The sequence below is a fragment of the Kutzneria sp. 744 genome (genome assembly GCF_000568255.1).
Taxonomy (GTDB): domain Bacteria; phylum Actinomycetota; class Actinomycetes; order Mycobacteriales; family Pseudonocardiaceae; genus Kutzneria.
This window is the reverse complement of sequence record NZ_KK037166.1, coordinates 11,013,761-11,064,894: the sequence shown is the minus strand read 5'-3', so window position 1 is coordinate 11,064,894 and position 51,134 is coordinate 11,013,761. Positions and strand designations below refer to the sequence as shown.

Here is a 51,134-nt window from a genome sequence, read left to right as displayed (position 1 = left end):
AGCGCAGCACGAACCGGGCGCCGGCGGCGCTGTCCTCGATGGTGAGCGTGCCGCCGTGCCGAACCGCTATGTCCCGGGCCAGGGCCAGTCCCAGGCCGGAGCCGCCCCCGTCGCGGGCCCGTGCGTCGTCCAGCCGCACGAACCGGTCGAACACGCGTTCACGCTCGTGCACGGGGATGCCGGGGCCGTCGTCGAGCACCTCGACCTTGACCACGTCCGGGTCGCGGGCGTCCATCCGCACCCGGACGATCGAGTCGGCGTGCCGGACGGCGTTGTCGATCAGATTGCGCAGCAGCCGCTCCAACTGCCCGAGCTCGCCGCGCACCATCGCCGGAATCTCCACACTGGCCAGCACCCTCGGCCCGACGCCCAGCGAGGAGTGCACGGCGGCCTCCTCCGCCACCACGTCGGAGAGGTCCACCAGCTCCGTCGACAGCGGCCTGTCCCCGGTCAGCTGGAGCAGGTCGCTGGTGATCCGCTGGAGCCGGTCCACGTCCAGCAGCGACCGTCGGGCCACCGACTGCCAGTCGGCCCGGCCGGGGTGGGCCAGCGCCACCTCCAGCCCGGTGCGCAGGCTGGCCAGCGGGCTGCGCAATTCGTGGCTGGCGTCGGCGACGAACCGCTCCTGCTGCTCATGGGACCGCTCCAACCGGTCCAGCGTCTCGTTGGTGGTCGAGGCCAGCTTGGCGATCTCGTCGCGGGACCGCGGCACCGGCACCCGGCGGTCCAGCCGGCTGCCGCTGACCACTGACAGCTCCTCGCGGATCGCCTCCACCGACCGCAGCGCCCGTCTCAGCGCGAACCACGCCGCCAATGCGGCGATCACCGTCGCCAGCGGCACGAAGAAGGCCATGGTGTCGTCGAACAGCTTCAGCGTGCCCCTGCGTGTCCCCAGGGCAGCACGAACAGATACGCGGTGTACGGGCCGGCGACCCGCCCCAACGCGGTGTAGGTGCGGAACTCCCGCCACTGCGGATGCTCCACCGACCGTAGCGTCACATCCACCTCGGTGTTCCAGTCGGCCGGCGCGCCGGCCGGCGCCGGGCCCGGCGGAGTCCACTGTGGACTCAGCCGGGTGATCTCGTCGCTGACCTTGACGACCCGGCCGGACCGGTCCAGCAGGACGTACATCTCGTCGCCACTCAGCTGCGGGTCCCGGTCGCTGGTGACGGCGTCGACCAGCCGGGTCAGCTTGCTGCCGGCCAGCCCCTCGGCCTGAATGGACAGCCGGGTGTCGACGAACGCTCGGATACCGATCCAGCCCAGCGTGAACAGGCTGCCGCAGACCAGGAAGGTCGCCATCACCATGCCGGTCCGGATCGAGGCCGGCCACCATCTAGTCATCGTCGGCCAACCGGTAGCCCGTGCCGCGCACAGTGGCGATGGTGTGCCGCCCGAACGGGGTGTCCAGCTTGCGGCGCAACGCGCTCACGTACACCTCCACGATGTTCGGGTCGCCCTGGTAGGCCATGTCCCACACCTCGTCGAGGATGTCCTGCTTGGTCACCACCGCGCCGTTGTGCCGCATCAGGCATTCCAGCACCGCGAACTCCTTGGACGTCAACGTCACCGCCTGCCCGGCCCGGCGAACCTTGTGCTTGGCCGGATCCAGCACGAGGTCGCCGAACTCCAGCATGGTCACGGCGGCCACCCGCCCGCGACGGGTCAGGGCGCGCAGCCGGGCCGTCAGAACGACGTAGGAGAAGGGCTTGCTGAGGAAGTCGTCGGCGCCGGTGTCCAGCGCCTCGGCCTCGTCGTACTCGCCGTTCTTGGCCGTGAGCATGAGGATCGGGGTCGTGTTGCCGAGCGCCCGCAGCCGCTCGCACACCTTGTACCCGTTCAGCCCGGGCAGCATGATGTCCAGCACGATCACCTGATAGGGGTGCTCCTGCGCGCGATGCAGGCCCTCGATCCCGTCGTACGCGAGGTCGACGGCGTAGCCCTCCGACTCCAGTCCCCACTGGAGCGACTCGGCCAACCGCTTCTCATCCTCGACGACGAGCACTCGCATGCCTCGATCCTCCCAGATCCCGCCGACAGATCCTGAAGGGAACTTCAGGTCGCTTCAGGAGGCGTTCAGGTGCGGCCCGCCATCATCGCCGGGTCAGTCGTGGAGCGAACGCGGGAGAGCACAGTGGACAGTCCGACAGCGGCCGAAGTGGTCGACGTGGTGAAGGTGTACGGCCTCGGGGACACGGCGGTGCGGGCGCTCGACCACGTGTCCGTGAACTTCCCGGCCCGCCGGTTCACCGCGATCATGGGGCCGTCCGGCTCCGGCAAGTCGACGCTGATGCACTGCCTGGCCGGGCTGGACACGGTGGACTCGGGGCGGGTCCGGATCGGGCAGCACGAGGTGACCGGCCTGTCCGACGCCGCGCTGACCCGGCTGCGTCGGGACCATGTCGGCTTCGTGTTCCAGTCCTTCAATCTGCTGCCCACGCTGACCGCCGAGGACAACATCCTGCTGGGATCGCGGCTGTCGGGCCGTCCGGTGGACCGGCGGTGGTTCGACACCGTGATCGACGTGTTGGGCCTGCGGGCGAGGCTCGGGCACAAGCCGGGCGAGCTCTCCGGCGGCCAGCAGCAGCGCGTGGCCTGCGCGCGGGCGTTGGCGGGCCGGCCGGACGTGGTGTTCGCCGACGAGCCCACGGGCAACCTCGACTCTCGTTCCGGCGCGGAGGTGCTGGGTTTCCTGCGCGCGTCCGTGCACGAGATGGGGCAGACCGTCGTCATGGTGACGCATGATCCGGTCGCCGCCTCCTACACCGACCACGGCGTGCTGCTGGCCGACGGGCGCATCGCCGCGCACCTCCAGCGGCCGACCACCGACACCGTGGTGTCCGCGCTGGCGAATCTGGGGGCGTGATGCTGCGTACGGTCATCGCCGGGCTCAAGGCCCGGCCCAAGCGGCTGCTGCTGTCGGCGGTCGCCATCGCGCTCGGCGTGGCGTTCCTGTCCGGCTCGTTGATCCTGGCCGACTCCCTGCACGCGGGGGTGCGCGCCGCCGTCGCGTATCAGCTGCGTGGGGTGGACGTCGATGTCACGGTGAAGCGTGGCGGCGATCTGGACGACGCCGCCCTGAACAAGCTGCGCCAGGTGCCGGGCGTCGCCGCGGCGGAGGGACGAACCACCGTCGGCGCGCCCATGCTCGTCGACGGCCCACCAAGGACGCCGGCGCGATTGTGCTGCCGGCCGACGAGCGGAGGCGGCCGTTCGACCTCAAACAAACAAACGACTTCCGGCCGAGGTTTTTTTTTTTCGCGACCGCCACGGAGACCGGGTATTCGCCGGGGCAGCACGTGACGGTGTTCGACCCGAACGCCCAGCAGCACCAGTACACGGTGGTCGGCACGTTCAGTCGCCCGACCGACGCCGGCATCGGCGCGCCGCAGATGGTGCTCACTGTGGAGGGCGCGCGTCCGTTGACCGTCGGCGGCGGCCACCACGAGATCGCCGTGCGCGCCGCGCCCGGGGTCAGCGACACGGAGCTCGTGGACCGTGTCGCGCGGGCCGTGCCCGGCTTCGATGTCGTCACGGGCGAGCAGGCGGCGGCGAAGCTGCTCGGCAACGCCGCCCCGGACTCGGCCAGCCTGACCAAGTTCTTCACGGCCTTCGCGGTGTTGGCGATGGTGGTGGCGGCGCTGGTGATCGTCAACTCGTTCACCATCCTCGTCACGCAGCGGGCGCGTGAGCTGGCCCTGCTGCGCTGTGTCGGCGCCGGTCGGGCGCAGGTGTTCGCCAGCGTGCTGATCGAGGCCGTGGTCGTGGGCGCGGTGGCGTCGGTGGTTGGCCTGTTCGGCGGGCTGGGCATCGCCGCCCTGTTGCAGCTCGGCAACCCCGCCGGCGTACATGTGCCGCTCAGTGCGCGCACTGCCGTCGAGTCGCTGGCCATCGGTGTGCTGGTGACCGCGCTCGCCGCCGCCCTGCCGGCCCGCGCGGCCACCCGCGTCGCGCCCGTGGAGGCCCTGCGGACGCCGCTCGAAGGCAAAGCCGCCCGCGCCGGCAAGCTGCGCACCGTCGGCGCCGTGCTGGCGCTGGTGGTAGGTGTCGGGGCCGGTGCCGTGTCGCTCGGCGTCGACCAGGACACCGGGGCGGCGTTGGTCGTCGTGGCGATGGTGGCGTTGCTCGTGGCCGCCCTGGCCGTCGGTCCGCTGCTGGTGGGTCCCGTGGTGCGGGTGTTGAGCGCCGTCTTCGCGCCTGCCTTGGGACAGCCCGCGAAGCTCGCCGCCCTGAACGCCGACCGCAACCCCAAGCGCACCGCCGCCACCGCCGCAGCGCTGACCATCGGGCTGGCCGTGGTGTCGCTCGTGACCACCGTGACCGCCGGTCTCGAGGCCGGTCAGAGCCGTGGCGTCGACCAGCAGGTGTTGGCCGACTTCACCATCACCAACGCCATCGGCAAGCGCCTGCCCGACAATCTCGCCGCCACGCTCGGGCACATCCCCGGCGTCGAGGTGACCGCGCGGCGGGCGTCGTTCACCGGCGAGCTCGGTTCGTACGGCGGCTTCGGCATGACCGCCATCCAGGGCGACGCCCTCGGCCTCGTGCTGCGTCCCGTCGTCCTCTCCGGCTCGCTCGACCGTCTCGGCCCCGGCGAGCTGGCCATCAGCAAGCAGCTTGCCACGGAGACCGGTCTCAAGGTCGGCGACACAGTTCAGGCCAAGGTTCCCCTCCGCGTCGTCGCCGTCTACGACAGCCAGCGCGCCCCCGGCGCCGACCTGGAGCTCGCGCTCGTCGACTTCGCCCAGCAGCCCGCCATCACCCCCGGGGGCGGCACCACCTACGACGAGAGCCTTCTGGTGAAGACTCAGTCCACTGTGGACTCTTCTCGGCTGGAGCAGGCTCTTGCCGCCGACCCCCTGTTCGAGGTCAACAGCCACTCCGACATCAAGGCCCAGCTCACCAAGCCTTTGCAGGGCACCCTCAACCTCTTGTGGGCTCTCACCGCCCTTGCCGTGCTCATCGCTTTCGCCGGCATCGCCAACACCCTGTCCCTTTCCGTCTTGGAACGCACCCGCGAATCCGCCCTCCTCCGCGCCCTCGGTCTCACCCGTGGCGGCCTCCGTGCCACCGTCATGACCGAGTCCGTCTTCGTCGCCCTGCTCGGCGCCGTCTGCGGCCTCTCCGTCGGCATCGTCTCCGCCTGGCTCCTCGCCCGCGTCGCCTCCACCGACGCCGAACCCGTCCTGTTCTCCCTCCCTTGGTCCCGCCTAGCCATCCTCCTGGCCGCCGCCGTCCTAGCCGCTCCCCTCGCCGCCCTAGTCCCCGCCCGCCGCGCCGCCCGGCAGTCCCTCGCCGCCGCCATGACCGAGCAGTAGCCTTCCCACGCCGCCCCAGGATCACCGCAGCCACGGCCGGTCCGGTCTCTCTCCCCCAGTCCGGACCGACGAGACGGACCCGCGGGTTCTGACCATTGTGGACGGTCGGCCGGCCGACACGAAGGAGACCGCCGCGGAAATCCAGCGGCTCAGGGAACTGACCCAGCCGCGGTGGCCCGAAAAGGCATGACGCAGTGCTTGGAGAAACAGGTCCGGGAACGCGATGAGCTCGGCGATGTCGCCGGCTCGGTCGTCACGTGCGTGCCCGCTGGGGGCTTCAGTCGAATGACCGGCCGGCCGACCGCGGGCCGATCAACTCCGCCCACCGGTCGAGTTCGTCGAGGTCACCCGGGCCGGACTGGAGCGTGAACAGGCAGCGGTCGACGCCGGCCTCGGCGAAGGCGCCCAGCATCGACGGGATCGCGCCGAACAGCGTGACCGGAACACGCTTTCCGGCACGGTGACGAAGGCTCGCGATCCGGTCGGTCAGCTCCCGCACGGACGCGAGGTGTCCGCACTGCGGCAGCCAGCCGTCGCCGAAGGCCAGCACGCGGTCCTCGACACCGGGACCGTTCCCGCCGACCAGGACCGGCGGATGGGGGCGCTGGACCGGCTTCGACCAGGACCAGAGCGGCTCGAAGTCGGCGTGCGGACCGTGGTGCTCGGCCTCCTCGGACGTCCAGATCGCCCGCATCGCCTGGACGCGATCGGCCAGCACGGCCATGCGCCGCCGCGGGTCCGTGCCGTGATTCGCGAGTTCTGCACGGTTCCAGCCGGCGCCGACGCCGAACTCGAAGCGGCCGCCGGACATGCGGTCCAGGCTGGCGACCTCCTTGGCCGTGATGATGGGATCCCGCTGCGGCACCAGGCACACCGCCGTGCCCAGCCGCAGCGTCGTCGTCACGGCCGCCGCGGCGGCGAGCGCGAGGAAAGGGTCGTAACTGGAGGCGTAGTCACGGGGCGGGCGATCGTCGTCGCGCCGGCTGGCCACCGGGATGTGCGTGTGCTCGGCGTAGAAGAGCGACTCGAAGCCGCGTTCCTCGACCGCACGGCCGAGCTCGGCCGGCGCCTGACCCTCGACCCCCGCGAACACCGCGATCCCCAACTGCATGCGCGGCACGGTATCCCCCGGGGACTTTCCGCTGCCCACAGAGTTAGCAGTGCTCGGATGAAAAGCTTTCCATTGACAGCCTGGTTCCGGGAGTCCTATGGTCGCTGACGTAAGCCATCGGATGTTCTGGCCCACCGCAGGGCCGTTCTCCCGCCGCCCGATGTGTACCCCTGTCGTTCGCCGCCAGGAAGGACACACGGAAACAATGTCGGAATCCCTGCCGCAACCGTCCCGTCGGACCGTGCTGCGCACGCTGGCCGTGACCGCGCTCGCCGCGCCTCTCGCGCTGCGACCGCTGACCGCCCTCGCCGCGCCCGCGGCGACCACGCTCTGGCATCCCAATCCCGCCACCGACGGACTCAAGGCGTTCGAGGGCATCGAGGCCGACCGGGGCAACAAGCACCCGGGCCGCAAGTACGTCGTCGTCGAGGACGACCACTACCGCTTCAACATCTGGGCCGACGACCGGGACACCACCGGCGGCGGCGACCGCCAGCGCACCGAGTCGAAGGGCATGGTGCAGAACGGCACGGCGCTCAAGATGCACAACGGCGAGACCTGGACCATCAACTACGACATGTACATGCCGTCATCCCTGCATGGCACCAGCAAGTTCACCCACATCTTCCAGACCAAGACTCCGTCGACCAACGGCGGCCCGTGGGTGACGATCGACCTCAGCCGCGACGGCAGCACGGAGATCATCCAGGCCCGCGCGTACGCCAACTCGGGCTCGCCGGCGATCGCCAAGACGAACCTGGCGCCGCTGCGGGACAAGTGGATCAACATCACGCTGACGCTGACGCCCGGTTCCAAGGGCAAGGCCGCGGCGATCATCCGCAGCGGCGCCGGCACGAGCGCACCGATCGCCGCGCAGGGTCAACTGTCCAATGTGAACATTCCCGACGAGGGCGACTACGTGCGGCCCAAGTGGGGCATCTACCGGTCGGTGCAGAGCGCCAAGTCCGACATCGTCGACACCTACCTGCTGTTCAAGAACTACACGGCGTCGAAGGCCTAGCCGAGTGACAGAGGTCAGCCTAGCCTAAGTTAGGCTAGGCTGACCTACTCGATCACGGAAGGCACCTGCACATGCGCGTCGCGATGTTCGGCTACCAGACCTGGGGTCACCGCACCCTGCGCGCCCTGATCGACGCCGGCCACGAGGTCGCCCTGGTGGTCACCCACCCGGTCAGCGACCACGCGTACGAGCGGATCTGGGCCGACTCTGTGGCCGACCTGGCGGCGGAGCACGGCATCCGGGTACTGCTGCGGGAACGCCCCGACGACGCCGAGCTGCTGGCCGAGCTGCGCGCCGCCGCCCTGGACCTGATCGTGGCCAACAACTGGCGGACCTGGCTGCCGCCGGAGGTGTTCACCCTGCCCCGGCACGGCACGCTCAACATCCACGACTCGCTGCTGCCGGCCTACGCGGGCTTCTCCCCCATCATCTGGGCTCTGCTCAACGACGAGCCCGAGGTCGGCGTCACCGCGCACATGATGGACGGCGAGCTCGACGCCGGTGGCATCGTGCTCCAGCAGTCGGTCGAGGTGGGTCCGAAGGACACCGCCACCGACCTGTTCCACCGCACCGTCGACCTGATCGCGCCGATCACCGCCGAGGCGATCAAGCTGATCGAGCAGGGCTTCAGGCCTCAGCCGCAGGACCGGTCCAAGGCCAGCTTCTTCCACAAGCGGGCCAAGCGGGACAGCCTGATCGACTGGAACTGGACGCCCGAGTACATCGAGCGCATGGTACGGGCCCAGTCCGACCCTTACCCCAACGCCTTCACGTATCACCGCAGCCAGGAGCTGCGCATCGTCAAGGCGTCCGTGTCGACCGGCCACTACGGCGGCACCCCTGGCCGCATCTTCTACCGCGAAGGCGACGGCGTGGTCATCGTCGCCGGCCCGGACGCCCGGCGTGGCACCTTCCCGGGCCTGGTGGTCGAGCGCGTGCGTACGGCCGACGGCGCCGAGCACGCCGCCACCGACTACTTCACGACCATGGGCGGCTACCTCACTAACAGCTGACCTGCTTCGTCTCACCGCGGGCCAGCGTGACCTGAACGGTTCGACCGGGGCATTGGAGGGTCCAGCTCTCCTCGATGTTCCGACCGTCCGGGCCGGGCCGGATCGACGGGTTGACGTCCCAGGTGAACGGGCCGTCGGCGGTCATCGTGGTGCGCAGGCCGGGTTTGGACAGCTCCAGCTTCGTGCCGGCGGGGACGTTGCCGGCGATCCTGCTGTGGTACTTGGGGTTCGCCGCCGCTTCGGCGTCGCGGAGCAACGCCTCCCGTTCGCCGGCGTACTGGCTCAGGACGCTGCTCGCGAACGGCCCGTGATTGCTGTCGCCGTTGAGTTCCGTCTCGAAACCGAGGCCGCCGGTGGTGAAGTACGACCATTCCTCGGCGGTGCCGCTGGTCTCGTACAGCTCGCGGCTCAGGTGGCTCGGGTAGCCGTTGGCCTCGGCCATCTCGTTGCCCAGTTCCGCGTAGACGGCTTCGTCCGGCGTGAGCGGGCTGGCGTTCTGGCCGGGCGGGCGCAGGTTCATGTCGCCGTAGGTGTGCAGGCCGACCAGGACCGTGACCTGGTGTCCGGTGACGAGGTCGCGGATGTTCTGCGTTTCCGGCTCGGAGAACGCCTTCGGGCCGCGATAGTCACCGCCGGTCCTGTCGCCGCTGGAGCCCGGGCCGCCCCAGTTCACGCCGAAGTTGCGGTTCAGGTCGACGCCCGCGTCGTCGGCGCCGGTGTCCGGGTCCACCTTCGTGCCGCAGGTGGGGTCGCAGTTCTTGCGTTTGTCGGGAATCCGGCCGGTGCGGGAGGCCTCGAAGCCGTCCGGGTTCACCACCGGCACGACGATCACCCTGACGTGGTCGAGCAGGGCCGTGATCCGCGGGTCGCGGCCGTCCTGTTCGGCAAGATCCATGGCGAACTCGGTGGCCACCTCCACTCCCGGCCACTCATTGGCGTGGATGCCGCCCATCAGCAGGAACACCGGTCGGCCGTCGTCGGTCTGGACGTGGTGGGCGATCTCCAGCGCCGGCACCGCCTTGCCCTGCACCGACTTGTGCGGCAGGTCCACCACCCGTACGACGTCCGGCCGCGCCTTCGCCGCCTGTTCCAGGTCGGCCCGCACATCGGCCGGCTCCCGGTAGTCGTTGCGGCCGCTGGGCAGCGTCGACGCCCCGGCCGGGTGGCGTACGTCCGCCAGCACCTTGCCGTCGTACGTCTTCGGGGTTGTGGTGGTCGGTGGTGTCGCGGCGGGCGTTGTGCACGCCGCGAGCGCGGCGGTGACGACAACCGCCACCGCCACCGCCACCGCTCTCGTGGCTCGGGTCAACTCTGGGGCGCCTCGTGCGGCACCGGCCACAGCTCCACCGGGTCCTGGTCGGCGCTGGGCATGTCCGCCGCGATCTCCAGGGCCCTCGCCTCGTCGGGCACGTCCAGCAGGTAGAAGCTGGCCATGTACTCCTTGGTCTCCAGGTACGGGCCATCGGTCACCGCCGCCTGGCCGTTGACCCGGCGGACCAGCTTCGCCTCGTCGGCGTCGCCGAGGCCGTAGGCGCCGAGCAGCTCGCCGCTCTCGCGGTAGCGCGTGTTGAACGCGTCCTGCTTGGCGATCACCTCCTGCAACTGCTCCGGCGGCAGCGACGACCACTTCTCCTTGTTGCCGTAGATCATCAGCAGGTACTTCATCGTGCTGCTCCCTCGTTCGTGGGGCCCGGTCTCCGTGGGCCTGTATCGCTGCCTAGTCGGAGCCTCCGCCGCCACCCTCTACATTTCGCCGACGCCACTTCTCATATTCGCACCAGCAAATGCCACATGTGGCCCACACTCCGCTCCCAGCGCCGCCTGCGGACCACATGTGGCGAAAAGTGCGGGGCCTTCGTGTAGAGATGTCCGGCGAGGCTCCGACCCCTCGGTGCAACCCGAGGGAAGGAACCGAAATGGACACTACCGTCACCGCCCGGCGCACCCTGCCGGTGTGGGCCGTCAGCGTGTTGGCCCTGCTCGTCGCCGCCGTCGTCACCGAGATCTACGGCCTATTGCTACCCGTCGTCGGCATCCCCATGATCGTCGGCAGCGTCTTCGACACCGTCCCCAGCGCGATCACCGTCGGCATGTTCGCCATGGGCTGCGCCGTCAGCGGCTTCTGGGGCACCATCCTGGCCGTCCTCATCGCCCGCTTCGCCCGCAAGCCCGCACGCACTTATGTCGTCACCACATCAGTCCTGGTTGCCGTCTCCCTGATCGCTCCCCTGGCCGGCGTCGGCCCCCTGTCCACGCGCGTCGCGCTGGCCGTCGCCCACCTCATCGCCGCCGCCATCGTGATTCCGGCCGTCGGCCGCCGGCTGAGCTGACCCTGCGAGTGGCTGTCGTCTGTCGTCGACGCGGCAGCCACTCGCCAGCCTCACTCGGCCGGCGCGTCGTCTGCGCTGATCCGTTCACGGTCGCGGAAGGCGCCTGGGGTGTCACCCGTCTCGCGCTGGAAGAACTTGCCGAAGTTGGTGGGCTCGGTGAAACCGAGGCGGCTGGCGATGGCCGACGCGGGGAGGTCGGTGTGCACCAGGAGGCGCTTGGCCTCCAGGGCGACGCGGGCGTCGATCAACGCCTTGGCGGAGCGGCCGGTGGCGGCCTGGCAGGCACGGTTGAGGCTGCGCAGGGAGTAACCGACCCGGGCGGCGTAGTCGTTGGCGTTGCGGGTCGTGGCGAAGTCCCGCTCCAGGTCGTGCTGGAACTTCGCGTAGGTGTCCTCGTGCGCGGCGGGTGGGCCGTCGGACGGCAGGCGTGCGATGCGGAGGAGCAGCGCGCCGAGGAGTTGGCGCAGCAGAGCGATGGTCACCGGCTCGTCGACGGCCCGGTGGTACTCGGCCATCAGCTCCCTGACCGCCCCGGTGAGCGCGGGCCGTTCCTCGGACGGGACCGTCCAGGCCACCTGGCTGAACGGGCTGAGCAGTGGTCGGACGGCCGCCAGGCGCTGCGGGAACGTGTCGGTGAACAGCACCATCAGCGCTTCCAACGGACCATCGGTGGCGCGGGGCAGTCGCAGCACCCGCCCCGGACACACTGACACCAGCGTGCCCGGCTCGCATGCGTGGTCGACGAAATCGACCATCAGCGAGCCAAGGCCGCCGGTGATCAGGAACAGTTGGTGGAAGTCGGTGCGGTGCACAGTGGACAACGTCGATGCCGTCAGCCGCGAGGTAAGCCGGGCCAGGTCGACGACCTCCAGGCCCAGCCGTGGCCGGTCCGGGTTGCTGAACCCGAACTCCACCACCGACGACCGCTGTCCGCTTTCCACCATAGTCGGGCTACCTTACCGCCGCCCCCGTTTTGCTACATGCGCTTCCCACTTGCGTTCTGGCGCCACATAGGAAGCGCATGTGGCAAAAGAGGCGGGGTTAGTGGGGGCGGCTGGATAGGATCCGGTCGACGAGGCGGAGGACGGCGAGGGGGCAGGGGTCGTCGGGGTGGCGGTGCACGGCGATCTTGCGCGTGATGGACGGCTCCAGAAGAGGCCGCGTGATGACGGGCGTGGCGGCCAGCAGGGGGAGCACGAGCTCGGGCATGGCGCTCACGCCGAGGCCGGCGGCGATCATGCCGCCGGCGGTGGCGACGGAGCGGGTTTCCAGGTGCCGCAAAGGCTGCACGCCGGCCTGAGCGAGGCCGAGGTCGGCGAGGCGGCGGACGCTGCTGTCGGCGCTGAAGGCGATGAAGGACTCGGCGGCAAGGTCGGTCCACGTCAGGGAAGGTCGATCGGCCAACGCGTGCCCGGGCGGCAGGACGGCGACGAAAGGGTCGTCGAGGAAGGGCTCGACGACGAGGTCGGCGGAGGCGGGCCCGACCTCGGTGAGGGCGAGGTCGGCGGAGCCGTCGCGGAGCAGGGCGAGGATCTCGGCGTTGGTGCCGTCGGCCAGTCGCACCTGCACGCCGGGATGCGCGGCGAGATACCCGCTCAGCACGGACGGCAGCACGACGGCGGCGATCGAGGGCAGCACGCCGACGGTGATCAGCCGCCGCTCCCCGGCCTGGTAGTCGGCGAACCGGTCGAGCCCGCGCCGGTAGCTCTCCAACACATGGGTGACCACGCCGAGGAACTCGACACCGGATTCGGTGAGGTCGACCGAGCGGGTGGTCCGCACGAACAGCGGCGCCCGCAGCTTCCGCTCCAGCTCGCCGATGGTCCGGCTGACCACAGGCTGACTGAGCACCAGCTCGGCGGCGGCCCGGGTGAACGAGCGGGTGCGGGCGACCGCCGCGAAGATCTCCATCTGGTGCAGCGTGAGATCCATAGCCTCAGAGCATAACCGCATGTGAAAGCGGAAGTGGCGGGCCGTTCGGGGACTGTCCAGGATGGAGGTGTGCGAACGATCAGGATCGGCGCGGGCGCCGGCTTCGCGGACGACCGGGTGGAGCCGGCGGCCGAACTGGCCGAGCGGGGCGACCTCGACTATCTGGTGTTCGAGTGCCTCGCGGAGCGCACGATCGCCCTGGCCCAGCTGGAACGGCTACGGGATCCGACACGGGGCTTCACCGAGTGGCTGCCGGAGCGGATGGCGGCGGCGCTGCCGGCCTGTGTACGAAACGGCACGAAGATCGTCACGAACATGGGCGCCGCCAACCCGCTCGCCGCGGCGCAGGTGGTCGCTGAGGTGGCCCGCGAGGCCGGGCTGACCGGGCTGAAGATCGCCGCGGTGACGGGGGACGACGTCCTCGGGCTGGTGGACAAGGACGAGAACACGGTGTCCGCCAACGCCTATCTCGGCTGCGAGCCGGTGGTCGAGGCGCTGGCCCGGGGCGCCGACGTTGTCGTGACGGGACGGATCGCCGACCCGTCGCTGTTTCTTGCCCCGCTGGTGCACGAGTTCGGCTGGGCCCTGGACGACTGGCCCCGGCTCGGCCAGGGCCTCTGCCTCGGGCACCTGCTGGAGTGCGCCGGCCAGGTCACCGGCGGGTACTTCGCCGATCCCGGCTTCAAGGACGTCCCCGACCTGGCGCGACTCGGGTTCCCGCTGGCCGAGGCGTCGGAGGACGGCACGTTCGTGGTGACGAAGGCGGCCGGCACCGGCGGCGCGGTCACCGTCCGGACCTGCACCGAACAGCTGTTGTACGAGGTGCACGACCCGTCCGCGTACGTCTCGGCCGACGTCACGGGCGACTTCTCCGAAGTAGACCTCACCCCGATCGGCCCCGATCGCGTCCTGGTCACCGGGGCGACAGGACGTCCACGGCCGGACCGGCTCAAGGTGTTGGTCGGCTACCTCGACGGCTACCTCGGCGAGGGCCAGATCTCCTATGCCGGCCCCAATGCCGTGGCCCGGGGCCGACTCGCGCTGGACATCGTCCGCGAACGGCTGGCGACCTCCGAGGCGACCGAGCTCCGGTTCGACCTGATCGGCATCGACGCCGTTCACCGCGGGCCGGCAACACAAGCCGAGGATGCGCACGAGGTCCGGGTCCGCGTCGCCGGACGTGCCCCGACGCTGGACGCCGCCCGCAGGATCGGCCACGAGGTCACCTCGTTGTGGCTCAACGGACCGGCCGGCGGTGGCGGCGCGACGCGCAGGGCCGAGCAGGTCGTGGCCGTCGACTCACTCTTCCTTGACCGCAACGACATCCGTGCCGAACTGACCTTTGTGGAGGCCTGAGATGCGACTGCACGAGATCGCGCACGCCCGGGCCGGCGACAAGGACACGACCTCGGACATCACGGTCATCGCCTACCGCGCCGAGGACTTCGAGCTGCTGCGCCGCGAGGTCACGGCCGAGCGCGTCCGGGAGCACTTCGCCGACATCGTGCGCGGCGAGGTGCAACGGTTCGAGCTACCGCGGCTGCATGCCCTGAAGTTCGTGCTGCACAACACTCTCGACGGGGTGACCCGCTCGCTCGACCTCGACATCCACGGCAAAAGCCTTTCCTCCTCACTGTTGGAGCTGGACGTGTCCGAAACCTCGCAGCAGATGGCCGCGATGATGCAGCAGTTCGCGGACGCCGGCGGCATCCGACCCACCGGGCCGACCATGACCGTCGACGACCCGTTCTTCCGCTACGACCGCCCGGCCGAGTTCGGCGTGCACAGCGAGACGATCCGGGTCCCCATGCGCGACGGCAGCTATCTCCTGTGCGATCTGCTACGCCCGGCCGGTGCGAACGAGCCGGTGGAAGGCGCTTTCCCCGGCCTCGTCTACGACTTCAACGCCTACAGCGCCCGAATGGTCTTCGCCGGTGGGGCCGCGCCTTATGTCGAACGCGGCTACGTGGCGCTCGTCCCCTCGGTTCGCGGCGCCGGCGATTCCCCCGGCCACGTCGAACCGTTCGGCGTCCAGGAGCAGGAGGACGGCTACGACCTGGTGGAATGGCTGGCCGCGCAACCGTTCTGCACCGGCCGTGTCGGCATGCAGGGCATCAGCTACGGCGGCCACAACACCATCCTCACCGCCGTGAACCGGCCGCCGCACCTCGTGGCAATCATTCCCGTGCAGGCGCTCAGCGACTGGTACGAGAACACCATCTACCACGGCGGCATCTACAACGCCCGGATCCGTGACTGGCAGCAGGCCACCGCGCCCGACACGCTCGAAAGCTATGCGCGGCACCCGCTCCACGACGACTTCTGGCGCGAGCGCAGCGTCAAGCACCGCTACGACCGGCTCACCTTGCCGATGCTGGACATCGGCGGCTGGCTGGACCAGTACCGGCAGGCCATGGTCGAGAACTTCCAGGCGTGTGAGGCGAACACGTGGATGGTCGCCGGGCCGTGGGAGCACGGCATGGTGCCGGGGCAGACGGAGGACATCGGCTTCGCCGGCTATCTAGCGTGGTGGGACCTCTGGCTGGCCGACCGCCCGTCCCCGCTGCCCGGGTCCAAGGTCACCTCGTACGAGATGCCCGGCCACGGCTGGCGACAGTTCGACACCTGGCCGCCGGCCGAATCCGGGATCACGCAATGGTTTCCCGCCGCCGACGGCAACCTGGGCAGTGGGGCCGGTCAGGCCGGGATCGCCGAGTTCGAGCAGGACGGCGGCAAGCTCGTGTTCAGCACCGTGGCGACCGAGGGCGTGGTGATCACCGGCGGTCTGGAGGCCGCGTTGCGCGCCGGCGTCACCGGCGCCGACGGCAACATCGCAGTCGTGCTGGACGATGTCGACGAGGACGGCGCGGCCGTGAGGGTCAGCCAGGGCTGGCTCAAGATGAGCCACCGCGACGGCCACGACCGGATCGCAGCGGTCGAGCCGGATGCGCTCTACGACATCACGATCCCGATCTGGCCCACGCACCACCGAATTGTCGCCGGCCACACGCTGCGGCTCACGGTGTCCAGCGAAGATCACCCACAGATCGACACCGAGCGCCTGCCCGGGCGGATCCGTGTGGAACTCGGCGTGGGCACTATGATCCGGGCTCGCACGCTTCCGGACAGCATTGTCTAGAACAATCCGGTGTGGACGGAGTCAACGGTCACTGTGCGCCGACGGTCACAAACCTTTGACCGGTAGGGCAAACACTGACGATCATCGGAGGACCGCCGCCCCGCACCGAGGAGAAACCGTGCGCATAGTCGCCACTTTCGCCGCCGCACTGGGCCTGGTCGTCGCGGTCGCCGGCACCGCGTCCGCCGACGAGCCGACCGGGATCACGTTCTGGCAGGCCGACTTCAGCGGTCAGAGCGTGAACTACACCCCGACCACCGACGCCTGCGTCGCGCTGCCGTTCGCCGTGCACTCGGAGCTGAACGCCAGTTCGAGCGCCTTCCTGCTCTACACCACGCCGGACTGCAGCGGCTACGCCATCACCATCCCGGCGACCGACCTGCACAGCCTCGTCAACCACGACGTGCGGAGCTTCGCCCTGACCCGGGACTGATCAACACCGGCGCCGAGGGGTCGTGGCCCGCCCCTCGGCGCTGGTACCGGAATCCGGCCGCGAGCTGGTCCACACCGGCAGCGGCCACCCCGGATAGCGTGTGTCCATGGCACGTGTTTTCCTCGCCGGCGCGACCGGGGCGCTCGGCCGCCGACTCGTCCCGCTGCTGCTCAACCACGGTCACCACGTCACCGGCCTGGCCCGATCGGCGGCCAGCGCCGAGCGGACCCGCCGGCTCGGCGCCGAGTCCATCGACGGTGACGCCCTCGACGCGGACAGCGTTCGGGCGGCGGTGCTGGCCGCCCGGCCGGACGTCGTCATGCACCAGCTCACCGATCTCGCGGCCGGCGACCGCGCCGCCAACTCGACCGTCCGCGTGATCGGCACCCGCAATCTCGTCGACGCCGCGCTGGTCGCCGACGTGCGGCGATTTGTCGTGCAGAGCATCGCTTTCGCCTACGAGCCGGGCGACACCCCGGCCCGCGAAGACACTCCTCTCGACCTCAACGCCGACGAGCCCCGGCAGACGACCGTGCGCGCCGTCGCCGAGCTGGAAGGCCAGGCCGCCCGCGTCGCCGCCCACGTGATTCTGCGCTACGGCACCTTCTACGGCCCCGGGACCTGGTACTCCCCCGGCGGTCTGATGGCCACGACCCCGCCGCCCGCCAACCGTGACGTCACGAGCTTCGTGCACATCGACGACGCCGCAACCGCCGCGTTGCAGTCCCTGGACTGGGGGAACGGCGCCGTCAACATCTGCGACGACGAACCCGCGGCCGGCGTCGACTGGGTGCCGGAGTTCTGCGCCGCAGTCGGGGGGGAGCCGCCGACGCCGTCGGATCAGCGCACCGGCTTCGCCCGTGGGGCCGACAACGGCTTTGCCCGCAACAGTTTGGGCTGGCAGCCGGCGTGGCCGTCCTGGCGCGACGGGTTCAAGGCAATGTCGGCGTAGGGGCCGTATGCGTGGCAAGTGTGGGTGCGGTGAGTCGCCGCGGAAATCTCGGTCGAAATCCCGGTGAGCCTCGAATAGCGTCACCCGGACCCCAACCCCCGCGAGTCACGCCCTCCGACCCACCGAATGTAGGTTTCCGGCACATGCGTTTTCGCAGCATCACCGACAAGTCCGAGGTCGAGACGCTGGTTTCGCTCGGCGTCAAGCGCGAACCCCTCTCGTATTGGGTGACGACGGCGCTGGCCAACGGCGAGTCGCGGCCGGAGTGGTGCCGCATGGCCTGGTCGGACGAGGGTGAGCTGCTGGCCGCGCACGTCTTCGATTCCTGGTCCGGCCAGGGCGATCCCGGCGACGTGCCGACCTTCGTGCAGCTGCTCGGCCATGTCGATGCCACCGCCGCCACTGCCCTGCTCACGCATGACCTGGCGGCCTTCGGAGCCTCGGCCGTCGAGGCGCGGGTGGTCATCGACACCGACGCCTCCCCCGAGCTGCGGGCCCAGCGGGAGCAGCAGCCCTCGATCCTGACGGCCGCCGGATTCCGGCTGGACGTCGACCGCGTGCGACTCCTGTGGCCCGACGGCGCCCCCACTCGCCGCCCCAGTGGTGTACTGGCCTTCCGACCTGCCGCCGAGTTCTCCGACGACGATCTGTTGCGGATCTTCGCCGCGGTCGGCGACGGCTCCGTTGACAACGGCCAGCGGTCCAATCGCGCGACGGAAGGTCGCGAGGCCGAGGCGGCCGGGCGGCTCCGGCAGGCTCGGCACCGCGACCATCCTGAGCACTGGTTCGTCGTCGGCGTGGACCCGGCCGGCGATGCCGTCGGCTATGTTCCAGGCCGCTCGCGTGCACGGGGACCGGGCCATCATGGCGGAGCTCGGCGTGGTCCAGACGCAGCGCGGCCGTGGTTACGCGGGGCAGCTGCTGGCCTACGGCACGGCCACCGTGCTCGACGACGGCCTCACTCAGATCACCACCGACACCGACCAGGCCAATCGCCGCATGCGGGCGGCCTTCGCCCGTTGCGGCTACGTGGAATTCGCCACCAGGCACGACTTCAGCTGGGCCAGGCCCTGAACCAGGAGGGACACCGACGCGGTGGACGAGGCGGCGGAAGCCGAGGACTGAGTCGCTGCCCTTTCGGTCAGTTCCGGCCAGTACCGAAGAAACCCCGTGCCAGGATGTTCAAATGGGAACAACAGTGGTGGTCGGGGGTAGCCACGGCATCGGCCGACTGGTGGCGGAGCGGGCGGCCGGGCGCGGGGACATCGTGGTGATCACCAGCCGGGACAAGGGCCGCGCCGAGACGGTGGCGACGGAGATCGGCGGCGACGCCAAGGGAATCGCCCTGGATCTGGCCGCACCGACGACGATCGAGGCGGCGCTGGCCGAGGTCGGCGAGGTCGACCACCTGGTGATCACGGCGATCGAGCAGACGGTGCAGAGCATCGGCACGTTCGACGTGGCCGACGCGATCAACTCGGTGACGATCAAGCTGGTGGGCTACGCCGAGACGGTCCGGGTGCTGACCGCGAGGTTCCGGCCGGGGGCGTCGGTGGTGCTGTTCGGCGGCCTGGCCAAGGAACGCCCCTATCCGGGCTCGACGATGGTGACCACGATCAACGCCGGCGTCACCGGCCTGACCCGCACGCTGGCCAAGGAGCTGGCGCCGGTGCGGTTCAACGCGCTGCACTCGGGCGTGGTCGGAGACAGTCCTAAGTGGAGCGCCGTCAAGGACACGCACCCGGCCGTGGCCCGCACGCCACTGGGCCGGCTGGTGACGATGGACGAGGTGGCCGACGCCACGGAGTTCCTGCTGCGCAACGGCGGCATGAACGGCCACGACCTGAACATCGACGGCGGCTGGCTACTGACCTGAGTACTCGGCGAACATCCGGCCGATCCGCTCGGCGCCGTCGGGCTCGAAGAACGCGACGAGGTTGGACGCCGACTTCGCGGCGGCCGCCTCGGCGCGCGGGAACATCGCGGTCTCGTAGGTCTTCAGCGCCGATTCCAGGTCGGAGTGCGAAGCGAGCGCCAACGCCAGCTCGGCGGCGTCGAGCATGGCCAGATTCGCGCCCTCGCCGGCGAAGGGCGACATCAGGTGCGCGGCGTCACCGAGCAGCGTGACGCCGGGCACCCGTTCCCAGCTGTGGCCGACGGGCAGGGCGTGGATCGGCCGCGGCACGAAGACGTCGTCGCCGTCGGCGATCAGTCCGCGCAGCGGCTCGGCGAACTCGTCGAAGATCTCCAGCAGCCGCAATCGGGTCTGCGCCGGGTCGGCGTCGACGACATCGGCGCCGACCCAGTTCTCGTTCTCGTTGCGGATGGCGACGTAGACGCGGATCCGGCCGTCGCCGTTGCGCTGGGCGATGATGCCCTTGCCGTCGCCGAGGCCGTACAGCGAGCCGTGGCCGACGAACGCCGCCAGTGCGGGGTGCTGTGCGTCCACATCGGACAGATGTGTCTCCACGAAGGACAGCCCGGAGTAGACGGGCATGGCGTCCGACAGCAGCGGCCGCACCTTCGACCACGCCCCGTCCGCGCCGACGACCAGGTCGGCCGCGACGGTTTCGCCGTCGCTCAAGGTGATCGACGACAGGGTGACCGCCGTGACCTTGGCTCCCCACCGCACGGTCCCGGCCGGCAGCGACTCGACGAGGATGCGCTTGAGCGCGCTGCGGTCGATCTCCGGGCGGCCGCCCGGCTCGTCCGGGATCTCGTCGATGTACACCACCCCGTTGGCGTCGACCAACCGCATCGCCTCGCCCTCATCACGGGCCAGCGCACGGAATTCGTCGAACAGGCCGGCCTCGCGCAGGGCGCGCTGCGCGGTGTCCTCACGCAGGTCAAGAGTTCCGCCCTGATCACGGGAGGTCGGCGTTTCGTCGAGTTCGTACACAGTGGACTCGATGCCGTTGACGTGCAGGACGCGGGCGAGGGTCAGGCCGCCGAGGCCGCCGCCGACAATGACGATCTTCATGGTAGATCTCCTTCTCCGGGTGTGGGTGTGCCGAAAGCACCGGACAGCAACACGTCGAACATCCAGCGGGACCGCGAGGCGGCGGGGCCGCCGGTCAGCTCCACCGCGTGGGCGGCGATGTTGGGGTAGGTCTGCGCCGAGGCGCCGAGCAGGGCGCTGATCATCAGGTCGTGGTCGGCCGCCGCGCCGCTGGCCCTGCGGGTGCCCTGTTCCACGGCGCTGGCCGTGGCCACCAGCATCAGCAGGTCGACCGTCCATCCGGCCTGCGCCCGCGGCATGCCGCCCTCGGCCAGCCGGGCCAGCACCGCCTCGATCACGGCCAGGTAGTTCGGGCCGCTGAGCCGGGCGACCAGGGCGACCCGGGCCAGACCGGGGTGGTCGAAGAGGACCCGCCGGTAGGACGTCATCACCCGCCACAGCCGGGCCCGCCAGTCGCCGTCCGGGCCGGGGTCGAGCTCCACCCCGCCGAGCAGCTCGTCGAGCATCGCCGCGTGCAGTTCCTCGGTGTCCTTCACGTACACGTAGAGCGAGGCCGGGCCGGTGTCGAGCTCCTTGGCCAGCCGCCGCATGGTCACCTTTTCCATGCCCTCGGACCGCATCACGGCCAGTGCTGTCGCCACGATGCCGTCCCGGCTCAGCGCCGGCTTGGCCGGACGCTCCCGCCGGTTGTAGGTGTCTGCCATACGGCCGACCCTAACGGACGTGTTCGTGGCGAACATGTTCGTCAGACCCGCAGAAAATCGGCGACGAGGTCCAGTGTGCGCTCCGGCGCCTCCATCAGCGGGGCGTGGCCGATCCCGGGCAGCACAACGAACTCCGCCTTCGGAAACCGGGCGGCGTAGGCGCGGCCGTAGTCCAGGCTGACGATGCGGTCGTCCCCGCCCCAGATGAACAGCGTCGGCACGGCGATCCGCTGCACGCGATGCGGCAGCCGCGGATCGCCCTGCGGGTGGCGCGCGGTGTAGTGGAACACGTTGGCGAAGTTGGCGCGCATCTCCTCCGGCAGCCGCGCGTCGTCCACCGACGGCATGCCTACGGGGTGGCCCGGGATCTGCGGGCCGATCACGTCGATCAGCACCAGCCCGGAGATGCGCCGCCCACGGTCGCGGACCGCCATCTCGGCGGCGATCCACCCGCCGAACGAGCTGGCGATCACCCCCACGTCGTCGTGGCCGCCGTCGTCCAACAGGTCGAGGTACTCGATGGCGAGGTCGTCCACGCCCTCGTACCAGTCCGGCCGGGGTGTGCCGTCCCAGCCGGCGTGGGTCGGCGCGAGCACCGTGTCGCCGAAGCGGTCCACGATCGGCTGGACCGAGCGCCGCCCCGGGCCACCGTGCAGAGCGAGCAGTGTCTTGGTCATGAACCGATACTAACGAACATGTTCGTTACGAACAAGTTCGTCGTGGCCGGGGTCACCCGGCGGGTGAGGCAACACCTGGGAGCCAAGCCCGAGCGGCTCTTCTGGCCGACTTCTTCGACAAGGGCGCCTGAGACCTCTTACGCACTGCTTACGCTGGACCGGACGCATGTCACAGCCGGGACCAAAACCGGCCGGGCCCGCGTTGTACGGGCCGGGGGGAAAGAGCAGAGAGGGAGCGATGAGCAACACGACCGAGACCGCGGTGCTGGCCGGTGGCTGCTTCTGGGGCATGCAGGACCTGATCCGGCGGCAGCCCGGCGTGCTGTCCACCCGGGTCGGCTACTCCGGCGGCGACACGCCCAACGCCACCTACCGCAACCACGGCACCCACGCCGAGGCCGTGGAGATCGTCTTCGACCCGAGCGCGACCAGCTATCGGGACCTGCTGGAGTTCTTCTTCCAGGTGCACGACCCGAGCACGAAGAACCGGCAGGGCAACGACATCGGGCTGAGCTACCGGTCGGCGATCTACTACACCAGCGACGAGCAGAAGCGCGTCGCCGAGGACACCATCGCCGACGTCGACGCCTCGGGCCTGTGGCCGGGCAAGGTCGTCACCGAGGTCGAGCCGGCGGGCGACTTCTGGGAGGCCGAGCCGGAGCACCAGGACTACCTGCTGCGCTACCCGAACGGCTACACCTGCCACTTCGTGCGCCCGGGCTGGAAGCTGCCCCGGCGGGCCGAGTCCACGCAGAGTTGATCACCTGACGGTTGCCGCCCCGGTGTGGGGCGGCAGCCGCGTCGCGGCGCGGGTCTTCCGACCCGCGCCTTTTTGCTGTTGATCGTCTGTGCACGGCGCGAAAGTCACCCGATAGTGGCGAGAATCCGGTGTATGACCAGGTGGCAGGCCCGCACGGGAGGGCCGCAGGCACACCGGGCGTCTCAGCGGGGCCGGGACGGGGGGTCACCCACCCGAGGGATGGTTAACTCGGGCGAGTGATGGTCAAGTGCGGCGCGTGATTGCTCTTTCACACGAACTAGCTCTGTCCGCCACCGGTGAACCCGACCTAGACTTGTGCCGAAATTTGCAGATGTAGCTATGCAAATGCGCAGTTGTCCGTCTCGAACGATCCGTAGACACCATGTCGCACGGGCGAGGGAGGGGCTCCATCGTGTTCACTCTCGACTGGTTAGCAGAGACAGCCAGGCATCGCGACCACGTTCTGGTCGGGCTGAGTCCGCAGAACGGACGATACAAGCCGGAATACATCCGGAACCTGATTTTCTGGCTGCAGCCCCGATTCAGATCCATCGACGTGGTCATTCCCGGATTCGAGGCGGCGTACACGCTGGTGGCGGCCGGCCACCCGCCGGCACAGGCGGTGCACCGGGCCCGCCGGGCCTACCGCCAGCTGCGCAATCCGGCCGTGCGAGCCCTGGCCGACCTGGGCGTCCCCGATCCGTCGCGGCACGTGACGAGCTGGACCCGGCTGCACGCCGACGCCGCGTACCGGGCTTCGCTGATCCGCTCACGCAAGGCATATCTGACCGATCCGCGCATTCGACGGGCCTGCCGCGAGATGACGGCCGAGGTGGTCGGCAACGCGGCGGACGGCCAACCGGTCACACAGTGCGATATCGACATCGCGGTTCGCTACGTCATTGCTGAAATTCCGCTGCTCACGGACGGCCCGGACGTCTTCGGCGCCGACAGGAGCGTTTTCGTGTACCACCGTGCCACTCCACTGGTGGCGGCGATCGCGGACAGCGGCTCCATTCTCACCGCGGCGCCCGGCCAGACGTGGGCGATCGTCAGCCAGGAGGAGGAAAATCGTGACGGACACGATCGAACCGGAACTCCCGCTGCAATACCCGTTTCCGCTCGGTGACACCGGCGCGCTCCCCCCGCTGACCGCCTGGGCCCAACGCGCCAAACCGGTGTGCCCGGTCCGGCTGCCCAGCGGCGTCACGGCCTGGATGCTGACGCGCAAGGACGACGTGGCCCAGATGCTGGCCGACAACCGGTTCAGCCGGAACCTGGCCGAGCCCGGCTCGCCCCGCATGGTCGGCGAGGACCTCACCTCGGTGCACGACGCGATCTTCAACCTCGACCCGCCGGCGCACGGTCGGGTGCGGCAGGTGCTCAGCGGCTGGTTCACCCGCCGCGCGGTGCAGCGCCACCGGCCGCTGTTCGCCCGCCACGCCCACCGGCTGCTGGATCAGCTGTCGGCCGGCCCCAACCCGGCCGACCTGGTGGAGGCCTACTCGGCGCCGCTGCCGCTGGACGCCATGGGCGAGCTGATGGGCGTGCCGCCGGAGCTGGCGGCGGAGTGCCGGCAGGTCTACCCGATGAGCCTGGACCTGTCCTCGACGCCGGAGGCCGTGGAGAAGGAGACCGACGCCGCCAAGCAGTTCATCGCCCGGCTGATCGCCGCCCGCCGCGCGGATCCGGCGCCCGACACGCCCGTGCACACGCTGCTCGAAGCCCGCCGCGAGGGCGTGATCAGCGAGTCGGAGATGTTCGGCACGCTGTTCCTGATCTTCGTCACCTCGTTCGACCCGCTGGTGGCCCCGCTGACCACCGGCCCCATGATCCTCATGTTGCACCGCAGGCAACTCGTCGAGTGCGTGGCCGACCCCTCGTTGTGGCCCAAGGCGGTCGAGGAGGTGCTGCGCTACTTCCACAACGGCGGCCTGGGTTTCCCGCGCATCGCCCGCGAGGACGTGGAGCTGAACGGCACCATGATCCGGCAGGGCGACGCCGTGGTGGTGCCGATGCAGGCGGTCACGTGGGACCCGCGGCACTACCGCAACCCCGAGCGGTTCAACATCCACCGGGCCACCGACGGCTCCGCCACGTTCGGCGCCGGGCCGCACTACTGCCTCGGCTCGCAGCTCGCCCGTGTCGTGCTCCAGGAGGCGTTTTCCGCGCTGTTCCAACGGTTTCCGACGTTGGACCTGGCGGTCAGCGAGCGGGAGCTGCCGTGGGACCCGAACCGCATGTTCACCCGCCCGATGCAGCTGCCGGTGACCTGGTGAGGAGTGCCGTGACCACAAGCCAGTTCGACGAGTTGGCCTACCTGTACGAGCGCAGCTTCGACGTGTGGCCGTACCGGCGGGACGTGGAGCAGCATTCGGTGCTGACGGCGCTGGGCGACGTGACCGGGTTGGCGGCGCTGGATCTCGGCTGCGGCGCCGGCTCGTACACCCGGCTGCTGGCCGAACGCGGGGCGCGGCCGGTGGTCGGCATCGACGGCGCCGCCGGCATGATCGAGCACGCCTGGCGGCGCGAGGCCGAGGACCCGACCGGGGCGAGCTTCGTGCTCCAGGACGCGTCGGAGCCGATCGCCGGCGCCTTCGACGTGGTGCTCGCCGTGCACCTGCTGCCGTACGCGGACACCTACGACGCCCTGGCCGCGATGTGCGCCTCGGCCCGATCGGCGCTGGCCGGCCCGGGAAAGCGATTCGTGACGGTGACCATCAATCCCGGTTTCGCCCGCGAGCCGGGTTACTACCTGCGGTACGGATTCGACTTGATAGCCCCTTCGGCTGAACTTTCCGACGGTGATCCGATTCGGCTGCGCAGCGAGTTCCTGGGCGGCACGATCGACGTCACCCCGCACAACTGGTCACGGGCGAGCCAGGAACAGGCCCTGCTCGGGGCCGGCTTCCGGCAGGTCACGTGGTGGGATCCGGTCTGCTCCCCTACCGCCGATGTGGTCCACTTCGGTGATTATCTGCGCCGACCGCCGACCCTCGTTGTCACCGCGACCGCATGAGGCTGTACTAGTGTTCCGCGGCGAATCAAGGGCGTCCGCCGAACGTAGAAGTGAAAGCGGGAGGTCATGCTCGTGCACGAATCCGCGTGGATGCCGACGGGGCTGGATCCGGAAGTGCCCAGCGCCGCCCGGGTGTACGACTATTTCCTCGGCGGCTACCACAACCTGGCCATCGACCGGGAGTTCGCGCACCGGGCCCAGGAGACGATGCCGGACCTGCCGGTGATCCTGCGCACCTCGCGCCGGTTCCTGCGGCGGGCCGTGCACTACCTGCTCGACCAGGGCATCACCCAGTTCCTCGACCTGGGCTCCGGCATTCCCACCGCCGGCAACGTGCACGAGATCGCGCAGGAGGTCGCCCCGCACGCGCGGGTCGTGTACGTGGACCGGGACTCCGTGGCCATCGCGCACTCGGCGCTGATGCTGGAGAAGAACGCGAACGCCGCCGCGCTGCGGGCCGACCTGCGGGTGCCGCGGGACGTGCTGCGCAGCGAGGTCGTGCTGAACATGCTGGACCTGTCCCAGCCGGTGGCGGTGCTGATGTCGGCGGTGCTGCACTTCGTCGAGGACGACGCCGAGGCGCAGGCCATCGTGGCGGCCTATCGCAACGCCCTGGCCGCCGACAGCTACGTGGTGATCTCCCAGGGCACCCAGGACTCAGCCGGGGAGCAGGGCGAGCAGGTGATCCGCCTGTACGACGAGACCGACAGCCCCTTCACGGCCCGCGACCGCGACCAGTTCACGCGGCTGTTCAAGGGGCTGGAGCTGATCGAGCCCGGGGTGGTCTACGTGCCGCAGTGGCGGCCGGAGACGCCGGAGGACGTGGACGAGCACCCCGAACGCAGCTGCGCCTACGGCGCGATCGGGCGCAAGCCGCTGTACTGAGTAGCATTTGCCCATGGTGAGCCGCGACAACCAACTGGGTGAGTTCCTGCGGGCCGGCCGCGCCCGGCTGGAGCCCTCGGAGGCGGGTCTGCCCGGCGACACGACCACGCGTCGGGTCGCGGGTTTGCGCCGCGAGGAGGTGGCGGTGCTGTCCGGGGTCAGTGCCGACTACTACACACGGTTGGAGCAAGGGCGCGAACGGAATCCTTCCGCCCAGGTCGTGACGGCGTTGGCCCGGGCCCTGCAACTGGGCCCGGACGCCCGTGATCACCTGCACCGGCTGGCCGGGCTTCACCCGGGCGTGCCGGGTGTGCCGCCGACGCGGGTGGATCCGTCGTTGGTGCAGCTGTTGGACGCCTTCCCGCGGGCGGCCGCCTACGTGCTGGGGCCGGCCTTCGACGTCCTGGCCGCCAACCGGGTCGCCGAGGCGCTGCTGTCGCCCTTCGGCGGCGAGCGGAACATGCCGCGGATCCTGTTCACACACTCGGCGGCCCGGGCCGTGTTCGTCGAGTGGCCGCTGGTGGCCGGGGCCACCGTGCACGCCTTGCGGCTCAACGCCGGGCTCTTCCCGTCCGATCCGGGGATCTCCGCGCTGGTGGCCGAGCTGTCGGCCGAGTCGGCCGAGTTCCGTGAGCTGTGGGCCGACCACACCGTTGCCGGGCTCATGCGGGCGTACAAGGTCTTTGTGCATCCTCGGGTGGGGCGAGTGGAACTCACGTACCAGACCTTCGACGTGAAGGACGCACCCGGGCAGCAGCTGCTGGTCGGCACGGCGGAGAGCCTGGCCGCCCAGGACGCCATCGACCAGCTGGCGGCGCTGGCGAGTGCCTCGCACTGACATCGGATTGCGTAAGGTCGCGCGGTTAGTATGTGCCGGTGATCAACATGGAGGTGCGTCGGGAGTTGTGCGGTGCAGTCGTGGCTCGTGCAAAGAGTGGCGTTGCGTGGGAGACGACGCTCGTCGACCTCGACCGGACGGCCTTTCCCCTGATCGGCGCGCTGATTCCCTATGGGGACGCGGTGTTCAACGAGCTGCAGGTTCCGGAGCTGCTGCGGGAGTTGGACCGACTGCCCGCGGACCGTGGCGGCGCCTGGATGGACGAGGCGCGCGATCTGTGCGACCTCGTGCTGCGTGGAACGCACCACTACCTGGTATTCGTCGGCGACTGAAGCCGCGACACCAGGTGCCGCACACCTAGGAAGCGGCGGCCTTCCTGGACGCCGTCGCCCGGTGAACGCTGTTCTCGTGACAGAGATTCTCGAGGTGACGGTGCTCCGGCCGGCGGCCGGTCTGACGGCGGACGACTTCGTCGCGGCGAACGACGACATCAACGACTACCTACGCCAGCGGCCGGGCTTTCGGTGGCGGCGGATCGCGGTCGCCGAAGACGGGACGGTGGTCGACATCGTGGCCTACGACAGCATGGCGCAGGCCGAGGCCGGCGCGGCCGGCATCACCGGGGAGATGGCCGGCTCCCCCGTGCACGACACCATCGACCACCGCTCGGTGCAGTGGCGCCTGACGAAGGTGACGCAGCACATCGACCGCGGTTGACAACCCCTGGCGCCCCACTCACGATAACTGACTGGCGAGCCAGTTATCTCACTCTGGGGCGACGATGCGGCGACTGGGCGTGTTCCGTGATCCTGCGTCGGTGGCGGTGGTCGGCGCCTCGGACAACCGGTCCAAATGGGGCTACTGGCTGGCCTCCGGGGCGCTGACCGGCGCTCATCGTCGCCGGGTGGACCTGGTCAACCGGCGCGGCGGCGTGGTTTGCGGTCGGCCGTGTGCCACCAGCCTCACCGAGCTCGACGCCGTGCCGGAGCTGGTGGTGCTGTGCGTGCCTGCGGAACACGTGCCGGATGTCGTGACCGAAGGGCTTTCCCTGGGGGTCAAGGGGTTCCTCGGCATCACGGCCGGCGTTGCCGACGAACCGCAGCTGGCGCAACGGATCCGGGCCGGCGGGGCGCGGCTGGTGGGCGCGAACAGCCTGGGCATCGTCGACACGGCAACGGATCTGCGCCTGGCGTGGGGCAGCTTCACCCCGGGCCCGCTGGCCATCGTGTCGCAGAGTGGGCAGGTCGGCTCGGAGCTGGCGCTGCTCGGCGCGCGGCAAGGGCTGGGGATCTCCCGGTTCGTCTCGCTCGGCAACGCCAGCGACGTCACGGCGACGGAGCTGCTGGCCGACCTCGCCGACCACGAGTCGACGCGGGTCGTGGCGGTCTATCTGGAGAACTTCTCCAACGGCATGGCGCTGGTCGAGGCGCTGCGCGCGATCGACAAGCCGAAGCTGCTGCTGACCGTCGGCGGCAGCGCGGCGAGCACCCGCCTGGCCCGCTCCCACACCGGGTCCCTGACCTCGCCGCTGGACGTCGTGGACGCCGCCTGCCGGGCCGCCGGAGTCGCGCGGGTGCGCACGCCGGCCGAGCTGATCGACGTCGCCCGCGCCGTGCTGGCCACAAGACCGCTGCGCGGCGACCGGGTGGCGATCATCGGCGACAGCGGCGGCCAGTGCGGGATCGCGGCGGATGTGGCGCACGCCCACGACCTGCACGTTCCCCAGTTCTCCCAGGACATCGGCGTCGACCTGCCGGCCCAGGCCGCGCAGCACAATCCCGTGGACCTGGCCGGGGCGGGCGAACAGGATCTGGCCAACTACGCCCTCGTCACCGAGGCGGTGCTGCGGTCCGATGACGTGGACGCGGCCGTGCTCACCGGCTACTTCGGACGGTACGGGCTGGACATCCCGGTCATCGCCGACCGGGAGATCGCCGTGGCGCAACGGATCGGCGAGATCGCGGCGACCACCGGCAAGCCGGTGCTGGTGCACTCCATGGGCCCGAACAGCGCCACCGCCCACGCCCTGTGGGCCGCCGGCGTGCCGACGTACGACCGCATCGAGCCGGCCATCACCGCGCTGACCGGCCTGGCCGCCCTCGGCCGCCCCGCCGAGCTACCGCTCCCCTACCAGACCCGGCCGATCGGCGTCCTGCCCGACGGCTACTGGGAGACACGCCAAGTCCTGGTCGACGTCGGCTTTCCGCGCGGCCTGGTCGTTCGCCGCCGTGAGGACCTCGACCACGCCAGCTGGCTGACCTCGCCGTACGTGCTCAAGGCGGGGTGGTTGGAGCACAAGAGCGAAGCCGGCGGCGTCCGCACGGGGCTGTCCACCCTGGAGCGGCTGGCCGAGGCCTTCGACGAGATGGCCGCCCGGCTCGGCCCCGGCGAGTACGTCGTCGAGGAGCAGGACACCCGCCCGGACACCGTGGAGATCCTGGTCGGGGCCCGCCGCGACCCCGACTTCGGCCCGCTGGTCGTGGTCGGCGCCGGCGGCACGGAGACCGAGCTGCACCACGACATCGCCACCGAGCTGGCCCCGGTTTCCCCGGCGACGGCACGGGAAATGCTGGGCCGGCTGCGCTGTGCGAAGCTACTGCACGGCTGGCGCGGCCGACCGCCGGTCGACCTCGACGGGCTCGCCGCCCTGGTGCATCGGGTGTCGCTGCTGGTCGCGGCCTCGCCGCTGGTCGGAGAGCTGGAGCTGAACCCCGTCCGGGTCGGGCCGGACGGGCCGGTCGCCGTGGACGCGCTGATCATCGGGACCAGACCGCACAAGGAGGCACGCCGCGCATGACCATCCACTTCCCGGCCTGGCCGCTCACCGACGAGCAGCGGCAGATCGTCCAGCTGTGCCACGACTTCGCGGCCAAGGAGATCCGGCCGCGGGCGCGTGAGGTGGACGAGGCGGACGTGGTGACCCCGGTCGACCTGTTCGCCCGGGCGGCCGAGGTCGGCATCACCAACTTCATGCTGCCCGATCAGTACGGGGGCGGCGGCTTCACCGACGTGTTCACCCAGTGCCTGGTCCAGGAGGAGCTGTGCTGGGGCGACCCCGGCATCGGCAACCTGCTGTGCTCCAACGGTTTTTTCGCCGACCCGATCCTCGTGCTGGGCACCGAGGAGCAGAAGGAGACGTGGCTGCGGCCGCTGACCGGCCCGGACTCCCCGATGACGGCACTGGCCACCACCGAGCCCAACGCCGGCTCCGACGCGGCGGCGATGATCACCACGGCCCGGCGGGTCGAGGGCGGCTACGAGCTGACCGGCCAGAAGGCGTGGATCTCCAACGCCGGCGCGGCCCGCTACTACGTGGTGTTCGCCAAGACCGACCGCAGCAAGCGATCCTCCGGCGTGACGGCGTTCCTGCTCGAACGGGACGCGCCGGGGCTGCGGTTCGGCGAGCCGATGCGCAAGATGGGCCAACGGGCCATCGTGTGCCGGGAAGTCTTCTTCGACAACGTCTTCGTGCCGGCGCACGACCGCCTCGGCGACGAGGGTCTCGGCTTTCACGGCCTGATGGGCACTTTCGACATCTCGCGGGTGATACTCGGCTCCGCCGCGGTCGGGGCCGCCCGCGCGGCCTACGAGTTCGCGCTGGACTATGCCCGTAACCGCAAGCAGTTCGGGGTGCCGATCATCGAACACCAGGCCGTGGCCTTCCGGCTGGCCGACATGGCCACCCGGATCGAGTCGGCCCGGCTGCTGGTGCACCACGCGGCCCGGCAGATCGACGCCGGCCAGCGGGTCACCGGCCTGGCCGCGATGGCCAAGCTGACCGCATCGGAGACGGCCATGTTCGTCACCTGGGCCGCCGTGCAGACGCTGGGCGGCTGGGGCTACTCGCGGGAGTTCCCGGTGGAGCAGTGGATGCGGGATGTGAAGCTGGAGGAGATCGAGGAGGGCACCTCGGACATCATGCGCCTGGTGATCTCCCGCCATCTCTGACCGGCGGGCCAGTTATCTATACTCACGGTCACACCCATCGGAAGGAGTGACCGTGCCGCGTCCGAGCGTCGAGGCCGAGCGCAGGGCGCAGATCCTGGACGCCACCTGCGAGGTCATCGCCGAGTCCGGCATACAGGAGCTGCGGCTGACCGACGTGGCGACGCGAGCGGGCGTCAGTTCCGGCACGATCCACTACTACTTCGACAGCAAGCAGGCCCTGCTGCACGCCGCCTTCGAGCACAACTACCGGCACTCGCTGGAGCGCCGGGCGGCCGTGCTGGCCGCCGGCGGCGATCCGCTGGAGCTGCTGACCCGGCTCGTCGAGTCGTACGCGCCGCTGGACGCGGAGAGCGTCTCGGCGTGGCGGGTGTGGGCCGAGCTGTGGGTGCACGGGCTGCGCGAGCCGGAGTTGCAGGAACTCAACGAGAACATCTACGGCGACTGGCGGCGCACCGTGGTCGGCCTGCTGCGCGACGCCCAGGACCAGAGGCTGATCGGCGACGGGGATCCCGTGCTGATGGCCAACACCGTGGTCGGGATGATCGACGGGCTGGCCATCCAGGTGCTGCTCGGGTCGCACAACATGACCGTGGACCGCATGCGCGCCACCTGCCAGGCCTACCTGAGCGGGCTGGCGGTCTAGTACCGCTGCGCGTAGTGCGTCGGGGACTCCCCGAACATCTTGGTGAAGTCCCGGACGAAGTGGGCCTGGTCGGCGTAGCCGAGCTCGGCCGCCAGCCCGGCCCAGTCGATCGTCGCGCCCTTGGCCAGCCGCTCGGTCACCTCGTGCAGGCGGTAGCGCCGGATCACCCACTTCGGGTTGATGCCCACGTAGTCGGCGAACAGCCGCTGCAACTGCCGGACGGGCCGGCCGAGCTCGTCGACGCGGGTGATCTCCGGCTTGGCGGCGATCGTGGCGACGAGGTCCGCCGCCTCTTCCGCCCGCGGATCGGGCTCCGGCCGGCGCCGGCGCAGCATCGCCTCGACGGCCTCGACCGTCGGCTCGGTGGGAATGTCGTCGAAGATCTCCGCCGCCGGCAGCTGGCGGTCGGTGATCGTGGCGACCGGCCGTCCCAGGAACGGGCGGAAGCCGCCGGGCCGGAAGGCCACGCCGACAACGGTGCGATCTCCCTCCAGCACACGGATTCCGTGCTTGCTGCCGACCCCGGTGACCACCGCAGTGCCGTCGTCGGCGACGGTCAGGTGACGCGGGGAGGAGAGGATTGTTGGTGGGTGCCTCGACGGCCTCGACCGTCGGCTCGGTGGGAATGTCGTCGAAGATCTCCGCCGCCGGCAGCTGGCGGTCGGTGATCGTGGCGACCGGCCGTCCCAGGAACGGGCGGAAGCCGCCGGGCCGGAAGGCCACGCCGACAACGGTGCGATCTCCCTCCAGCACACGGATTCCGTGCTTGCTGCCGACCCCGGTGACCACCGCAGTGCCGTCGTCGGCGACGGTCAGGTTGACGCGGGGATAGGGCACGATCTTCTGGCGGTACGGCTGCGCGTACGACCAGCTGACGAGCCAGTAGTGGTCGACGAAGGCGGCCAGATCGGGCGACGGCTGCGGGAAGTCGTGCCGCTGGAACCGGCGCCACGCGCCGCCCAGCTCCCGTTCGTCCCTCACCGACCCGATTCTAGTGTCGCGTTTGTTCAATACAGGGCCGCCGGTTTTGGCTTGACTGCCGTCCATGCTGATCGAACGGGCCGCCGCGCCACTGCTCGCCCTCATCCCCGCGCTGGAGCCACACCTGGACGCCCAGACGCCCTGCACCGAATACACCGTCCGCGGGCTGATCAATCACCTGTTGTTCTGGGCGCCGTCGCTCGCCGGCGGCGCGACCAAGGAGGCCATCGCGCCGCCGGCCGCGTCGGAGGCGGACCTCGACCTCACCGGCGGCGACTGCCTGGCCAGCCTGACGGCTGCGGTCACCGCGGTGGTGAAGGCCTGGAGCGACCCGGCGGCCTGGCAGGGTGTGACGCACATGGGCAGTCCGATGGAGCTGCCGGCGGAGCTGGTGGGCTCCATGATCGCCGGCGAGTTCGTGGTGCATGGCTGGGACCTCGCCCGGGCCGCCGGCCGGGATCTGGACGTGGACCCGGACATCGAGGCGGAGGTGGAGTCCGGGCTGGCCCAGAACGCCGAGCTGGGCCGGCAGATGGGGATTTTCGGGCCGGAGGTCGCGGTGCCGGACAACGCCCCGGCGATGCACCGGATCCTCGGCCTGACCGGCCGCGATCCACAGTGGACGGTCAGCTGACGAAGGCCCGCACCGCCGCGAAGCCCTCGCGCATCGCCTCGGCCAGCGGCACCGGCCGGTCGGCCTCGATCCACCGGTGGAAGGCCATCCGGCCGGTCGCGATGGCCACCTCGGCCACCAGGGAGGCCTCGGCGACGCCTCGTTCCCGTAGCGCCGAGGCCAGGGCCGCGGTCCAGGCGGCGAACTTGGCCAGCTCCCGTTCCCGCAGCTCGGCGTTCTGCTCGATGATCCGCTCGCGGCGGAGCAGCCGGTCCCGGCGGGCGTGGGCCGACTCCGACAGCGCCGCGAAGCCCACCAGCACGGCCTCCATGGGCGAGGCCTCCGGCGGCGCGGCGCGGACCCCGTCGGCGATGGTCTCGGCCAGCCGGGTCTCGTCGCCGAACAGGACCTCCTTCTTGTCGGCGAAGTGCCGGAAGAAGGTCCGCTCGGTGAGCCCGGCGCGCGCGGCCACCTCGGCCGCCGTCACCTCGGCGAAGCCCCGCTCGCCGTAGAGCTCCAGCGCCGCGTCCTGAAGCCGGCGGCGTCCGTCCGGCTGCCAACGAGCCATGGATCACACCCTACCTGTGATGACAGCGCCTGACATCACGACCTACTCTGATGACAGTCGCTGACATCAGGGAGGTAGCCATGATCAGGCCCGACGTGCAGGCGTTGCTGGAGCAGATCCCGCCGGAGAGCGGCACGCCGACGGCGGAGGCCGTCCGCGAGTCCATGCGCATGCTGGCCACGGTGGTCGACCTGCCGGAGCCGCCGCTGGCCACGGCCCGCATGCTGGAGACGGCCCCGCTGCCGACGCTGTTGCTGGACCGCCGCGAGCACCGCGGCGCCGGCCCGGTGCTGCTGTGGTTCCACGGCGGGGGCTTCGTCTTCGGCGGCATCGACACGCACCGGTCGCTCGCGGCGGACATGGCCCAGCGCCTGGACCTGCCGGTGCTGCTCGTCGACTACCGCCTCGCGCCGGAGGCGCCGTACCCGGCGGCCGTCGACGACGCTGAGGACGTCGCCCGCTGGCTGGCCACCAGCCCGTCCGAGCTGGACCGCGAGGTCACCGGCCTGGTCCTCGGCGGCGACAGCGCCGGCGGCACCCTGACCATCGTCACGGCGATGGCGCTGCGGGACCGGCCGGCGGAGGTGCCGGTGGTGGCGCAGATGCTGATGTGGCCGGCCACGGATCTGGTGGGCAAGTACCCGTCGCAGCGGGAGTTCGCCAACGGCTACCTGCTCACCGACGAGAGCCGGGCCTTCTACCAGGACGCCTACCGGCCGGTGATCACCGACGTCCGGGCGTCGCCGATGCAGGGCGTCTTCACCGACCTGCCGCCTGCCGTGGTGCTGACCGCCGGCCTCGACCCGCTGCGTGACGAGGGCCGCGCCTACGCCGCCGCGTTGATCACCGCCGGCGTGCCGACCTCGTACTTCGAGGCGGTCGGCAACATCCACGCGCTCGGCCTGCTGCGCAAGGCGATCCCCTCTTCGGTGACCGACATCGCCCAGGCCCTGAACGCACTGAAAGCCCAGATCGGCGGCCTGGCCTGAGAGATGCCGACCACATCGCCGCCGTGTCGGAAATTCGTTCCCAGACGAGGCGGTTGACCTTGATGGATGAGGGAGGCGGCGATGGCGGCTATCGGGTGGGCCGAGGAACACAAGCCGTTCCCATGGCGCACGATCCTGCACTGGGCGGTCGTGGGAGCCGCCCTCGGCTGGGTCGTGTGGCGCATCCCGGACATGGTTTCCCAGTTCACGGCCACGGGTGTGCACCTGGACACCGTGCACTGGGGTTGGCTGCTGGTGGCGGTGCTGAGCGGCGCGGGCGCGCTCGCGGTGTACGGCGAACTGCACCGGCAGCTGTTGGTCGTGGGCGGTGCCGAGCTGCCGGCCGGCACCGTCCAGGGCATCAACTTCGCGCAGAACGCCGTCTCGACGACCGTGCCGGTGGTCGGCGGGGCCGGGTCGTTGGGCTACGGCATCACGCAGCTGCGCAAGCGGGGCGTGGCCGGGCCCGTGGCCGCCTGGTCGGTACTGATGGCCGGCTTGATCGCCACCGTGACGCTGATCGTCATCGGGGCCCTGGCGCTGGCCGTCACGGGTCAACTGCCGGCGCTCGTGGCCGTGCCCATCGCTTTGGCCATCGGCTTCGGCACCTTCGGCGCGTGGCAGCTGCTCTCCCACCCCGCACTGCTGCGACGCCTCGTTCCTGGCCGTTGGGCCGCCAAGGCCGACGCCTTGTCGGACAACGTGGCGTCGCTGCGCCCCAGCGGCCGCCGCTGGTTGGCGCTGGTCGGCGTGGCCATGCTGAGCTGGGTCCTCGACTTCGTGACGCTGGTGGCCAGCGTGCTCAGCGTCGACGTCGAGGTGCCGTGGGCCGCGCTGGTCGTCGGCTTCCTCGTCGTGCAGGGCAGCATCGCGTTGCAGATCCTCCCCGGCGGCGCCGGTCTAGCCGAGACCGGCCTGCTGGGCGTGCTGCTCGGCGCCGGCATCGCCGCCGCCCCGGCCGGCGTGATCGTCCTGTTCTACCGGGCCATCACGTGGCTGGGTTTGGCCGTGGCGGGTTGGGTCGTCTATGCGGTCATGCCGCGGCTGCGCACTGCCCGCCTTGAGCCCGCCTTCTAGGTGAGCCAGGTCACACTCATATCCGGGACATATGGTGTGATACCGACAGATACTTCGCCCGTGCCGAGAAGATTATCCGTCGTCGCCGCGGTCGCCGCGGCCATGGTGACCGTGACCATCGCGCCCGCGCTCGCCGTCTCCGGCGGCACCGGCAGCTATGGCTTCGCAGCCAAGCTCACCGCCGACGGCCGTGCGTGCAGCGGCGCGCTCGTCGCCCCGGCCTGGGTGATCACCGCGGCCAGCTGCTTCCCCGAGAACGCCGACGGCGGTTCGCCGGCCAAGGACACCACTGTCGTGGTCGGGCGGTCGGATCTGTCCACAACGAACGGTGTCGTCGCCCACGTGTCGACGCTGGTGCCCGACGCCGGCCACACCGTGATGCTGGCCAAGCTGGACAAGGCCGCCACCGACATCGCCCCGGTGACGCTGACCAGCGCCGCGCCCGTCGCCGGCACCACGGTTCGGCTCGCCGGCTTCGGCCGCACCGCCACCGAGTGGCTGCCAAACCTGTTGCACACCAACACGTTCACCGTCGGCACGGTCGACGCCGCGCAGTTGGTGTTGCAGAGCCCCGACTCCGACGCGTGCAAGGGCGACGCCGGCGCGCCGGCCTTCCAGGAGGTCGACGGCAAGTCCGTGCTCGTCGGCGTGACGACTTCCTCGTTGCAGCACGGATGCGTGGGCGTCGAGCAGCCGCAGCAGGGCACCACCGAGGTTCGCGCCGACACGCTCGCGGCGTGGATCGGGCAGCAGACCGCGCCGCAGCAGATCTCGTGCACGCCGGCCACGGTGTGGTCGCAGCGCGATGACGGACTGCTGTGGAAGTACGTGCACAACGGCCCCGGCGACGGCTCGATCAGCTGGGTCACGCCGACCGCCTCCGTCGGCAGCGGCTGGCTCGGGCACCTGCTCGCCGGCCCCGACGGCGTGGTGTACGACATCCACAAGAACACCGGCACCGCCGACCCCAACCCGGACGGCACCCTCAAGCGCTGGGTGTGGACCGGCACCAAGTGGACCGGCGGCGGCAAGGTCGGCAGCAGCTGGCAGCGCTACTTCACGCCCGAGTACGTCAACCGCATCACCGTCGACTCGCAGGGCCGGATCTTCGCCATCGACACCACCGGCGCGCTGCGCATGTACGCCTGGAACAACACCACCGGCACCTTCGACAACCCCGGCGGCGAGGTGCTCGGCACCGGCTGGGCCCAGTACAACTCGATCACCGCCGCCGGCGACGGCGTGCTGTACGCCCGCAACCCCGCCGGCAACCTCTACCGGTACCAGTACTCGGTCGCCACCAGGACCTGGCTCCAGCGGGCCGAGCTGGTCGGCAGCGGCTGGCAGAAGTTCAGCGAGATCTTCTCGCCGGGCGGGGACGTGCTGTACGGCCGGTTCTTCCCGACCACGTCCAACGCCAAGCTGCTGTGGTTCCGGCGTGACGACCGGACCGACACGTGGATCGAGGCCACCGGCAAGGTCGTCGGCTCCGGCTGGAACACGCAGCTGCACGTGGCCGCCGATCCTTCGGCCTGCGCTCCGTCGAACTGATGTTTCGCTGACCGGCGGCCCTCTTCGTGCCGTCGGTCAGCGGCGCATCGCCTGGATCCGGGCCTTGGTGTCCGGGTCGTCGAGCAGCTCGCCGAACACCTGCGACTCCCGCACCATCTGGTCGTGCGCGTGGATCGTGTCGTGCACCAGCTTGCGGGTCTGTTCCAGCGACCTCTCCGGCTTGGCCAGCAGCGCCGCCACCCGGTCCTTGAGCCGGGCTTCGAGGGCTTCGGCGTCGTCGAGGACTTCGTTCACCAGCCCCAGTTCTTGCGCCTTCCTGGCCGGCACACGGTCGCCGAACAGCAGCAGTTCGGCGGCCCGGTGGCGGCCGATGCGCTGCGTCAGCAGGAGGCTGCTGCCGAACTCCGGCACCAGGCCGATGTTGACGAAGGGGAACTGGAGGTAGCTGCGCTCCGTCGCGTAGACGAGGTCGCAGTGCAGCAGGACCGTCGCCCCGATGCCGACCGCCGGGCCGTCGACCGCCGCGACCAGGACCGCCTTCGTGTCCAGGACCGCCTCCTGGAACTCCCGCACGGCGTCGTTCGCCTTGAAGTCGTCGAGGAAATCGCCCAGGTCGTTGCCCGCGCTGAACGCGCCGCCCGCGCCGGCGAGCACCACCACCCTGGCCTCTTCGGCCTGCCGCAGCACCGTCCCCAGCTCGCGGTACATCGCCGTGGTCAGCGCGTTGCGCTTGGCCGGACGGTTGATCGCGACCGTCAGCGTCTGCCCGTCCACCGCCGTGGTGATCTCGTCCATGGCCAGCACGGTACCATTTTGAAACCTAGCCGGCCGCCATCTGGACAGCTGCGCATTGCCGTCGTCGACATGCCCGTCGGCGCGCATGTAGTGCCGGGCGTCGCCTGCCACTTCCCCGGCCAGCGCCCGCAACAGCCAGTCCGCCGCGAAGCCGATCGCCTCCGCCGCCTCGCGGGTGGTTCTCGTTCTCGCCACACCTTCGAAGCCGGCCCGGCCACGTCTCCCGCTCCCACACCGAGACGGACCGCCGCTCCGAGCGTCAGCAGCTCATCTCCGAGGCCACCTCGACATCCCCCAGATCGTTGCCACATCAGACCTTCTGCGCTCCCCACCTGGCGTTGACGGATGTCTGTGCCGTCGCGGCCTTGCCACCCGAACCCGTGGCCCCGCCAGCCGCACCTCGCATGCCGGAAAATCCCGCCCCTTGCCTCAAGACCTGCTCAAGCCCCGGAACCCCACCGCGCCCACTCCCGTTCCACAACCACGGACATCACAGCCAGGGGGCCGGCATGCACGGAGAGCGACTCAACAACGGACTGACGGCGATTGCCGTGGGGGACGGGGCGGCACTGGTCACGCTGCCCGGGCTGGGCAACGGGGCGGATCTGGCGGTGAAGGTGCCGAGGATGGTGGCGCTGTCGGCGAAGACGCTGGCGAGAGGGTTTCGCAGGCGGGTGCATCACATCCAGAGGCCGACGGAGATGCCCCGAGGGACGACGATCGAGGAGCTGGCGGGGTGGCACGCGGAGGCGCTGAGGGAGAGGTTTGACGGCCCCGTCGACGTGATGGGGACGTCGGCGGGAGGGATCACGGCGCTGCAACTGGCGATGGATCACCCGGACGTGGTGCGAAGGCTGGTTCTGTGCACAGCGGCGAGTAGGCCGAGTGAAGAAGGCAAAAGGGCGCTGCTGAGGCTGATGAGGGAGGAGCGGCGAGGGAAGCACGACCCCTGGGCGGCGAGTGGGCTGATCACCCGGGGACCCCTACGACTCCTGACCACAGTGGTGTACACGGTGGCATCGCTGACGAACAACAAGAGGGCGCCGGGCGAAGCGGAAATGGTGGAAGCGGCGCAGGGATGGGACGTCACGGAGAGGCTGGGCGAAGTCCAGGCGCCGACGCTGGTGATCGCGGGAACACGGGATGCGCTGGTGCCGGTCGAGTATGCCCGGGCGACGGCGGAACGGATCCCGAACGCGAGGCTGCTGCTGATCGAAGGCGGGGATCACCTGACGACGATGTTCAACGGGCGGGTGTCGCCGACGATTCGAGGGTTCCTGGACTACCGGTGATGGGCCAAAGCCTGGTGGGCATCGGCGGCGCTGCTGGCGGGCTCGGTGTGCACGGTGGCGGCGGCGAGCCGGGGCACGGCATGCACCAAGCGGTGCTCGACGTCATGGGCGATGCGGTGAGCCTGCTCGACGGTGAGCGCGGCGTCGACGGTGACGGCGAGCTCGGCGCGGAGGGTGTGGCCGATCCAACGCATGCGAACCTGGCCGACGAGCTGGACATCGGGGACGGCGGAGGCGGTGCGTTCCACCAGGTCGACCACAACGGGGTCGACGGCGTCCATGAGGCGGCGGAACACCTCGCGGGCGGCGTCACGGAGCACGAACAAGATCGCGACGGTGATGCCGAGGCCGATAACCGGGTCGGCCAAAGGAAAACCGAGGGCCACGCCGCCGGCGCCGAGCACGACGGCCAGTGAGGTGAAGCCGTCGGTACGGGCATGCAGGCCATCGGCGACCAGAGCCGCGGAGCCGATGCGACGGCCGACGACGATGCGGTAGCGGGCAACGATCTCGTTGCCCAGGAAGCCAATCACGCCCGCGGCCGCGACAACCCACAGGTGACTCACGGGCTGCGGATGGAGAAGGCGGTCGACGGCCTCCCAACCGGCGATCACGGCGGAACCGGCGATGATCAGCACCACGGCCACACCGGCCAAGTCCTCGGCGCGGCCGAGACCATAGGTGTAGCGGCGGGTGGCCGCGCGGCGCCCCAACAGGAAAGCGACCCCGAGCGGCGCCGCGGTCAACGCGTCGGCGAAGTTGTGGACGGTGTCGCCGAGCAGCGCGACGGAACCGCTGACCAACACCACCGCCAACTGCGCGACCGCCGTCACGAACAGAACGGCGAACGACCAGCCCAAGGTCCGCATCCCCTGCCGGCTGGTCTCCAGCGCCGTGTCCACCCGGTCGGCGCTGTCATGGCTGTGCGGCTTGAGCACGTGCCGAAGCCGGCCCCAGCGAGAGTGCCGGTGGCCGTGCCCATGTCCGTGGTGAGGCGTCACGTTGCCAGAATGACCTGCTCAAGCGCATTATGCAACCATGTGCGCGCACAAGAACATGGCAATTGCCAGTGGTTCGCACCAGCAGGTGGACGGCGAACGGCTCGCCATCGCCGCCGATGTGCTGCGCCACCTCGCCGATCCCACCCGCCTGCACCTGCTGCACCTGATCCGCGACGACGAGCAGGACGTGTCCACCCTCACGACCCAGGTCGCGGCCTCCAGGTCATCGGTCTCCCAACACCTGGGCCGGCTCCGCCTGGCCGGCCTCGTCCAAGCACGCCGCGACGGCCGCCGGATGCTCTACCGCATCACCAGCGACCACCTGGCGGCCCTGGTCGACGAAGCCTTGGGCTTCGCCGACCACTCGGTGCGGGGCATCCCCCACCATCACGGCTAGAGATCGACGCGGGTGCCCATGATGACGGTGCGCTCGACCGGCAACCGGAAATACACCGCCGGGCTGGCGGCATTGTGCGCGAGACCGACAAAAAGCAGCTTCTGCCAGCGAGGCAGGCCCTTTTCCTTCTCGTGGCCGACCTCGATGCTCACGCGGGACAGGTAGTAGAAGGCGGCATCGGGATCGATCTCCAGCTCCGAGGTGAGCATGAAGGCGTCGCGAAGGGCCGAAGGAATGTCCTGGTCGTCCTGGAAGCCGAAGCGAACGGTCAGATGGACGATGCCGTCATCGGTGCGGTGCAGGGAATCGACGTTCAGGCGCTCGTTCCGCGGCACGTGAGGGACGTTTTCCGGGATCACCGTGACGATGACGACGTGCTCGTGGACGACGCCGTTGAACTCGAAGTTGGCCCGCAGCGCCAGCGGCACGGTCTCCTTGGACGGATGCGGGAATACGGCGATGCCGGGAACACGGACGCCCTCGCCGGCGCGGATCTCGTCGACGAATTCGGCCATCGAGCCCTCGATCTCGGCCCGCCGGGCGGTGACGACACGGCGACCACGCTGCCAGGTCAGCATCACGGCGACGACCAGGGCGCCGAGCAGCAGCGGGAGCCAACCGCCGTGCACGATCTTGGTCAGGTTGCCGGCGAGGAACACCAACTCCAGGCCGCCGAAGACGACGCCGACGAGCGTGAGCTGCCACCACTTCCAGTGCCAGGCGGCGCCGGCCAGCACGAGGAACAGGGAGGTCGTTAGCAGCAGCGTGCCGGTGACGGCAAGGCCGTAGGCCGTGGCTAGCGACTGGGAGGAACCGAAGGTCACGGTCAGGATGATGACGCCGGCCAACAGGATCCAGTTGATGCCGGGCACGTAGATCTGGCCGCTTTCCTCCTTCGACGTGTGCCGCACGGTCAGAATCGGCAGCAACCCGAGCTGAACGGCCTGCCGGGCCATGGAGAAGGCCCCGGAGATCACCGACTGCGAAGCGATGACCGTGGCCACGGTGGCCAGCACCACCAACGGGATCTGCGCCCACCCCGGCGCGAGGATGAAGAACGGGTTCGACACGGCCTCGGGCCGGCTGAGAATCAACGCGCCCTGGCCGAGGTAATTCAGCGTGAGAGCGGGAAACACCACGAAGAACCAGGCCCGGCTGATCGCCGGACGGCCGAAATGGCCCATGTCGGCGTAGAGCGCCTCGGCGCCGGTGATGGCCAGCACGACCGCGCCCATCGCGACGAAGGCCAACACCGGGCGGTCGAGGAAAAAGGCGATGGCCGACGTCGGCGAGAGGGCCAGCAGAATACCGGGCTTGGCCACCACCCACGGCAGCCCGAGCAGGCCGATCACCACGAACCACAGCAGCATGATCGGCCCGAAGAACCGCCCCACCCGGTGCGTGCCCAGGCGCTGCGCCAGGAACAGCAGCACCAGGATGGTCACGCCGACCGGCAGGATGATCTCCTTGATCTCCGGCGACACGACCTCGATGCCCTCGATCGCCGACAGCACGGAGATGGCCGGCGTGATCACGCTGTCGCCGAAGAACAACGCCGCGCCGATCACGCCGAACAGCACCGCCGTCGACACCATCTTGGTCCGGCCGGGCACGCTGCGGCGGATCAGTGCGGCCAGCGCCATGATGCCGCCCTCGCCGTCGTTGCCGGCGCGCATCACGAACACGACGTACTTGATCGACACGATCAGCAGCACGGCCCAGAAGACCAGGGAGATGACGCCGTACACGTCCAGCGCCACCGGGCGGATCGCGCCGCCGTCGATGGCGAACACGGTCTGGAGTGAATAGAGCGGGCTGGTGCCGATGTCGCCGAACACGACGCCGAGTGCGCCGACCGCGAGCGCCGCCATACCGGCGCGCTGGTGTCCTTCGTTGCTCACGGGCCCAGTCTGCCCGGCCCAAGTGGATCACGCCCCCAACGACACACGTCCGGGCAGCAACCAGCGGATTTACGGGCGTCGCTCGGGTTCGGGGCCCCTACCGCTGGTGCCGGACGGTCGACGGCGTGGCGATGTCGCTGGTGCAGATCGTGCGCTTACGTGACGGGAAGATCGCCCGCCTGCGCGACTATTTCGCGGCCGACACGCTGGCCTAGAGGTGCGCCGAGGCGGCGTCCGTGGTGCCCTTGAGGCATGACGTTGCTCATGCGTGCCCTGGACGCCGCGTTCGGTCACCCGCGCGGCGTCGCCGGCCGGCTGGGTGGCTCGATCATGGCCCTGGGCAACCGCGAGCAGGAACGCGCGGCCATCGCCGACGCGGAGCTGAGCTCCGGCGAGATTGCCCTGGTCGTCGGCCACGGGCCGGGGGTGGGTGTGGCGTTGGCGGTGACGGCGGTGTCGCCCGGCGGCCACGTGATCGGGGTGGATCCGTCCGCGGTCATGCGGACGATGGCCGCCGAGCGCTGCGCCGGCGCGATCCAGACCGGGGATGTCGAGCTGCGGGCCGGTTCCGCGGAGAACACCGGCTGCGCCGACGGGTCCGTGGACGCGGCGATCTCCGTCAACAACGTGATGCTGTGGAACCGATGCGCCGGGTTCGCCGAGCTGCACCGGGTGTTGCAGCCCGGCGGGCGGCTGGTCGTCACCGTTCACCGGCACGTGCTGGGCGTCGAGCCGGCGACGCTGCGGGACGAGGCCGAGGCGGCCGGGTTCGTGGACGTCCAGCTGACGCTGAGGGAGCGGCGCGGCAACAGCCCGGCGGTGGAGCTGATCGCCTTCAGGGCGTGATCACGGTCGCCGTGAACCGGCCGCTGGTGGCGGCGTGCTTCACAGCGTCGGCGATGTCGTCGAGCGCGAACTCCGTGACGTCGAACTGATTGAGGTCGAACAGACCGGACCTGACCAGCTCGACGAAGCGCCGGTTGGCCCAGCGCGGGAACATCCACTGCCCGCGCACGGTGATCCCGTTGCGCATCAGCCATCGGTACGGCAGCGACAGGTCGTCCTGCACGCCACCCATCAGCACCACGCGGCCGTACTCCCGCACGGTCATCGCCGCCGCTCGCACGGGCTCGTTTCCGGCCGTCGGCGGCAGCAGATCGAGCACGACGTCGATCGGCCCCGGGGCGGCGGCAAGCATCTCCTCCGTGCTGCCGTGGCGGATCGTCCTCACGCGGTTACCGAAGCGATTCTCCAGCTCTGCCAACATCTTCTCGTCACGGCCGGGCGCCACCACGCAGCCCGCGCCCATGGCCAGCGCCACGGCGACGGCGGCGCTGCCGAAGTTGCCGGTGGCGCCGCTGATCAGCACCGTCTCCCCCGCCGCCAACTCCGCCGCCAGCAGTCCCCCGTAGGGCACCAGGCCAACGGTCGTGGCCGCGACCCACCGGCCCGCGTCGGCCGGGTCGATCGGGCCCAGTGGGGTCGCATTCTCGGTGGGGACAAGGAGTTGCTCCGCAAAGGACCCGTTGCCGCAGTGGTCCTGAAGGCGCAGGCCGCCGTCGCCACGGGCGCTCCAACCCTGCAGCATGATGTCCGGCGTCAAAGCGTCGTCGCGGGAGCGGAGCGTCGGGTCGCACAGGACCCAGTCCCCCGGCTTGAGCCGCGTGGCGTCGGGGCCGACGGCCCGAACCTGGCCGACCGCGCCGATGCCGAGCGTGATCGGCAGCGTGAGCAGCTGCCCGCGGTCGCCGGCGATCACCTCGTCGGTGTACGGCAGCACCGGCGCGGCTTTGACGTCCACCAGCACTTCCCCTTCGCCGGGCATGGGATCGGGCACGGTTCGCACGGTGAGCGGGGCGCCGAACTGGGTGAGCACTGCGGCCTTCATCGGTGATGTCCTCCGGGTAGTTCGTCCTGGCACGACCCATCGTGCGACGATCCGGTCGGCGCATCCAGACCTGGTATTATCCTAGGATTGAGGAGGTCCCCCATGTCGACCGGACTCGGCGAGTTCCTGCGCTCCCGCCGCGAACGCCTGACGCCCGAGGCCGTCGGCCTGCCTCTGGGCCGCCGCCGACGCACGCCCGGGCTGCGTCGGGAGGAGATCGCCGAGCTCGCCGGCATCGGGGTGGACTGGTACATCCGCCTGGAGCAGGGCCGGGCCGTCCGCCCCTCCGTCGCCACGATCGACGCCCTGGCCGCCGCGCTGCGCCTGGACGACGCCGAGCGGACGCACCTCGCCGTGCTGGCCCACCAGACCGCGCGGCCGCCGTTCGTCCGCGAAACCGTGCCGCCGGCGGTGAAACGGCTCATCGAAGGCCTCGACCGGCCCGCATATGCCACGGGCCGCCGCTGGGACGTCCTGGCCTGGAACGACGCCGCGTGCGAGCTGTTCACCGACTTCGGCGCGTGCGCCGCCGAGGACCGCAACATCCTCGTCTACCTGCTGCTCGATCCGGCCACGCGCCGCCTGTTCGGCCGGGGCTGGGCGGTCATGGCCCGCCGCACCGTCGCCCAGTTCCGTGCCGCCCACGACGTCTTCGCCGGCGATCCCGCCTTCACCGGCCTGGCCGCCCGCCTCGCCGCCCACTCCCCCGAGTTCACCGCCTGGTGGGAGGACCACGACATCTCCGTCGGCCGCGGCTCCGGCCAGAAGACGCTGCACCACCCGTCCCGCGGCGTCGTGACCTACGACTTCGCCAACTTTCAGACCAATGACGACGATGCCGTCCGCCTCACCCTCTTCGCGCCGACGGGGTGAGGCGGCAAGGGCCACCCCGCGCGGATGCTCAGCTGATGTCGGCCCGGTCGATGGCGATGTTCCGGCCGGTGCTGGCCGGGCTCTGGCCGCTGCCAACGGTGATCGTCAGGGTGTGGGGGCCGTCGACGATCTGGGTGACCGGGCCGTCGGCCGGCGAGAGGGTGACGAAGTAGGCGTCGGCGCCGGAAGTCCAGGAGATCGGCACGCCGGCATTGCCCGTGATGGCGGTGGTGCCGACGGTGACTGGCTGGGCCAGTGGATTCTGGTCGGGTATGCGCTGCGCCGCCACCTGGTCGACGAACGTCGTCCAATTGGCACCGTCGCCGTTGGTGCAGGGGTAGACCGTCGAGGACGGCTGCGTGGTGTCGGCCCCGAACAAGTCGCTGACCAGCAGGTCGTAGCTCGCCCCATAGGCGCCGAGCCGGCGGGCCTGGTCGAGGGGCGGAGTTGATGCGGACGCGGTAGCCGGCGCCGGCGGTCATGCCGTCGCCGATCCAGCCGTGGCCGTCGATCCGGGCCCCGCCGCCGCGCCCGGACTTGACGCTGAGCGGCCGCAGGAGGTTGTCGGCCGGTGCGCTGCCGTCCTGGCTCAGGCCGTAGAGGAAGCCCGAGCCGACGCCGGTCGGGACGCCCAGCGCGGCGCCGAGCTCGGTGACCGGCGCGACAAGGAGATCGGGGCCGAACAGGAAGTGTTCTTCGACCGTCCACACGGGAGCGTCATCGGGGAAGTCCACGAACAGGGGGCGTTGCAAAGGACTTCCGGCCCGAAGGTGCTGGTGGATGTAGTCGCGCAGGGTTTCCCGGAGACGCAGCTGGTCGGCGATGATCTCGTACGCCTCCTCGCCGTACGACCAGACCTCGTTGGGGCCGCCGGAATGTCCCGCACCGAAGCCGATCCGCGGCTCGCGGTGGCCGTGCAGGCGGAACAGCGGGCAGAAAACCCCGTACTGGAACCAGCGCACCGTCAACCGGTCCGAATGTTTGGGGTCAGCCGCCGAAAGGGGCGGTGCTGTGGCGGATCACCAGCGAGGTGGCGAGGTCGACCCGGGTGGTGTCGGGGCGCTCGCCTCGGCCCAGCGAGAGGGCGAGGCGGGCGGCGGTCTCGGCCATGGCGACCAGGGGCTGGCGAATGGTGGTCAGCGGCGGGCCGACCCAGCGGGCCATCGGGAGGTCGTCGAAGCCGACGACGCTGAGGTCGTCGGGGATGCGCAGACCGAGCTCCCGGGCGGCCTCGTAGAGCCCGAGGGCTTGGAGGTCGTTGCCGGCGAAGACGGCAGAAGGCGGCTGCGTCAGGGAAAGCAGGTCGCGGCCGGCGGAATAGCCGGCTTCGAAGTGGAAGTCGCCCCTCGCGCACGAGTCGGGGGTCGTAAGGGAGGCCGGGCGGTTTCGAGGGGCGGCGCGATTAGCCCGTCGAGACGAGCGGCGGCTGCACAGCATGCGGGACGGGCCGCCGATCAGGCCGATGCGGGCGGTGCCCCAGGTCGATGAGGTGGCGGGTGGCGGCGACGCCGCCGCGCCAGTTGTTGGTGCCGACGGCGGGCACGCCTTCGGCCGGGTCGCCAGCGGGATCGAGGACCACGAAAGGGATGTCGCGGCTGGCCAGCTGGGCCCGTTGCGCCGCGTCGAGGTCGCTGAGCACGAGCACCACACCGCATGGCCGCCGCGCGAGCACACCGTCCACCCAGGACTGACCGGGCGAGAGCCGGCCGGCCGACTCGGACAGCACGACGTTCAGCTTCTCCTGGCGCGCAACGCGTAGCGCTCGGTGATAGAACCGGGCCATCGGGAGGTCGTCGAAGCCGACGCCGCTGAGGTCGTCGGGGATGCGCAGACCGAGCTCCCGGGCGGCCTCGTAGAGCCCCGAGGGCTTGGAGGTCGTTGCCGGCGAAGACGGCAGAAGGCGGCTGCGTCAGGGAAAGCAGGTCGCGGCCGGCGGAATAGCCGGCTTCGAAGTGGAAGTCGCCCTCGCGCACGAGTCGGGGGTCGTAAGGGAGGCCGGCGGTTTCGAGGGCGGCGCGATAGCCGTCGAGACGAGCGCGGCTGCACAGCATGCGGGACGGGCCGCCGATCAGGCCGATGCGGCGGTGCCCCAGGTCGATGAGGTGGCGGGTGGCGGCGACGCCGCCGCGCCAGTTGTTGGTGCCGACGGCGGGCACGCCTTCGGCCGGGTCGCCAGCGGGATCGAGGACCACGAAAGGGATGTCGCGGCTGGCCAGCTGGGCCCGTTGCGCCGCGTCGAGGTCGCTGAGCACGAGCACCACACCGCATGGCCGCCGCGCGAGCACACCGTCCACCCAGGACTGACCGGGCGAGAGCCGGCCGGCCGACTCGGACAGCACGACGTTCAGCTTCTCCTGGCGCGCAACGTTCTCCACGCCACGGATGACCTCCATGGCCCAGGCGCTCTCCAGCTCGTGGAAGACGAGGTCGAACAGCCGCGCGGGCGGGCCGCCGGCCCGGCGGCGGTAGCCGTGCCGCTGGAGCAGCTCCTCGACCCGGGCCCGCGTGCCGGGCGCGACGTCGGAACGCCCGTTGAGCACCTTGGACACGGTCGGCGTCGACACGCCCGCCTCCCGAGCGATCTCCGCCAGCGTCGGCGTGTCACCACGCATGGCGAGGATGCTACCGGGCGTCGAAAGGTTTCGAGAGCCACTCCAGGACCACAGCGCCGAAGTCGGGGCCGGTGAACGTCGTCCAATGATCGCCGGGCACGCGCACATAGTGGGAGGACGGCAGGGCGGCGGCGAGGTCGACGGCCGAGGAGTGGCTATCGTCGCCGTCTCCGACAACAACCATTGTCGGCACGTCGATCTGGCCCACGGCCGAGCGCGGCGTCGCGACGTGCGTGTCCAGGACGTGCAACAACGCGTACGGATCGGCGTCGAGCTGGGTGAGCCACGAGGCCAGTTGCTGGGCACCGGGATCCAGCTCCTCCAGCTGGACGATGGCGGTCAGATTCCGGCGCAGGGAGCCGGTGCGAGAAGTGGTGCCGTCGAGGGCATCCAGGCCCTGACCGGCGATGACGGCCCGGCGAGGCCGGGCGCCGCGAACGAGCATCCGCAGGGTCACCCGGCCGCCGAGGGAGTACCCGCCGAGGTCGTAGTCGTCGAGCCCGAGCTCGGCGACGAGGGCCAGGATGTCGTCGGCCAGGGCGTCCGGCGGGTAGAGGTCCGGGTGGTGCGGACGATCGCTGGCGCCGTGTCCACGAAGGTCCGGGAGGATCACGCGAAAGCCGTGCGAGGCCAGCAAGTCGGCGTGGCCCGAGGTGATCCACTGGGAGCCGAGGCCCATGAAGCCGTGCAGCAGCACGACGGGACGGCCCTCCCCCAGCTCCTGGTAGGCGATCCGGGTGCGGTCGAAGCTGGCTATGGTGGGCACTCGGCGGATTCTGGCACGGCGGTTACCGGCGACGCGACGGAAATCCCGGCGTCGCCGGTGGACGCCGGGCCTACTTGCCGTGCGGGTCGGTCCCGTTGACGGCGGCGACGACCTGGTCGTAGTCGCCGCGGGCCTCGCCGTAGCGGAGGAACTTCACCCGCTCGACCTGGATCTCCCGGGCGTCGGGCTGGGTCTCCACCAACGTCATGACCTCGGCGATGAACTCGTCGAGCGGCATGGCGTGCTCGTTGTCCTCCTGGCCGGGCATCAAAGCAGTCCGCACCGACGGCGGCTCCAGCTCCAGCACCTTGACGGTGGTGTCGGACAGCTGCATGCGCAGCGACTCGCTGAGCATGTGGATGGCGGCCTTGGAGGCGTTGTAGCTGGGCGTGACCTTGAGCGGAGTGAAGGCCAGGCCTGAGGAGACGGTGACGATGGTGGCGTCGGGGCGGGTCTGGAGGTGCTCGACGAACGCGGCGACCAGGCGGATCGGACCGAGCACGTTGGTGGTGACGACCCGTTCGGCCGAGGCCAGGAAGCCCTCCGGCTTGTGCCAGTCCTCGACCTGCATGATGCCGGCCATCGCGATCAGCACGTTGAGCGACGGGTGCGCGGCCAGCACCTCCTTGGCCGCGGCCTCGATGCTGGCGGCGTCGGCGGTGTCGATCTGCACGGTGGAGATCTCCGGGTGCTCGACGGCCAGCTGTTCCAGCAGCGCGACCCGCCGGCCGCCGATGATGACCTTGTTGCCCCGCTCGTTGAGCGCCAGCGCCAGGGCGAGGCCGATGCCGCTGGTGGCGCCGGGGATGAAGACGGTGTTTCCGGTGATGTCCATGGCACTGAGCCTGGCCGGATCCGCGAACCGTGTGCAGAGAGCGCATATCGGGGGATCGGCGATCCCTGGCTGGGAATCCGGCGGCGGCCGATACTGGGGGCATGGATCGAGCTGCACTGGCCGCATTCCTGCGCACCCGGCGGGAGGCGCTGCAACCGGAGGACATCGGGCTGCCCACGGGTGCCCGCCGGCGCACCCGGGGACTGCGCCGCGAGGAGGTGGCGTCGCTGGCGGCGATGTCCACCGACTACTACACGCGGCTGGAGCAGGAGCGGGGCCCGCAGCCGAGCGAGCAGATGCTGGCCGCGATGGCCCGGGCGCTGCGCCTGTCCACGCAGGAACGGGACTACCTGTTCCAGGTCGCGGGCCGCAACGCGCCGTCGCCGACCACCACCGCCGCCCACGTCGCGCCGGCGTTGATGCGGGTGCTGGACCGCCTCGACGACACGCCCGCGATGATCCTGTCCAACCTGGGCGAGGTGCTGGTGCAGAACCGCATGTCCCGGGCGTTGATGGGCGAGCTGACCGTCTACACCGGACACGCCCGCAGCGAGATCTACCGCTGGTTCACCGATCCCGCGCAGCGCCGGTCCTATCCCGAGCACGACCACGAGCGGCAGAGCCGGGCCATGGTGGCCAACCTGCGCGCCGCCTACGGGCAGATGGGCCCGAAGTCCCGGGCCGGCGAGCTGGCCACCGTGCTGTGCGAGGAAAGCGCCGAGTTCGCCGAGCTGTGGGAACGGCAGGAGGTGGCCAAGCGGTTCGCCGACCACAAGGTGCTGATCCACCCCGAGCTCGGCCCGATCGAGGTCGACTGCCAGGTCCTGTTCACGGAGGACCAGTCGCAGGCGCTGCTCGTCCTGACCGCCGCACCCCGCACCGAGGCCTTCGAGAAACTCCAGCTGCTCGGCGTGCTCGGCAACGAACGTTTCCCGGTCAGTAGCTGATCGAGGCCCGCACCGGGCTGTGGTCCGACAGGCCGTCGGCGACGAGCACCTCGGCGTCCGATGCGGTGGCGCCGCGCACGATGACGTGGTCGATGACCTGCTGGCCGCGGGTCTTCACGCCGGCCGGCAGCTCGGCCGCCCGAAAGCTTTCGCCCAGGGTGGCGAGCACGGTCGGGGCGTCGGCGTTGAAGTCGCCGAGCAGGACGGCCGGCGCGGGCGCCAGCGCAGCCACCCTCTGAAGCTGGCCAGCCCGCTTGTTTCCCCAGCTCACGTGCGTGGCGACGACGGTGAGGCCCTGCACGTCGACGGCCAGCGCGCCCTTGCCGCCGTCGTCGGGGAACGCCTCGGCCCCGAGTTCGCGGCTGGGCCCGTTGACCAGGATGACCAGGTACTCGGTGTTGTCGG

Annotated in this window: 56 protein-coding genes and 3 pseudogenes; 32 read left to right on the top strand and 27 right to left on the bottom strand. The window is 70.4% G+C overall.

The window, feature by feature from the left end:
• The 3 genes from KUTG_RS64940 to KUTG_RS50115 all read right to left on the bottom strand — a co-directional run.
• A partial coding sequence (locus tag KUTG_RS64940; protein ID WP_232241373.1) for a sensor histidine kinase occupies positions 1-853 on the bottom strand: 853 nt, incomplete at its 3' end.
• Between the two features lie 17 nt (positions 854-870).
• Entirely contained in the window at positions 871-1,344 is a 474-nt protein-coding gene (locus KUTG_RS64935) for a hypothetical protein (RefSeq protein ID WP_232241372.1), read from the bottom strand.
• Positions 1,337-2,011 carry a response regulator transcription factor gene (locus KUTG_RS50115; protein WP_043727061.1) on the bottom strand — a complete coding sequence of 225 codons (675 nt, stop codon included), beginning with the start codon at positions 2,009-2,011 and terminating at the stop codon, positions 1,337-1,339. Before KUTG_RS50115 ends, KUTG_RS64935 begins: the two co-directional genes overlap by 8 nt.
• A gap of 123 nt (positions 2,012-2,134) precedes the next feature.
• On the opposite strand from KUTG_RS50115, the gene KUTG_RS50110 reads away from it, so the two are divergent.
• From KUTG_RS50110 to KUTG_RS50105, 3 genes are read left to right on the top strand one after another with little or no spacing between them, the layout of a single operon-like run.
• Positions 2,135-2,866, top strand: a complete 732-nt coding sequence (locus KUTG_RS50110; protein WP_043733609.1) for an ABC transporter ATP-binding protein — start codon at positions 2,135-2,137, stop codon at positions 2,864-2,866.
• The gene (locus tag KUTG_RS64930) at positions 2,863-3,303 is read left to right on the top strand and encodes a hypothetical protein (RefSeq protein WP_232241371.1); all 441 of its coding nucleotides are present in this window, start codon (positions 2,863-2,865) and stop codon (positions 3,301-3,303) included. The genes KUTG_RS50110 and KUTG_RS64930 overlap by 4 nt, the downstream gene beginning before the upstream one ends.
• Complete coding sequence (locus KUTG_RS50105; RefSeq protein ID WP_232241370.1) at positions 3,300-5,318, top strand: FtsX-like permease family protein; 2,019 nt, start codon at positions 3,300-3,302, stop codon at positions 5,316-5,318. The genes KUTG_RS64930 and KUTG_RS50105 overlap by 4 nt, the downstream gene beginning before the upstream one ends.
• Positions 5,319-5,595: 277 nt before the next feature.
• On the opposite strand, the gene KUTG_RS50100 is transcribed toward KUTG_RS50105, so the two are convergent.
• Positions 5,596-6,429 (bottom strand): TIGR03619 family F420-dependent LLM class oxidoreductase, encoded by an 834-nt coding sequence (locus KUTG_RS50100; protein ID WP_043727060.1) that lies wholly within the window; start codon positions 6,427-6,429, stop codon positions 5,596-5,598.
• A 205-nt stretch (positions 6,430-6,634) separates the two neighbouring features.
• Between KUTG_RS50100 and KUTG_RS50095 the strand changes: the two genes are divergently transcribed.
• Both KUTG_RS50095 and KUTG_RS50090 read left to right on the top strand, forming a co-directional pair.
• The gene (locus tag KUTG_RS50095) at positions 6,635-7,450 is read left to right on the top strand and encodes a hypothetical protein (RefSeq protein ID WP_232241369.1); all 816 of its coding nucleotides are present in this window, start codon (positions 6,635-6,637) and stop codon (positions 7,448-7,450) included.
• Between the two features lie 71 nt (positions 7,451-7,521).
• A complete protein-coding gene (locus tag KUTG_RS50090) occupies positions 7,522-8,463 on the top strand; it encodes a methionyl-tRNA formyltransferase (protein WP_043727059.1) in 942 nt (313 codons plus the stop codon).
• Here the strand turns inward: KUTG_RS50090 and KUTG_RS50085 are convergent.
• Complete coding sequence (locus tag KUTG_RS50085; protein WP_198047646.1) at positions 8,453-9,739, bottom strand: M14 family zinc carboxypeptidase; 1,287 nt, start codon at positions 9,737-9,739, stop codon at positions 8,453-8,455. The genes KUTG_RS50090 and KUTG_RS50085 overlap by 11 nt on opposite strands.
• Before the next feature lie 29 nt (positions 9,740-9,768).
• Positions 9,769-10,128, bottom strand: a complete 360-nt coding sequence (locus KUTG_RS50080) for a YciI family protein (protein ID WP_043727057.1) — start codon at positions 10,126-10,128, stop codon at positions 9,769-9,771.
• A gap of 251 nt (positions 10,129-10,379) precedes the next feature.
• On the opposite strand from KUTG_RS50080, the gene KUTG_RS50075 reads away from it, so the two are divergent.
• Entirely contained in the window at positions 10,380-10,793 is a 414-nt protein-coding gene (locus tag KUTG_RS50075; RefSeq protein WP_043727053.1) for a DUF6069 family protein, read from the top strand.
• Positions 10,794-10,843: 50 nt separating this feature from the next.
• On the opposite strand, the gene KUTG_RS50070 is transcribed toward KUTG_RS50075, so the two are convergent.
• Positions 10,844-11,737: an AraC family transcriptional regulator gene (locus KUTG_RS50070; protein WP_063753665.1), complete on the bottom strand. Its 894-nt coding sequence runs from the start codon at positions 11,735-11,737 to the stop codon at positions 10,844-10,846.
• 97 nt (positions 11,738-11,834) lie between these two features.
• Positions 11,835-12,725 (bottom strand): LysR family transcriptional regulator, encoded by an 891-nt coding sequence (locus tag KUTG_RS50065; RefSeq protein WP_052396396.1) that lies wholly within the window; start codon positions 12,723-12,725, stop codon positions 11,835-11,837.
• Between the two features lie 69 nt (positions 12,726-12,794).
• On the opposite strand from KUTG_RS50065, the gene KUTG_RS50060 reads away from it, so the two are divergent.
• From KUTG_RS50060 to KUTG_RS50045, 4 genes are all read left to right on the top strand, one after another.
• On the top strand, positions 12,795-14,081 hold the full coding sequence (locus tag KUTG_RS50060; protein WP_043727052.1) for an acyclic terpene utilization AtuA family protein: 1,287 nt from the start codon (positions 12,795-12,797) through the stop codon (positions 14,079-14,081).
• Position 14,082: 1 nt separating this feature from the next.
• Complete coding sequence (locus tag KUTG_RS50055) at positions 14,083-15,864, top strand: CocE/NonD family hydrolase (protein WP_052396395.1); 1,782 nt, start codon at positions 14,083-14,085, stop codon at positions 15,862-15,864.
• Between the two features lie 118 nt (positions 15,865-15,982).
• Positions 15,983-16,297: a hypothetical protein gene (locus KUTG_RS50050; protein WP_043727051.1), complete on the top strand. Its 315-nt coding sequence runs from the start codon at positions 15,983-15,985 to the stop codon at positions 16,295-16,297.
• Between the two features lie 106 nt (positions 16,298-16,403).
• Positions 16,404-17,249: an NAD-dependent epimerase/dehydratase family protein gene (locus KUTG_RS50045; RefSeq protein ID WP_043727050.1), complete on the top strand. Its 846-nt coding sequence runs from the start codon at positions 16,404-16,406 to the stop codon at positions 17,247-17,249.
• Between the two features lie 80 nt (positions 17,250-17,329).
• On the opposite strand, the gene KUTG_RS50040 is transcribed toward KUTG_RS50045, so the two are convergent.
• The gene (locus tag KUTG_RS50040) at positions 17,330-18,022 is read right to left on the bottom strand and encodes a hypothetical protein (RefSeq protein WP_232241368.1); all 693 of its coding nucleotides are present in this window, start codon (positions 18,020-18,022) and stop codon (positions 17,330-17,332) included.
• A gap of 52 nt (positions 18,023-18,074) precedes the next feature.
• Between KUTG_RS50040 and KUTG_RS50035 the strand changes: the two genes are divergently transcribed.
• Together KUTG_RS50035 and KUTG_RS50030 are read left to right on the top strand one after the other, a co-directional pair.
• Positions 18,075-18,323 (top strand): GNAT family N-acetyltransferase, encoded by a 249-nt coding sequence (locus KUTG_RS50035; protein WP_043727046.1) that lies wholly within the window; start codon positions 18,075-18,077, stop codon positions 18,321-18,323.
• Positions 18,324-18,435: 112 nt separating this feature from the next.
• Complete coding sequence (locus tag KUTG_RS50030) at positions 18,436-19,125, top strand: SDR family oxidoreductase (protein WP_043727045.1); 690 nt, start codon at positions 18,436-18,438, stop codon at positions 19,123-19,125.
• On the opposite strand, the gene KUTG_RS50025 is transcribed toward KUTG_RS50030, so the two are convergent.
• Genes KUTG_RS50025 through KUTG_RS50015 form a run of 3 tightly spaced genes read right to left on the bottom strand, consistent with a single transcriptional unit; the run spans position 19,114 to position 21,589 of the window.
• The gene (locus KUTG_RS50025; RefSeq protein WP_043727044.1) at positions 19,114-20,229 is read right to left on the bottom strand and encodes an FAD-dependent oxidoreductase; all 1,116 of its coding nucleotides are present in this window, start codon (positions 20,227-20,229) and stop codon (positions 19,114-19,116) included. The two genes, KUTG_RS50030 and KUTG_RS50025, sit on opposite strands and share 12 nt — an antisense overlap.
• Entirely contained in the window at positions 20,226-20,912 is a 687-nt protein-coding gene (locus tag KUTG_RS50020) for a TetR/AcrR family transcriptional regulator (RefSeq protein WP_043727042.1), read from the bottom strand. Before KUTG_RS50020 ends, KUTG_RS50025 begins: the two co-directional genes overlap by 4 nt.
• Positions 20,913-20,953: 41 nt before the next feature.
• Positions 20,954-21,589 carry an alpha/beta fold hydrolase gene (locus tag KUTG_RS50015; RefSeq protein ID WP_043727040.1) on the bottom strand — a complete coding sequence of 212 codons (636 nt, stop codon included), beginning with the start codon at positions 21,587-21,589 and terminating at the stop codon, positions 20,954-20,956.
• Positions 21,590-21,827: 238 nt separating this feature from the next.
• Here KUTG_RS50015 and msrA point away from each other — a divergent pair, with 238 nt between their 5' ends.
• The 11 genes from msrA to KUTG_RS49960 all read left to right on the top strand — a co-directional run bounded on the left by msrA (position 21,828) and on the right by KUTG_RS49960 (position 31,682).
• Positions 21,828-22,349 (top strand): peptide-methionine (S)-S-oxide reductase MsrA, encoded by a 522-nt coding sequence (msrA, locus tag KUTG_RS50010; RefSeq protein WP_043727039.1) that lies wholly within the window; start codon positions 21,828-21,830, stop codon positions 22,347-22,349.
• A 412-nt stretch (positions 22,350-22,761) separates the two neighbouring features.
• The gene (locus KUTG_RS50005; protein ID WP_043727038.1) at positions 22,762-23,478 is read left to right on the top strand and encodes a tRNA-dependent cyclodipeptide synthase; all 717 of its coding nucleotides are present in this window, start codon (positions 22,762-22,764) and stop codon (positions 23,476-23,478) included.
• Complete coding sequence (locus KUTG_RS50000) at positions 23,423-24,628, top strand: cytochrome P450 (protein WP_043727036.1); 1,206 nt, start codon at positions 23,423-23,425, stop codon at positions 24,626-24,628. The genes KUTG_RS50005 and KUTG_RS50000 overlap by 56 nt, the downstream gene beginning before the upstream one ends.
• Before the next feature lie 8 nt (positions 24,629-24,636).
• Positions 24,637-25,368 (top strand): class I SAM-dependent methyltransferase, encoded by a 732-nt coding sequence (locus KUTG_RS49995; protein WP_198047644.1) that lies wholly within the window; start codon positions 24,637-24,639, stop codon positions 25,366-25,368.
• Positions 25,369-25,434: 66 nt separating this feature from the next.
• Positions 25,435-26,253, top strand: coding sequence for an SAM-dependent methyltransferase (locus KUTG_RS49990; protein ID WP_043727034.1), 819 nt, complete (start codon positions 25,435-25,437; stop codon positions 26,251-26,253).
• A gap of 13 nt (positions 26,254-26,266) precedes the next feature.
• Complete coding sequence (locus KUTG_RS49985) at positions 26,267-27,091, top strand: helix-turn-helix transcriptional regulator (protein ID WP_043727033.1); 825 nt, start codon at positions 26,267-26,269, stop codon at positions 27,089-27,091.
• Positions 27,092-27,129: 38 nt separating this feature from the next.
• Complete coding sequence (locus tag KUTG_RS49980) at positions 27,130-27,423, top strand: hypothetical protein (protein ID WP_043733590.1); 294 nt, start codon at positions 27,130-27,132, stop codon at positions 27,421-27,423.
• Positions 27,424-27,499: 76 nt separating this feature from the next.
• Positions 27,500-27,808 carry a hypothetical protein gene (locus tag KUTG_RS49975; RefSeq protein WP_043727031.1) on the top strand — a complete coding sequence of 103 codons (309 nt, stop codon included), beginning with the start codon at positions 27,500-27,502 and terminating at the stop codon, positions 27,806-27,808.
• A gap of 100 nt (positions 27,809-27,908) precedes the next feature.
• Positions 27,909-29,888: an acetate--CoA ligase family protein gene (locus KUTG_RS49970; protein ID WP_198047643.1), complete on the top strand. Its 1,980-nt coding sequence runs from the start codon at positions 27,909-27,911 to the stop codon at positions 29,886-29,888.
• On the top strand, positions 29,885-31,039 hold the full coding sequence (locus KUTG_RS49965; RefSeq protein WP_043727028.1) for an acyl-CoA dehydrogenase family protein: 1,155 nt from the start codon (positions 29,885-29,887) through the stop codon (positions 31,037-31,039). Before KUTG_RS49970 ends, KUTG_RS49965 begins: the two co-directional genes overlap by 4 nt.
• A gap of 52 nt (positions 31,040-31,091) precedes the next feature.
• Positions 31,092-31,682 carry a TetR/AcrR family transcriptional regulator gene (locus KUTG_RS49960; RefSeq protein ID WP_043733588.1) on the top strand — a complete coding sequence of 197 codons (591 nt, stop codon included), beginning with the start codon at positions 31,092-31,094 and terminating at the stop codon, positions 31,680-31,682.
• Here KUTG_RS49960 and KUTG_RS49955 read toward each other — a convergent pair.
• Together KUTG_RS49955 and KUTG_RS66880 are read right to left on the bottom strand one after the other, a co-directional pair.
• The gene (locus KUTG_RS49955) at positions 31,679-32,215 is read right to left on the bottom strand and encodes an AraC family transcriptional regulator (RefSeq protein WP_232241367.1); all 537 of its coding nucleotides are present in this window, start codon (positions 32,213-32,215) and stop codon (positions 31,679-31,681) included. The genes KUTG_RS49960 and KUTG_RS49955 overlap by 4 nt on opposite strands.
• A gap of 277 nt (positions 32,216-32,492) precedes the next feature.
• A pseudogene (locus KUTG_RS66880) lies at positions 32,493-32,729 on the bottom strand (DUF6597 domain-containing transcriptional factor); the annotation flags it as partial.
• Between KUTG_RS66880 and KUTG_RS49950 the strand changes: the two are divergent.
• Positions 32,728-33,297, top strand: a complete 570-nt coding sequence (locus KUTG_RS49950) for a TIGR03086 family metal-binding protein (protein ID WP_084580787.1) — start codon at positions 32,728-32,730, stop codon at positions 33,295-33,297. The pseudogene KUTG_RS66880 and the gene KUTG_RS49950 overlap by 2 nt on opposite strands.
• Here the strand turns inward: KUTG_RS49950 and KUTG_RS49945 are convergent.
• A complete protein-coding gene (locus KUTG_RS49945) occupies positions 33,290-33,844 on the bottom strand; it encodes a TetR family transcriptional regulator (RefSeq protein WP_043727027.1) in 555 nt (184 codons plus the stop codon). The genes KUTG_RS49950 and KUTG_RS49945 overlap by 8 nt on opposite strands.
• A gap of 80 nt (positions 33,845-33,924) precedes the next feature.
• Between KUTG_RS49945 and KUTG_RS49940 the strand changes: the two genes are divergently transcribed.
• The 3 genes from KUTG_RS49940 (at position 33,925) to KUTG_RS55045 (ending at position 37,461) form a co-directional block, all read left to right on the top strand.
• A complete protein-coding gene (locus tag KUTG_RS49940) occupies positions 33,925-34,833 on the top strand; it encodes an alpha/beta hydrolase (RefSeq protein ID WP_084580785.1) in 909 nt (302 codons plus the stop codon).
• Between the two features lie 81 nt (positions 34,834-34,914).
• The gene (locus tag KUTG_RS49935; RefSeq protein WP_043727025.1) at positions 34,915-35,910 is read left to right on the top strand and encodes a lysylphosphatidylglycerol synthase transmembrane domain-containing protein; all 996 of its coding nucleotides are present in this window, start codon (positions 34,915-34,917) and stop codon (positions 35,908-35,910) included.
• 60 nt (positions 35,911-35,970) lie between these two features.
• Positions 35,971-37,461 (top strand): tachylectin-related carbohydrate-binding protein, encoded by a 1,491-nt coding sequence (locus KUTG_RS55045; protein ID WP_157495369.1) that lies wholly within the window; start codon positions 35,971-35,973, stop codon positions 37,459-37,461.
• Positions 37,462-37,497: 36 nt separating this feature from the next.
• Here the strand turns inward: KUTG_RS55045 and KUTG_RS49925 are convergent, their stop codons facing one another.
• Positions 37,498-38,412: an enoyl-CoA hydratase-related protein gene (locus KUTG_RS49925; protein WP_232241366.1), complete on the bottom strand. Its 915-nt coding sequence runs from the start codon at positions 38,410-38,412 to the stop codon at positions 37,498-37,500.
• A 314-nt stretch (positions 38,413-38,726) separates the two neighbouring features.
• Here KUTG_RS49925 and KUTG_RS55040 point away from each other — a divergent pair, with 314 nt between their 5' ends.
• Positions 38,727-39,509 carry an alpha/beta fold hydrolase gene (locus tag KUTG_RS55040; protein WP_198047642.1) on the top strand — a complete coding sequence of 261 codons (783 nt, stop codon included), beginning with the start codon at positions 38,727-38,729 and terminating at the stop codon, positions 39,507-39,509.
• Here KUTG_RS55040 and KUTG_RS49915 read toward each other — a convergent pair.
• Entirely contained in the window at positions 39,500-40,510 is a 1,011-nt protein-coding gene (locus KUTG_RS49915) for a cation diffusion facilitator family transporter (protein WP_198047641.1), read from the bottom strand. The genes KUTG_RS55040 and KUTG_RS49915 overlap by 10 nt on opposite strands.
• Positions 40,511-40,547: 37 nt before the next feature.
• Here KUTG_RS49915 and KUTG_RS49910 point away from each other — a divergent pair, with 37 nt between their 5' ends.
• A complete protein-coding gene (locus KUTG_RS49910; RefSeq protein ID WP_043727023.1) occupies positions 40,548-40,907 on the top strand; it encodes an ArsR/SmtB family transcription factor in 360 nt (119 codons plus the stop codon).
• Here the strand turns inward: KUTG_RS49910 and KUTG_RS49905 are convergent.
• Positions 40,904-42,808: a potassium transporter Kup gene (locus tag KUTG_RS49905; protein WP_043727020.1), complete on the bottom strand. Its 1,905-nt coding sequence runs from the start codon at positions 42,806-42,808 to the stop codon at positions 40,904-40,906. The genes KUTG_RS49910 and KUTG_RS49905 overlap by 4 nt on opposite strands.
• 252 nt (positions 42,809-43,060) lie before the next feature.
• On the opposite strand from KUTG_RS49905, the gene KUTG_RS49900 reads away from it, so the two are divergent.
• A complete protein-coding gene (locus KUTG_RS49900; RefSeq protein ID WP_043727019.1) occupies positions 43,061-43,654 on the top strand; it encodes a class I SAM-dependent methyltransferase in 594 nt (197 codons plus the stop codon).
• Here KUTG_RS49900 and KUTG_RS49895 read toward each other — a convergent pair.
• Positions 43,644-44,696, bottom strand: a complete 1,053-nt coding sequence (locus tag KUTG_RS49895; protein ID WP_043727017.1) for an alcohol dehydrogenase catalytic domain-containing protein — start codon at positions 44,694-44,696, stop codon at positions 43,644-43,646. The genes KUTG_RS49900 and KUTG_RS49895 overlap by 11 nt on opposite strands.
• A 102-nt stretch (positions 44,697-44,798) precedes the next feature.
• Between KUTG_RS49895 and KUTG_RS49890 the strand changes: the two genes are divergently transcribed.
• Complete coding sequence (locus KUTG_RS49890) at positions 44,799-45,569, top strand: helix-turn-helix transcriptional regulator (protein ID WP_043727015.1); 771 nt, start codon at positions 44,799-44,801, stop codon at positions 45,567-45,569.
• 28 nt (positions 45,570-45,597) lie between these two features.
• Here the strand turns inward: KUTG_RS49890 and KUTG_RS64925 are convergent, their stop codons facing one another.
• From KUTG_RS64925 to KUTG_RS49870, 7 genes and pseudogenes are all read right to left on the bottom strand, one after another.
• Positions 45,598-45,948, bottom strand: a complete 351-nt coding sequence (locus tag KUTG_RS64925) for a hypothetical protein (RefSeq protein WP_043727012.1) — start codon at positions 45,946-45,948, stop codon at positions 45,598-45,600.
• Between the two features lie 274 nt (positions 45,949-46,222).
• Positions 46,223-46,537: pseudogene (locus tag KUTG_RS64920) on the bottom strand (TIM-barrel domain-containing protein); the annotation flags it as partial.
• A gap of 19 nt (positions 46,538-46,556) precedes the next feature.
• A complete protein-coding gene (locus KUTG_RS64915; RefSeq protein ID WP_052396391.1) occupies positions 46,557-47,006 on the bottom strand; it encodes a LacI family DNA-binding transcriptional regulator in 450 nt (149 codons plus the stop codon).
• Positions 46,972-47,352, bottom strand: a complete 381-nt coding sequence (locus KUTG_RS64910; protein ID WP_052396390.1) for a type 1 periplasmic-binding domain-containing protein — start codon at positions 47,350-47,352, stop codon at positions 46,972-46,974. The genes KUTG_RS64915 and KUTG_RS64910 overlap by 35 nt, the downstream gene beginning before the upstream one ends.
• Positions 47,353-47,479: 127 nt before the next feature.
• A pseudogene (locus KUTG_RS57645) lies at positions 47,480-48,181 on the bottom strand (LacI family DNA-binding transcriptional regulator); the annotation flags it as partial.
• Positions 48,182-48,191: 10 nt separating this feature from the next.
• Entirely contained in the window at positions 48,192-48,947 is a 756-nt protein-coding gene (locus KUTG_RS49875) for an alpha/beta fold hydrolase (RefSeq protein ID WP_043727011.1), read from the bottom strand.
• A 70-nt stretch (positions 48,948-49,017) separates the two neighbouring features.
• Positions 49,018-49,782 carry an SDR family oxidoreductase gene (locus tag KUTG_RS49870; protein ID WP_043727010.1) on the bottom strand — a complete coding sequence of 255 codons (765 nt, stop codon included), beginning with the start codon at positions 49,780-49,782 and terminating at the stop codon, positions 49,018-49,020.
• Between the two features lie 101 nt (positions 49,783-49,883).
• On the opposite strand from KUTG_RS49870, the gene KUTG_RS49865 reads away from it, so the two are divergent.
• Positions 49,884-50,729, top strand: a complete 846-nt coding sequence (locus KUTG_RS49865) for a helix-turn-helix transcriptional regulator (RefSeq protein WP_043727009.1) — start codon at positions 49,884-49,886, stop codon at positions 50,727-50,729.
• Here KUTG_RS49865 and KUTG_RS62720 read toward each other — a convergent pair.
• The coding region (locus tag KUTG_RS62720) for an endonuclease/exonuclease/phosphatase family protein (protein WP_198047640.1) at positions 50,719-51,134 on the bottom strand (416 nt) is incomplete at its 5' end. The genes KUTG_RS49865 and KUTG_RS62720 overlap by 11 nt on opposite strands.

What these genes read in the sequence shown, in the direction of transcription:
- KUTG_RS64935 (WP_232241372.1), bottom strand. Translation starts at nt 1,344, where the DNA reads ATGACTAGATGGTGGCCGGCCTCGATCCGGACCGGCATGGTGATGGCG.
- KUTG_RS50115 (WP_043727061.1), bottom strand. Translation starts at nt 2,011, where the DNA reads ATGCGAGTGCTCGTCGTCGAGGATGAGAAGCGGTTGGCCGAGTCGCTC.
- KUTG_RS50100 (WP_043727060.1), bottom strand. Translation starts at nt 6,429, where the DNA reads ATGCAGTTGGGGATCGCGGTGTTCGCGGGGGTCGAGGGTCAGGCGCCG.
- KUTG_RS50095 (WP_232241369.1), top strand. Translation starts at nt 6,635, where the DNA reads ATGTCGGAATCCCTGCCGCAACCGTCCCGTCGGACCGTGCTGCGCACG.
- KUTG_RS50090 (WP_043727059.1), top strand. Translation starts at nt 7,522, where the DNA reads ATGCGCGTCGCGATGTTCGGCTACCAGACCTGGGGTCACCGCACCCTG.
- KUTG_RS50080 (WP_043727057.1), bottom strand. Translation starts at nt 10,128, where the DNA reads ATGAAGTACCTGCTGATGATCTACGGCAACAAGGAGAAGTGGTCGTCG.
- KUTG_RS50075 (WP_043727053.1), top strand. Translation starts at nt 10,380, where the DNA reads ATGGACACTACCGTCACCGCCCGGCGCACCCTGCCGGTGTGGGCCGTC.
- KUTG_RS50070 (WP_063753665.1), bottom strand. Translation starts at nt 11,737, where the DNA reads ATGGTGGAAAGCGGACAGCGGTCGTCGGTGGTGGAGTTCGGGTTCAGC.
- KUTG_RS50065 (WP_052396396.1), bottom strand. Translation starts at nt 12,725, where the DNA reads ATGGATCTCACGCTGCACCAGATGGAGATCTTCGCGGCGGTCGCCCGC.
- KUTG_RS50055 (WP_052396395.1), top strand. Translation starts at nt 14,083, where the DNA reads ATGCGACTGCACGAGATCGCGCACGCCCGGGCCGGCGACAAGGACACG.
- KUTG_RS50045 (WP_043727050.1), top strand. Translation starts at nt 16,404, where the DNA reads ATGGCACGTGTTTTCCTCGCCGGCGCGACCGGGGCGCTCGGCCGCCGA.
- KUTG_RS50040 (WP_232241368.1), bottom strand. Translation starts at nt 18,022, where the DNA reads ATGGTCGCGGTGCCGAGCCTGCCGGAGCCGCCCGGCCGCCTCGGCCTC.
- KUTG_RS50035 (WP_043727046.1), top strand. Translation starts at nt 18,075, where the DNA reads ATGTTCCAGGCCGCTCGCGTGCACGGGGACCGGGCCATCATGGCGGAG.
- KUTG_RS50030 (WP_043727045.1), top strand. Translation starts at nt 18,436, where the DNA reads ATGGGAACAACAGTGGTGGTCGGGGGTAGCCACGGCATCGGCCGACTG.
- KUTG_RS50025 (WP_043727044.1), bottom strand. Translation starts at nt 20,229, where the DNA reads ATGAAGATCGTCATTGTCGGCGGCGGCCTCGGCGGCCTGACCCTCGCC.
- KUTG_RS50020 (WP_043727042.1), bottom strand. Translation starts at nt 20,912, where the DNA reads ATGGCAGACACCTACAACCGGCGGGAGCGTCCGGCCAAGCCGGCGCTG.
- KUTG_RS50015 (WP_043727040.1), bottom strand. Translation starts at nt 21,589, where the DNA reads ATGACCAAGACACTGCTCGCTCTGCACGGTGGCCCGGGGCGGCGCTCG.
- msrA (WP_043727039.1), top strand. Translation starts at nt 21,828, where the DNA reads ATGAGCAACACGACCGAGACCGCGGTGCTGGCCGGTGGCTGCTTCTGG.
- KUTG_RS49990 (WP_043727034.1), top strand. Translation starts at nt 25,435, where the DNA reads ATGCTCGTGCACGAATCCGCGTGGATGCCGACGGGGCTGGATCCGGAA.
- KUTG_RS49985 (WP_043727033.1), top strand. Translation starts at nt 26,267, where the DNA reads ATGGTGAGCCGCGACAACCAACTGGGTGAGTTCCTGCGGGCCGGCCGC.
- KUTG_RS49965 (WP_043727028.1), top strand. Translation starts at nt 29,885, where the DNA reads ATGACCATCCACTTCCCGGCCTGGCCGCTCACCGACGAGCAGCGGCAG.
- KUTG_RS49950 (WP_084580787.1), top strand. Translation starts at nt 32,728, where the DNA reads ATGCTGATCGAACGGGCCGCCGCGCCACTGCTCGCCCTCATCCCCGCG.
- KUTG_RS49945 (WP_043727027.1), bottom strand. Translation starts at nt 33,844, where the DNA reads ATGGCTCGTTGGCAGCCGGACGGACGCCGCCGGCTTCAGGACGCGGCG.
- KUTG_RS49940 (WP_084580785.1), top strand. Translation starts at nt 33,925, where the DNA reads ATGATCAGGCCCGACGTGCAGGCGTTGCTGGAGCAGATCCCGCCGGAG.
- KUTG_RS49935 (WP_043727025.1), top strand. Translation starts at nt 34,915, where the DNA reads ATGGCGGCTATCGGGTGGGCCGAGGAACACAAGCCGTTCCCATGGCGC.
- KUTG_RS55040 (WP_198047642.1), top strand. Translation starts at nt 38,727, where the DNA reads ATGCACGGAGAGCGACTCAACAACGGACTGACGGCGATTGCCGTGGGG.
- KUTG_RS49910 (WP_043727023.1), top strand. Translation starts at nt 40,548, where the DNA reads ATGTGCGCGCACAAGAACATGGCAATTGCCAGTGGTTCGCACCAGCAG.
- KUTG_RS49900 (WP_043727019.1), top strand. Translation starts at nt 43,061, where the DNA reads ATGACGTTGCTCATGCGTGCCCTGGACGCCGCGTTCGGTCACCCGCGC.
- KUTG_RS49895 (WP_043727017.1), bottom strand. Translation starts at nt 44,696, where the DNA reads ATGAAGGCCGCAGTGCTCACCCAGTTCGGCGCCCCGCTCACCGTGCGA.
- KUTG_RS49890 (WP_043727015.1), top strand. Translation starts at nt 44,799, where the DNA reads ATGTCGACCGGACTCGGCGAGTTCCTGCGCTCCCGCCGCGAACGCCTG.
- KUTG_RS64915 (WP_052396391.1), bottom strand. Translation starts at nt 47,006, where the DNA reads ATGCTGTGCAGCCGCCGCTCGTCTCGACGGGCTAATCGCGCCGCCCCT.
- KUTG_RS64910 (WP_052396390.1), bottom strand. Translation starts at nt 47,352, where the DNA reads ATGGCCCGGTTCTATCACCGAGCGCTACGCGTTGCGCGCCAGGAGAAG.
- KUTG_RS49870 (WP_043727010.1), bottom strand. Translation starts at nt 49,782, where the DNA reads ATGGACATCACCGGAAACACCGTCTTCATCCCCGGCGCCACCAGCGGC.
- KUTG_RS49865 (WP_043727009.1), top strand. Translation starts at nt 49,884, where the DNA reads ATGGATCGAGCTGCACTGGCCGCATTCCTGCGCACCCGGCGGGAGGCG.